Genomic DNA, 57,671 nt, shown 5'->3' with positions numbered 1-57,671 from the left:
ATTAGACTACCGCTTTATTTTTCTTCGCCATCTCGGCAGCGACATCGATAATCATATCTTCCTGGCCCCCGACGATTTCACGTTTGCCGAGTTCGATCAAAATATCACGGGAATCCACATTGAACCGCTTCGCCGCACGTTCGGCGTGCAACAAGAAGCTCGAATAAACTCCTGCATAACCTAATGTTAAACCGTCCTTTGTTATTTCCTGCGGTTTTGGCAAGATGGGGGCAACGATGTATTCCGCGATATCCATCATCTTATAAAGATCAATACCTGTGTCGATTCCCATTTTTTCAAGCACCGCCACAAGCACCTCTGTCTGCGTGTTACCCGCGCCTGCTCCAAGGCAGCGGATGCTTCCATCAATCCTGGTCGCGCCCTGCTCAATGGCTGCAAGAGTGTTTCCCATAGCGAGCGACAGATTATTATGTGCATGGAATCCGACATTTCCGTTAAGTTCAGAACACAACGCTTTGATTCGTTCGCTCACTTGATTCGGAAGCAATGCACCCGCAGAATCCACAACATAAACAGAATCCGCTCCATAGCTTTCCATCAATTTCGCCTGTTCCACCAGTTTCTCAACTGGCGCCATATGGCTCATCATCAGGAAGCCGACTGTTTCCATCCCTAATTCTTTTGCTGTCACAATGTGCTGTTTGGAAACATCTGCCTCAGTGACGTGTGTAGCGATACGAACCATTTTCGCTCCGATTTTGTGTGCTTCTTTCAGGTCCTTAATTGTTCCGATTCCAGGAAGTAATAGGACCGAAATTTTTGAAAAATCTGCAACGTTAACAGCTGCTTCAATTAATTTCAGTTCATCTGTTTTTGATAAACCGTATTGCAGGGTTGATCCCCCAAGGCCATCTCCATGAGTAACTTCGATGTATGGAACTCGCGCTTCATTCAAAGCTCTCGCTATCTGTGTAACCTGTTCCACCGTGTACTGATGATTGATTGCATGGCTGCCATCTCTCAAAGCAACTTCAGTAATTTTTATATCAGGCATGATTCTCCTCCTCCCTCCCTCTTACGGTGTTGCTGCTTTCATACGATTTTTGGCAAACTCTTCTGCAACCTTAACTGCAGCGGATGTCATAATATCAAGGTTTCCTGCATATTTCGGCAGGTAATGCCCAGCTCCTTCGACTTCCAGGAATACGGTCACTTTATTTCCATCAATAATTGGTTCTGTCCGCACTTTATATCCAGGAACGTAGGACTGTACCCTTGCAGCCATTTCCATTATGGATGCAGTAATTTTTTCTTCATCCATGAATTCTTTTTCCACAATTGCTTGGACCGTATCACGCATCATAATTGGAGGTTCAGCCGGGTTCAGGATAATGATTGCTTTCCCTTTTTTCGCACCGCCTACCTTTTCAATTCCGCTTGCCGTTGTTTCGGTAAACTCATCAATATTCGCGCGTGTTCCTGGGCCGGCACTTTTGCTTGAAATGGTAGCAACGATTTCCGCATACTTAACTGGGGCTACTTGGTTGATTGCATGGATGATAGGAATCGTTGCCTGACCGCCGCAAGTAATTAAATTTACGTTTTCCGCATCAAGATGCTCCCCAAGATTAACGGTTGGCACAATGAATGGACCGATTGCTGCAGGAGTCAAATCAATCATCTGCTTTCCTAACTTCCTAGCCACTTCCGCATTATGGATATGTGCACCAGCACTTGTGGCATCAAAAACGATATCGACAAGATCCGGATTTTCCAGTAAACCATCCACCCCGTTATCGAAAACCTCTAGCCCGATATGCTTTGCATGCTGCATCCCTCTAGAAGTAACATCGATTCCCATCATTGTGGTCAATTCGAGGGTGTCCGATTTTGCCAGTTTAATCATTAAGTCGGAGCCAATGTTTCCTGTTCCAATGATTCCTACTTTCACTTTGCCCAATGTCATCCCTCCTCACATTTATTCTGTAAAACTAACACTTACTTCACCAAGCTCAGCAAATTTAACTCTAAAATGGTCTCCAGGCTTTGCCACGACAGCCGCAGATAATGCACCTGACAAAACTACTTCCCCAGCTTTTAATGCAATATTATATTTTGCTAGCTTGTTTGCAAGCCACGCCACGCATTTCACTGGATCGCCAAGTGCGGCGGCACCTACCCCGGTATTCTGCAATTCACCATTCTTATAAAGAGCCATGCCGATTTGCTTAATATCAATGTCTGTTATTTTCTTCGGATTGCCACCCAGTACATACAACCCGGATGAAGCATTATCCGCCACTGTATCTGCAAGGGTGATCTTCCAGTCTTTAATCCTGCTGTCAACAATCTCAATTGCCGGCACAATTACATCTGTAGCCAGCAGGACATCAAGTGGAGTGACGTTTGGGCCGGCCAGGTCGTTTTTTAAAATAAAAGCAAGTTCGCCTTCTACTTTAGGCTGCAACACACGTTGAAACGGAATCTCGCCGCCGTTTTCCACTTCCATATCATCAGTCAAATGGCCGTAATCAGGCTCGCCAACTCCCAACATATCCTGCATCGCTTTTGAGGTAAGTCCGATTTTCTTGCCAGTAATTTTCTGGCCGTTATCCAGATATCCCTGGATGGTGTACAGCTGTACGTCATATGCCTCATCGATGGAGAACTCGGGATCCAGCGCTGACAGCGGCTGAACCCCCTCCCTATTCGTCCAGGCACTCAATAAATGCTTTGCATGGCGTTCTACTTTCGAAGCATGTTTCGTTTCCATACCCATCCTCCTAGAGTTTCAGTGTCACGTTCGTCAGTTCCGTATAGAAGTCCATACTGTGTGCTCCGCCTTCCCGGCCAAGTCCGCTGTGCTTCATTCCGCCAAATGGTGTGCGCAAGTCGCGGAGGAACCAGGTGTTCACCCATACCATGCCTGCTTCGATTTGTGCAGAGAACCGAACAGCCCGCTTTACATTCGATGTCCATACACTTGCACTTAATCCATAATGCGTATCATTTACCTGCTCTAGTACTTCTTCTTCAGAATCAAATGGAATCACTGTTACAACCGGCCCAAAAATTTCTTCGCGGACACACCTGGAATTTTTTCCAAGGCCAGTGATAATTGTTGGCTCGATATAGTATCCTTTATCTTCATAGAGAGTGTTTCCGCCTACCAGGAAGTTTCCCCCTTCCTCTTTGGCAATATCCAAATAGCTTACTACTTTGTTATAATGTTCTTCACTGACCATTGCTCCGACCTTTGTATCCGGATCAAATGGATCTCCCACTTTCATTTCCTTCGCTTTAGAAGCGAACCTTTCCAAAAACTCATCGTAAATAGGACGCTCCACATAGATTCTCGAACCACAGAGACAAACTTCACCCTGGTTGATGAAACTTGACTTCAACGTGGTTTCAATTGTCTCTTTCAGATCGGCATCAGCGAAAATAACATTTGGATTTTTTCCGCCAAGCTCAAATGATAATTTTTTCAATGTCGGAGCTGCTGCTTTCATAATAGTACTTCCGGTTACTGTTTCGCCAGTAAAGGCAATTGCATCCACATCCTCATGCGAGGTGATAGCTGCACCTGTTTCTCCCATACCATGCACCAAATTCACTACACCTTCAGGAACTCCTGCGTCTGTACAAATTTGCGCCAAAACAGTTGCTGTCATTGGTGTTATTTCAGATGGCTTCATGACTACTGTATTTCCTGCTGCAAGTGCTGGAGCCAATTTCCATGTCAAAAGCAACAATGGAAGGTTCCAAGGATTGATCAATCCTACAACACCAACAGGTTTGCGAACAGAATAATGGATTGCGATATCATCCTGCTGATACGATTCATTTCCTATTGCAGTCATATAGTCCGCAAAGAAGTGAAAGTTATTTGCAGCTCGGTCAATATCGACACTTTTTGAGAGCCAAAGCGGTTTACCAGTGTCCAGCGTTTCCAGCGCGGCCAATTCTGGCAATCTTTCTAAAATCAGGTCCCCGATTTTACGGAGAATCTGGGAGCGTTTTTTCGTTGGCATGCTTCCCCATTCACCTTTAAGCGCTTTTCTGGCCGCCTTTACTGCCAGATCAACCTCTTCTTTCCCGCCTACCTGAACGGTTCCCAACACTTCCTTTGTAGCAGGATTGATATTCAAAAATGTTTCCCCACTGAATGACTCCACATATTTACCGTTAATGTAATGATTGCAATTAATTGGCTTTATTTCAGCTGCTGTTCCTGTAACGTGCATGAAAAAATTCCTCCCTCTGGATTTTAAAAGTGCTTTTACTTTCCGTGAATCATATAGTGATTGTTTTATATGAATCTTTTATTTTAAATTATAGGTTCGCTTATAGAATTTAAAAACGCGCCAATTCCTCTATGCGGAACGAATAGTAAAATAATATAGAATTTAATACACCATGCGGAACCGCATGGTGTATTTTTCAATGGGGTCACTTCCAGGACGTCCAAAATTTTCAACATTATGTTCAATCTATTTCTACATCGCGGGATGTAAAAAGCCTGCGGTGTCTTTATTATTTAGATATTGAAGGAATCCATAATGTAAGCGAAGGTATAAATGTAACTAGTAACAAAACGACTATAGATACGAAAACAAATGGCCAAACCGCTTTTACAAAAGATTCAATTGACACCTTTCCTAAAGATGTTGCTAAAAACAATCCGGATCCCACTGGCGGTGTCAGTATACCGATAACCACATTCAAACATATAATGACCCCAAAATGAATTGGATCAATATCGTAAGCTGGTAAAATTGGAACAAAAATCGGAGTTAGGATAATAATCAAAGCAATCCCTTCAACAAGCATGCCCAACAGCAATAATAAGATGTTGACAAGAATTAAAAAGATGATGGGATTATCAGAAATGGTCGTCATCCATTCCGCAATTGCCTGCGGAATACGTTCAAATGTCATTGCCCAGCCAAAAATATTAGCCATCGCAATAAGCAATGTGACCATTGCAGTAGAAATAGCTGTATTCACCATAATGCTAGGGAGATCTTTGATATTTAATTCTTTATAAAGGAATAATCCGACAATCAAAGCGATTACACAAGCAATTCCGGCTGATTCTGTTGGAGTAAAAACACCAGTCACAATACCCCAAATCAATATTCCTGGAACCAATAATGCAGGAATAATCTTGTAAAGTGACATTCCTCTCTCACCCCACGAAGCTTTAGGCTTTGAAGGAAATTTTTCTTTATAGCCGATATAAGCAACCAATATAACAAAAGCTAGAGATAGTAGAATTCCAGGCAGAATACCCGCAAGAAACATATCACCAATGGAGGTACCCGAAGTTGCCCCATAAATAATGAAAAGCATACTTGGCGGAATGATTGGCCCGAGCATTCCCGCTGATGCTGTCGTAGCGGCCGCGAATTCCCGCTTATATCCTTCCTTTTCCATTGAAGGAACCATAATTTTGGTCATCATTGCAATTTGTGCTGCAGCTGAGCCAATGATCGAAGCTAAAAATGTATTGGCTACAATGTTTACATAGGCTAGGCCGCCCCTATAATGTCCAACAAATTTCTGTGCAAAAGTGACCAGACGACTGGTAATTCCACCTGTATTCATAATTTCACCGGCAAGCATAAATAAAGGAATTGCCAGTAAGCTATAGCTCTCCAGTGATGAAAACAAACGTTGTGGTGAATTAATCAGCATATCTCCGTTCCCGCTTACAACTAACAGTACAATACCGGAAATACCCAAAACTATTGCAATTGGTACTCTTATGAGAAGTACAACTGCAAATATCAGCATTGTCAGTATCATTCAATCACCTTCCCTGCTCTGGTAAACCGTAATGATTCTAAAAACCAGCTGAGAAAATGGATGGACATAAATAACAGACTAATCGGAATGCATATATACATAAAAATCATGGGTGTTTGAGTTGTAATTGACTTTTGTAATAGAATGTTTGGATTGGTAATCCAATTGATAGATAAATAGAATATAAAAATGGAAAATAGAGCAGAGACAATCAATCCTGCTACAATAAGAACATTTCTTAATTTAGGATTAATTTTGTCAACCAAGAGGTTCACTGCAACTGCTTCTTTCGTTTTTATACTCATGCTGGCACCGATGAAACTGCACCATACGAATGTATAAAGTGTAAGCTCCTGTGCCCAAATCAATGGGGACTGAACAAAATAACGGAAAATGATATCAAATACCATTGCAAGCAACATAACAGGTATTATAATGATCACGGCTAGCTTTTCTACTTTAAAAATAATATCGCTTATACCTCTCATTGCCATCCCCCCTTTTTAATTAATAGTAAATTGGGCTTTAATTGCTATAAACTGGCCGCCCGAGGTTAAGCCTCCATCAAGAATAACTTCAGGCCCTGTCATATAAGAAGAATCATCAGAAGTAAGAAACACAACATTTTTTGGCAACTTCTCTAGCTTCACTTGCTCTTCCCGATGGATTCATACTGGTGGATGCCTTTATTAAAGAATGGATCATTGTATGTAAGCCTCCACATAAATATCAAAAGAGGTTGTCTGCGCGAACATACTTTCTGTTTGGAGACAACCTCTTATGACCATTATTCCTTCTTCACAGTGGAGATAAATTCTTTAATCAATTCACTTTTATTGGAGTATTCTTCATAGATTTTCTTTGCTTCTCCACTGAATTGTTCTCTGTTTTTAAGTTCAACCACATCGACTAATTTTTCCAGCTCTTTAAGGTTTTTATCTGAAATTGCAACGATTTCTTTTTCGCCCCATTCAACAGCTGCTGCAAGGGCCTCATCGATAATTTTCTGATCCTCTTCCGGCATGCTTTCATATTTTGTTTTACTTGCAGTGACAATGCCCCCAAATGCCATATGATTGGTCAGTACATACGTTTTACCTATTTCATAGAACTTTTCCGATAACATCGGGTTTGTATCGATAGACACCCCATCAATGACACCGGTCTGCATTGCATTGTAGACTTCAGGCAGTCCCATTGCGATTGGGCTTGCACCGAGCCCTTTCCAGAAATCAATAACGGATGCTCCACCAGCGAAACGTATTTTTCTTCCTTTTACATCGTCAATGGATTGAATTGGATCTCCATTTACAAGCAAGTTGTGATTTGCCGCAAAAAAGTAATCCATCCCTTTAAGACCCTGACTATCGAGCAATCCAAGCATTTTCTGTGCAGGTTCTGTTTCCTGTGCTGCCAGGACATCTTCTAAATCCTCAAAAAGGAATGGCATATTCCATGCGTCCAACTCCGGAAATCTTGAACTCAGATAAGGAACCGTGATTAAAGCGAAATCAAGCGACCCACTGGAAAGCTGCTGGACCATATCCGCTTCGGGGCCGAGCTGAGCTGCCGGATAAATTTCAAGTTTCATTCTGCCGTCCGATCTTGCTTCTAATTCTTCGGCAAACTTCTCTGCGAATTTATGCCAGATATGGCCTGTCTGTGTAACATGTGTCATTTTGAATTCATACGTTTTTCCTTTTTCTCCTGCAGCTTTTGTTTCGGTTTCACTACTGCCGCTACATGCACTTAAGAAAAGTACAGCGGACGTCAAAATCATGCCCAGTATTGGTTTTAATTTCTTCATTAATACTACCCCCCATTTTTACGATCAGGTTTTAACCAATTCATTCAGTCCTAGAAAATCCAAAGCATTTTGGCCAAGCATTAAACGTGCTTCCTCTTTTGAAATATCCTCATGGAGGTCAATCACTTTTCCTGCCGGAATTTCGCGTAGCAGGAATGGATAATCAGATCCGGCGATAATCTGTTTTGCCCCAAATTTTTCAATCATAAATTTCAGATTGTCCGGGTCGTATACAAGGGAATCGTAATACAGTATTTTTGCATAAAAGCTTGGAGGGTTTTCTGTATTCCGTGTATGCGGCCAAACTTCCCAGCCTTTATCCATTCTCGGAAGAATATACGGCAAAGACCCGCCTCCGTGCGCAAAGCAAATCCTCAGATTCGGGAGCTTATCCAGCATCCCGCTCATAATGATGCTGCCTGCTGCCAACGCTGTTTCTGAAGGCATTCCGACCGTATACATTGTATTGAAACGCTGAAGCCTTTCTTTTCCAAGAGTTGCCCATGGGTGGACAAAAAGCGGGACATTCATTTCGGCTGCCGCTTTGAAAAAAGGATACAGGGACTCGTCATCCAGGTTCAGTCCGTTTACGTTGGATCCTATCTGGATTCCTTTTAGCCCAAGGACATGAACTGCCCTTTCCATCTCAGCTATCGCCTGTTTTATGTCCTGCAGTGGAACTGTCCCCATCCCGATAAATCTGTCCGGATACTTTTTTACGACAGAAGCGATGAAATCATTTTGTGACTTGGCAAGCTCGAGGCCGGCCTGGGAATCGGACCAGTATGTAAAAGTGACCGGAATCGGTGACAGAACCTGAATATCGACACCTTCCTTATCCATATCTTCAATCCGCTTTTCTGGATCCCATGCCTGGTCGGTTATCTTCCTGAACGTTTTGCCTTGAATCTTAATTTCAGCACCACAGCTGCATGTCTTTTCAAGTTTCGGAAATCGGTCATCGTTATATTTTTCTGCGAGGTCAGGGTAATCTTCGGAAATGATATGTGTATGAAAATCAACGCGTAATGGTCTTGTCAAAGTTTGAGATGCTCCTTTCTTTAAAGTCTACTAAATTGTCATTCTATTTCTTAATTTCTGTACCATATGTCAAGTAAGTTTCGGGTGGCGTGCTTCCCCACATATCAAGCCCAAACTGTCCAGTTCCAGATTGCCACTCAATTGGCTGCCAATCGGGTGCGAAAATCAGCATTCCTCCTGTCCACAGTTCAACCCGGTTGCCAGATGGTTCAAATGCATACAGGAATTGTGCCCCACTTGTGCCATGCTTTCCTGGTCCCCATTCGATTTTGATGTCATTTTCAGCCATAATATTCAGGGCACGCAGTAATTCATCTGGTGAATCGAGGAAATATGCGACATGGTGGAGGAGTGCTCCTGATTGTTTACTGTTGCGCATTAACGCAATTTCATGCGCAATATTTGTTTTGCTCAGCCATGAACCAAGACGAACATCCATTTCATTCTGGATATAGTAGCGATGATGAATTCCAAGGAAATTCGTCCACCATTCCTGTTCATGAGCAACATCATCCACCATCACATTTACATGGTCAAAGCGGCGGGGTGCTGCGCCTTTTCCAGTGTATTTCATTGGGTGGCTGGGCAATTTGGAAGCTGTCAGCGGGTTTGAGTATTTTTCCATTTCCCAATATAGCTCAACAGGAATTCCAGCAGGGCTGTAGAATTTGATTGCATCACCTTGACCGCGTTCAGTACCTCCTTCAATCCACTTATAATCAGTTCCCGATTCCTTTAACGTTTTTTCGAATGCATAAAGTGATTTTTCAGAGTTAACCCGCCAGCCAAAATGGTCGAGCCCGGATTTTTCTGCTTTATTGAGTATCAATGTGTGATGGTCCCAGTCCTGCCATGCGCGCAGATAAACCTTGTCTTTTTCCTCCGCGGATACATGCAGCCCCAGAACTTCTGTGAAAAACCATGTAGACCTTTCCAGGTTTGTCACATTGATTGATGCATGGCCAATGTGAGCAACATTCGATAATTTCAAATCCAATTCAGTAAGTTCTACTTCTTTTTGGTTCGGACTTGATAAAGCCATTTTTCCATACCTCCGGATTTATTTTTTTAATAAATTACTCCCCAATAGAAACCGCTTACATTTTAAAAAAAGACTTAATGTAACTTCTCATACTCAAATAATTAAATTGTAAAAATTCTTATTAGGCATATAGAACTATATTATTGTAACTAGCTCCTATTATATGGCGGTAAAAGTGCCAATAAAAGCGAACTATTCCTCTATACGGAACAAAATTAAAAAAATTTAAAATAATGGCAATTATTAAATAAATATTTTTTTGTAGTTTCTATCCCGGGCTCTTTGATGATAAAAAAAAGAGATTTCATTAGGAAATTCTTATTCTCTAAATTGTTGGTTGAATATTCAGAATATACATAGTATATATAAATTACTTAGCATATAAAATAGCGATGTTCCTTTATATGGAACAAGTTGCAAAAGGGGGATGAAAAATGTCCAAGAAAAGCGAAAATCCACAAATTCTTTCATCTGTTAGTAATGCTCTTCGGATTCTCAAGAGTTTTTCCACGTTTGAACCAACACTTAAAGTAAAAGATCTATCAGAATCTCTTGGTCTGGGAAAAAGTACGGTAAGCCGTTTACTTGCAACTCTTGCTCATGAGGGGTTTGTCATAAAAGAGAATAAGACGGGAAAGTACAAACTTGGATTATCGGTATTGACACTAGGGGGGATTGTTACAAACCACCTTGAAATCCATAAGGAGGCGGCACCCCTACTCTATAAATTAGTAAATGATACAGGGGAAACAGCTCATTTATCGATTCTCGATGGCCTTGACACAATCTACATCCATAAGGAAGAATGCAGCCATCCAGTTCGCATCCTTACCCATCTTGGGAGAAAGAACCCCTCGTACTGCACAAGCTCAGGGAAAGTGCTGCTTGCTTTCAATGAAAACAATCTCGTTGAAGAGGTAATCAAAAAAGGGTTGCATGCGTATACGAGCAAAAGTATTACAGATCCCGATGAGTTGCGGAAAGAACTAAAGACAATCCGAGACAGAGGGTACGCAATAAGTACAGAGGAATTAACAGAAGGAACCAGATCCGTGTCAGCCCCCATTCACGATTATACAGGGAAGGTTGTCTGCGCCATAAATGTTGTCGGTCCAATCCAAAGAATGCAGGATTATAAGGTACCGGAAATTGCTAAAAAGGTAATGAATGCAGGCAAGGAAGCTTCTCAAAGGATGGGATATAATAAGTGATTTTCACGAGTTAAAAAAGGGACAAACTACCATTCAAACGGTTCTGTAAACGATCGCAGACATTAAAAACTAATACAAAATGACCTTCAAATTGAATGGTAATATGAAGGTCTATTTTTGTTGATTTAAATATGGGGTGTTTTCCCACTTCACCGTTCCTTTTTCTTTACCCCACGATTTTCCACAGTTAAATCGCCTTTCGATAAAGATTCCCACTCCCCTTCCAACAGCTCCCGAGGCCACTGCATTTTCAAAATAACCACCTTAAACTATCCAGCTTAAATTGTTAAGACAAAACACTATAATGTAACTTAACCTTTTGTTAAAATAGAATTATGTTACATTAACTCCCCATATGTAGGTCGTTCATTCATCAGCGTCTGATCTTTTCAACCAGAAGCTCTCTTCGGTTTTAATCAGTTTTTCCCGATTCCACAGAACAAGCAATCAGGTTCCTTCTCCCTTCTGGTTAGCATTTAAATAATTAATAACACAGGAGGTATCTTATGGGTATTAGTATCAGCATCATAATACTTGTGTATTTGGTTGTCTTGGCCCTGGGTTATATCGCTTCGATTTATGCACCAAGCAGCCAGACCAGTTTTTTTATCATTAATAAATCCTATACGAATGCGTTTTTTGTCCTATTTATTGCGATTGCCCTCGCATTCTTGATGATTGCCCTTCCTTTTATCCCAGTCGATAAGAACTATGCAGCCGGTTTAATTTTGGGAAGCAAGTTCATTTCAATTATCACCCTTTTCATTAGCTTGTTTGTGTTAAGCAGGAAATACTTAAAACAGCCCCCCATTTCTTAAAAATCGACATTTTTTGCGTTTATCATTTTGTTATGTAACTTAACTTATGATAAAATTATTTTATGTAACATTGGGAGGAGTACCTGTGGAGTTCGTTGACCCAATTAAAGACATTGATCGAATCAATGCCATAAAGGATGAATTAAGGGAGCATTCACAACGGGATGTGCTGCTTTTTGTATTTGGGATTAATACCGGAATCAGGGTTAGCGACTTGCTTTCCCTAAAGGTGAAAGACGTATGGGACGGAGAGTCGTTAAAGGAATTTACGATTATCGATGACTCGGAAGGCGAGAAACCAAAGGCTTTTTATTTGAACAACAGCATCCGCTCTGAACTGGAAATCTATTTTCATCAGCGCACACTGAAGGAAGATGATTATTTGTTCAAGTCCAAGAAGAACGAATTTCCGATCACCAGGCAGCAAGCTTATCGAATTATCAACCAAGCCGCTAAAAAAGTTGGAGCCCAGGGTAAAATCGGAACGCATACCCTTAGAAAAACGTTTGGCTACCATGCCTACCGAAAAGGGATCGCGATTTCAATCTTAATGGAGGTTTTTAACCACCATAGCCCAAAGGAAACGTTAAAATACATTGGAATTGACGGAGAACAGGATTCATTAATCCGGGTGGATGTAAACCTGTAGCGGTGAACCCAACATGCCGGAGGCGTCCTAAAGGGAAGGCAAAACATTTTTGGACGCAAAATGACCCCCGCTTAATTAGCGGAGGCCCACAACTTTTTATTCATCATCTTCGTCCTGAATATCCATTTCCATTTCGACATTCTCGAGAGCCATAACGGTATCATCGATGACCTGGACATGAAGCATCTTCTCGTCTTTCATGAACTTGAAAACGCCAGTATTGAAATCCGTTCCTTGTTCCTTAAAGAAAATACCTTCAAATAATACATCCTTTGTATGTTTAAATATCACCCGGTAGTTTTCTTTGTCTTTGACAAGATAAGCGCGGACCCCTTTTTCATAGTGGCCTTCCGCTTCTTTTAAATAACGGGGAACTGAGATAATATGCAAATCGACAAATGGAATTTCCCTCAGCAATGAGTTAATGATGGATCCCTTTGCAATTTGCTCCCATCTGCTTTGCGCCGTTTGTCCCAGGATGATTTGTGTAACCTGCTTTTCCCTGGCTACTTGTGCAATCACCTTTGAAATCGGCCTTTTCTCATTATCCTTTAAGATAAACGAGACGGCGTCATGGCCTTCCGCGATTTTATTCCACTTGGCGATATAGTGAGATTTTTCCGCGTCCATTTCGCTGAATGGGTTTGGGTCTACGGTTAAAATATAAAGCGGGCAGTTCAGCATACTCGCAATTTTGCAGCCGCGCTGGATAAGCCGTTCGCCATTTGGGCCGTAATAGACGCAGACGAGGATGCCTTCGTCCATGCGCCCCTTGATTTTTTCCATTATGATGTCACCTCGGTATAGATGTGAAGTTCTTAACAAATAATATAGGGTGGCTCTGTATGACTATATCTTAAGCAAGCAGGCTAGTCAATGCCAGTAAATACTACCTGATTCCATAAATATAGGAAAGAACAGCTTTACTCCGCTGCAAATGATTTTTTAGAAGGAGGCGGTTAAATTGCATACTCTGCACTTTATTGTCTTATGCCCTTTTTTATTCGCACTTTTCGTGCCGCTGCTATATAAATATTTGACACCGCGGGTGCACACTGGATGGTTCGTTCTTCTCGTACCAATCACTCTCTTCCTGTATCTGCTCCGTTTTGTGCCACGCATCTCCGAAGGAAACAACCTCTTGCGTTCTGTTCCCTGGATGCCATCGTTCAATTTCGACTTTACCCTTTATCTGGATGGGCTAGGCCTTATTTTCGGGCTGTTGATTACCGGAATAGGCGCACTGGTCATCCTTTATTCGATTTATTATATGTCCAAGCACACAGAAGCACTCCACAATTTCTATGTGTATCTCCTTTTATTCATGGGTGCGATGCTCGGGGTCGTCTTTTCTGACAACATTCTTCTTCTCTATGTATTTTGGGAATTGACGAGCATTTCATCCTTTTTGTTAATTGCCTATTGGTACCAGCGTGAGCGATCGCGTTATGGTGCGCAAAAATCGATGATGATTACAATTTTCGGCGGGCTGTCGATGCTGGCGGGCTTTATTATGCTGTCGATGATAACCGGGACCTACAGCATCCGGGACATGATTTCCCACGTTGGAGACATCACTTCCGACTCCCTATTCATTCCGGCGATGATTTTGATTCTGCTTGGCGCATTTACAAAATCGGCACAGTTCCCGTTCAGCATATGGCTGCCAGGGGCGATGGAAGCTCCTACACCTATCAGTGCATATCTCCATTCAGCGACGATGGTCAAAGCTGGCATCTATTTAGTGGCCCGATTCACTCCAGTATTCGGAGGAGAGGCTGAGTGGTTTTGGCTCGTTTCCGGGATTGGTCTCGTCACATTGCTCTATGGTTCATTAAACGCTGTGAAACAGACTGATTTAAAAGCGCTCCTTGCGTATTCAACCATCAGTCAGCTGGGCCTGATCATGAGCCTGTTCGGTGTCGGGTCTGCGGCTTTGTATTTTACAGGAAGCGATGAGTCCTCCGTCTATGCGGTTGCTGTTTTGGCTGCTGTTTTTCATCTGATTAACCATTCCACGTTTAAAGGTGCGCTTTTCATGGTGGTAGGAATTATCGACCATGAGACTGGAACACGCGACATCCGGAAGCTGGGCGGTTTGATGCAAATAATGCCTGTTTCCTTTACCCTTGCACTGATTGGTGCTTTTTCTATGGCAGGGTTGCCACCATTTAATGGCTTTTTAAGCAAGGAAATGTTTTTTACGGCGATGCTCGATGCGTCCAAGATGTCTATTTTTAACATGGACACACTTGGGGCCCTTTTTCCGGCAGTCGCATGGGTTGCCAGTGTATTTACTTTCATATATTGCTTAGTTCTGGTCTTTAAAACCTTTAGAGGGAAATATAAGCCCGAAAGATTGGATAAAAAACCTCACGAAGCCCCGCTTGGGATGTTGATTCCCCCAATTGTACTGGCTTCACTTGTCGTGGGCATCTTCTTTTTTCCGAACGCCCTTTCGAAATACTTCCTGCAACCCGCTTCCCATGCGGTATTGCCAGGACTGCCCGAAAACGTATTCGCGAAAAAGATCAGTGCCTGGCACGGGTTCAATCCAGAACTTATCATGACAGTTGGCGTTGTTTTGTTTGGGATCCTCTTGTATCGGTCCCGAAAAAGCTGGGTTGGCCTTTTAAGGCGCTATCCAGAACCCCTGACGTTGAATTCGTTCTATGCTTTAGGGCTGGAACGCGGCGAAGAAGGTTCACGTTTCCTTACCGAGAAATATATGACTGGCTCTATTAGAGACTACATTGTCTATACGTTCGGATTTTTGACCCTGCTCGCTGGAGGGGCTCTCCTTGTTTCAAATCGGCTTTCATTTTCTTCGGTAAATAATGCGCCAATCACCCTATTTGAAGGCGCGATTGCGGTGGCGCTGCTCACTGCCTCCTTTGCCGTACTTTTTGCGAAAACGAGAATGGCGTCTATCATAGCCCTTGGTGGTATCGGCTACCTTGTATCCATCCTATTTGTTATTTTCAGGGCTCCGGATTTGGCATTAACGCAAATGGTAATCGAAACCGTAACAACCGTTTTATTCCTACTTTGCTACTACCATTTGCCGAAATTCCCGAAAGCGGCAGGGCGAATGCCGTTCAAGCCGTTAAATCTGATTATCTCTCTGGGAGTCGGGGCGACTGTTACGCTGTTTGCTTTGGCTTCCAATGGCAACAGGATGTTTGAGCCGATCTCAAGCTATTATAAAAACTCGTATGAACTGGCCGGCGCCAAAAATATTGTCAATGCCATTCTTGTTGATTTTAGGGGCATTGATACGATGATGGAGATATCGGTTCTCTCAATAGCCGCTCTTGGGGTATTTACGTTAATAAAACTAAATCTGGACAGGGGTGGGAAGAATGAAGAAACAAAATGACGTCATCCTGCGAATTGTAGCAAGAATCGCCGTTGTCATCATTCTCACTTTTGCAATTAACCTTTTCATATCCGGACACCATCATCCAGGAGGCGGGTTTATAGGCGGGCTTGCGCTCGCATGTGCCATCACTCTTCTATTCCTGACTTACGATATTGAGTCAGTACGGGACAACATTCCGTTTGATTTCAAAGCGATGGCGGCATTAGGCGTGCTGATTGCAGTTTTCACAGGGGTTGGCGGAATGCTCTATGGCCGCCATTTCCTTACTCAGGCATTCAATTATTTCGACCTCCCCCTCTTCGGTAAAACTGAGCTGGCAACGGCGATGATTTTCGACCTTGGGGTTGCATTGGCGGTAATCGGCACAGCCATGACTATCATTATTACGATAAGCGAGGACCGATAATTATGGAAACAATGCTCTCGATACTTGTTGGCGTCCTCTTTACAATAGGAACATATTTACTTTTATCAGGAAATCTTTTGAGGATTATTTTTGGAACGTCCATTTTAAGCCATGCAGTCAATCTGCTTATCCTAACAATGGGCGGATTGAAAACCGGTGCCCCCCCACTTTTGGGTTTAGGCAGGTCTACCTTTACGGACCCATTGCCGCAGGCGCTGATTTTGACCGCGATTGTCATCAACTTTGCCACGACCGCCCTTTTCCTAGTCCTGAGCTATCGGGCATACAAGGTGCTTGGCACGGATGACACGCAGCTAATGAGAGGTAATGAAAATGAATAATTTACTAATACTGCCCATCATCATCCCGTTAATCACAGGGATGTTCATGGTCATTGTCCGGAAAAGAATATACTTCCAGCGGATGCTGGGAATTCTCGCCATCGCCGGAACCGGGGCAGTATCAGCGGTATTAATTTCGCAGATTAAAAATGAAGGCATCCAGGTTCTCCATATTGGCGGCTGGGAAGCTCCTTTCGGGGTTAGCTTGGCCGCGGATATGTTTTCCGCCCTGCTTTTATTAACTAGCAGCATTGTATCGCTTTTCTGTCTCATTTATGCCTTCGGTTCGATTGGCAAGGACCGTGAAATGCACTATTTTTATCCGCTGTTTTTATTCCTTCTGACAGGGGTTAACGGCTCTTTTATCACCGGCGATATATTCAATCTCTTTGTCTGTTTTGAGATTATGCTGATTTCCTCCTATGTGCTTATCTCAATTGGGGGAACCCGTATACAGATTAGGGAATCCATCAAATACGTCCTTACAAACCTTCTTTCTTCCTTACTATTCCTTGTAGCGATTTCTTACTTGTATGCGACGATGGGCACATTAAATTTCGCCCACCTTTCCATGCGTGTCGCCGAGGCTGGGCAGGACGGCCTTTTGACAGCCATTTCGCTGCTGTTTTTAATCGTTTTTAGCTTGAAAGCGGGCCTGCTGCTATTCTTTTGGCTCCCTGGATCGTACAGCGCCCCGCCTACGGCAATCGCCGCTATTTTCGCGGCGCTCCTGACGAAGGTCGGGATCTATTCGATTATCCGATTGTTCACGCTTGTTTTTTACCATGAGCCTGAAAGCACACATCTCCTGATCGGCATCATGGCCGGCTTAACAATGGTTTTGGGGGCAATCGGCGCGGTTGCGTATTGGGATGTTAAAAAAATCCTTACGTATAACGTCATTGTCGGAGTTGGTTTTATTTTAGCCGGCTTGGCTTCCGGAACCACCGAAGGGATGACAGGAGCAATTTACTATCTAATTCATGACATCATCATTAAAGCCCTTCTTTTCCTAATTGGCGGAACGATTATCGCCCTTACAAGTACAGCAAATCTAAGGGATTTCAGCGGATTGATTCAAACGTATCCTTTCCTGGGATGGATGTTCTTTGTTGCTGCGTTGTCCCTGTCAGGGATTCCGCCGCTCAGCGGGTTCATCGGCAAAGTGTTTGTAACTGAAGGTACATTCGAAGCCGGTTACTATTGGCTTGGGGGAATTGGCCTTTTTACAAGCTTAATGGTCCTTTATTCCGTGATGAAAATTTTTATGAATGGCTTTTGGGGAGAATCCTATTTAGATGAAGAAAACGGGCAAAAACTAAAAAAGGGATTGCTTATCCCGATAGCCTCATTAACAATCTTGACGGTTGCGCTTGGTCTTGGCGCCGAAGGGCTTCATTCTTTTGCCAGCCTCGCTGTTAAAAGTTTGATGGATCCCTCACTCTATATTGAAGCGGTACTCGGAAAAAATTGAGCGTATGGGTGAATTCCCCTAACAGGCGAGGCTTAATGAGCGATATTTTTCAGTAGTACCATGTGGCTTGATCCGCATCCAGACTTTTAGTAACAAAATGCGGCCCTTTGTGCCGCAGCCAGTCTTTTAGTTTCACAGAAAGGGGTGATCACCGTGCCGATGCAGGTATTGACAAATTTATTTATTGCGCTGCTTTGGACGGCTCTCCAGGAAGATTGGAGCGTACTGACGTTTATCAGCGGCTATTTTGCCGGGATGATTGTCCTGTTTTTAATGCGCCGCTTTCTTCCCGCGAATTTTTATTTGATTACTTTTTTAAATATCATTAAATTGGCCGTTGTGTTCATCCAGGAATTATTTATCTCCAGCTTTATGGTTATCAAACAAATTATCAGGCCGAGATTGGCGATTGCCCCTGGAACGTTAACACTTGAAACGGATCTGGAGAGTGATTTGGAGGTTACTCTCCTGGCACTATTGCTAACGTTAACCCCCGGTTCTGTCGTTATCAAGGTTTCCGAAGATAACAGAACGTTTTTCGTCCATGTACTCGATACTTCAGATTCGAATGAAGCACTTATAAATTCAAAGATACGTTTTGAAAACTCGATAAAGAGGGTGACGCGGAAATGTTTGAATTAATTTTAAAACTATCTTTGTTCTTTCTGGCCCTTTCAATCCTTGCGACATTTTACCGCTTAATAAAAGGGCCATCCTCAACTGACAGGATTCAGGCGCTGGACTCGATCGGAATCACGTCAATCGCGGCTGTTGCCGTCAGCTCGGTCATCTTAAGAACGCATGCGTTTTTTGAAGTCATCCTGCTCATTGGCATTTTATCCTTTATTGGAACACTTGCATTCGCAAGGTTCCTTGAAAGGGGTGTCGCAATTGAATCCAGGCGCGATCAGTGAAATCATTGCCGGTTTCCTCATTTTAACTGGCACACTCGCCAGTTTATTGAGTTCCTTTGGATTAATTAGGCTCCCGGACGTTTATACACGGTCACACGCGGCATCAAAAAGTTCCACGCTGGGCGTTTTGTTCACGCTAGTAGGCACCTTTGTATTCTTTCTCTTTAATGAAGGTTATTTTAGCGTCAGGTTGTTTCTCGGGATCTTGTTCGTGTTCCTGACCGCCCCAGTTTCAGCACACTTAATCGCAAGGGCCTCCTATATGACAAAAGTGAAAATGGCCCAGTCCATTGGCGACGACGGATTTCGAGAAGTCCTGATGGTTGAAGAAAAAGCGCGCGAACAATCTTCCCCATAATCATGAAGAGCTTCCCTGCCTGCATACCTTTATAAGAAATGATATGTTCAGGGGTGAAGCGATGAGGATTTATGTAATAAAACCGGGGGATTCCCTCTGGAAGCTGGCGCAGACGAACCGGACCACGATCAGCCAGATCGTTGCCGTTAATGAATTGGAAAACCCGAATCGGCTGGTTGTTGGGGAATCGCTGGCAATTCCCGAACCGGATAAGGAATATGTCGTCGAACAGGGCGATACGCTTTCCCAGATCGCAGCACGTTACGGCGTCACTGTACAGAAGATTGCAAGCTTCAACAATATCGCCAACCCTTCTTTGATTGTTGTTGGCCAGACGCTATTCATCCCCTACTTCCGCCATACAATACGCGCGGGGGAAACGCTTTGGGCTATCGCGAATCGGTACGGCGTGACAGTTGCCCAGATTGTCGGAGCGAATGCCCTCGCCAACCCATCCTTGATTTATCCCGGTCAGGTACTGCGGATTCCCGCAGAAGCCAAGCCTATCAAAGAAGTGAACACCTATATAACGAGGATGGACGAACAGGGCCAAAGAGAAGTCATTTCGCGGGGCAATCTTTTCACCTATCTTTCGCCTTTCTCCTATGGCGTGAACGAAGACGGCTCTTTGGCAAATTTGCAGGATACCCGAGTCCTTCAGGCTGCTAAAGCGACGAACACCGCGCCATTGCTCACGATCACAAATACTGTCGGAGGCTCGTTCAGCTCTGACCGGGCGGCGGCAATATTACGCAACTCCGCTGTCCAGGACACGCTTCTGGCAAACATCCTGGCTCGTATGAGGGAAAAAGGTTATACGGGCTTGAATATCGATTTTGAATACGTTTTTCCAGAAGACAGGGAGAACTACAATGCATTTTTAAGAAAAGCGGCCGCCCGGCTCCATCCAGCTGGCTTTACACTCTCAACGGCCCTTGCCCCGAAAGTCAGCGCCAACCAGCCAGGCTTGCTCTATGAAGCCCACGACTACCCCGCCCATGGCGCGATTGTTGATTTCGTTGTGCTAATGACCTATGAATGGGGCTGGGCCGGCGGCGAACCATGGGCAATCGCTCCGATTACCGAGGTACGGAAAGTGCTCGATTACGCCGTTACCGCTATCCCCCCGGGTAAAATCATGATGGGCGTCCCTCTCTATGGGCGCGACTGGAAGATCCCCTGGGTCAAGGGCACTTATGCAAAGACGGTCAATTTGAAAAGTGCCGTCGACCTTGCCGCCCGCTACGACCAGGCCATCCAGTACAACGAAACGTATCAAGCCCCAATTTTCAGATATACCGATGATACCGGCCAGCAGCATGAAGTCTGGTTCGAAGACGCCCGAAGCATGCAGGCAAAATACGACCTGGTGAAGCAATACGGTTTACGAGGCGTCAGCTACTGGGTCCTCGGCCCTCCCCTCCCGCAAAACTGGCCAGTGCTCAGGTCGAATTTCAGGGTGAGGAAGAAGACATAATTTAAGTTAAAGGACCCCTTTCTTGTGGGTCCTTTTTGTATTGATGGTGGAAATTTTATTAGGGGTTTAGGCATTGGAAAACTACTGTCACAGTGTAGTTTTCCACTTGCAATAGTGTCCAAAAAGTGACTGTCCCGGTTAAAATGAAAAATTCCCGGATATATTCGAAAAAGTTCCCGATATATTTGAAAATTCCCGGATAAAATCCAAAAAGTTTCCGATATCCTTAAATGCACATCCGATTTGAGCGACACCTCTTCAGGATTTTGCCCATTCTTTGTCGCTCATCCAGAATTAAGCTTATTTAGTCCAATCATAAGTAAACCCGATTCATGGGACGCCGCCACTTTTTTTACAAATAGAGATCAATAATTCAAAAATCGCTATCCCACTGCTGGAACTCTTAAGGACTGCAACTAATTCAGATAAATTCCAAATTAGGATACTCATAGATCAGCAAAACTCGTACATCCCCCTTAATACCTATAAGAGCTATATTGGGAAATTTTTATGAAAGGTAAAGTTTAAAAAAATACTGACTTAATACCTAGATAGTTTTCAGAATAATTAATCTATAATGGGGTTGTCCACAATAGTGGAACTACATAGGAGGTGTGTAGGATGAAAAAGAAAGTGATGCAAGGCCTCATCATGGCAACGACAATCAGCGCATTGAGTTTCACTACCCTGTACCCCGGACTTGGTGTTCCGGCGGTAACGGGTGCCCAGCAGCTTGAGGGTGAACAGATACTGCCGGAGGAGTCGCTTTCCATTGTCCAGCTTCAAGTGCCGAATAAAAAGGCTCTTGATAAGCTGGTTGAAATGGGTATCGACCTGACCCACAGGGTTCACCAGCACGGTGAAGAATTGGATGTTGATGTTGTTGTAACACCTTCAGAAATCGAAGAATTGAGAAAGCACGGAATCACCGTGAAAGAAACACTGATTACGGAAGCCCAGTGGAACCAACGGACCGCGGAAAGAAACGCGGCAGTACAGCAGGAATCCACTATCGCGGCGGCTGAAGACACCATTAAGGTGCTGCGCGCCAACCACTACACCAACCAGTCAGCGACCTTCCTGTATGTTGAAGCAAAGTCAAGCGCCGGAACAAGCGCGAGCACTGCCCTGACTGCGAAGTGGGTTGAAAATGGGGTCGAAAAAACTGCTTCACTAAGCCGGTTCGTGGACTATGGGGAGTATATGTACCACTGGATGGAGCTGCCGGTTACAGCCATTCCTGAAAGCATTACGATCTCGAGCAATCTTGGCGGTTCTGCAACTAGCGCTGTCACCCAATGGCTAGGTGAAGACAAAAAGGGCAGCCCGAAAAAACACTACGTGAAAGACTTCGTTGACCATTATATGGACCCATACGAGTTGTATGAAAGAGCAGAGAAGCTCGCCAAGGAATTTCCTGATTTAGTCGAAATCATTGAAATGCCAAACAAGACAAACGGGTACCGCCGCCTCGCCCAGGCGACAATCGGATCCGTCACCAATTCAGCAGTTGTTGTTTCCTCAAAAGCATGGGGCCATGAAGGCGGAAACGATATTACCGTTGAGTTTAAAAATCCGGGAAAATCTAGCCAGCCGCTAACCGTCACAGTTGATGACAGCAAAGTAATCGTTGATTTGGCAACTGATTCTTCCGGTAAACTAATAAGCACGGCAAGCCAAGTTGTTTCCGCCCTTAATTCAAAAGCGGGCAACCTTGTAACTGCAACCACTTACCGCGGCAATACAGGCACCGGAATTGTGGCGGCAGGGTCGGCAAAACTGTCCGATAACCTAAACGCACCGGCCCATATCGCCCGCGAGCCGCAAACCGTTAAAGCGATCCGCATCGGCAAGCACCGTGACGGTTCCAAGCCGGGAGTTCTTGGCTACGCGCAGGAGCATGCCCGAGAATGGGTTACTCCGCTTGTCACGATTGAAACAGCCGAGCGGCTCTTGCGGAACTACGCGCATGACGGAGAAACGAAGCAGCTGGTGAATAACCTCGATATTTTCCTGATTCCGTCCGTCAATCCTGATGGCGCGCTCTACAGTTTCTATGACTACAATATGCAACGGAAAAATATGACGAACCACTGCGGGCCTACGCAATCCGATCCCGGAAACCGCAATGGCTGGGGAGTCGACCTTAACCGTAACCATTCCGTCGGATCTGTGTTTGATGGATACGTTGGCGCCTCCAATACGAACTGCTTGAGCTCAACCTATGCGGGGCCTGCTGAAAATTCCGAACCAGAATCAAGGAACCTAATTTGGCTCGCAGACAAAAATCCGAATATCAAATTCGCAATGAACATTCACAGCTATGGCGGTTACTTCATGTGGTCTCCAGGTGCCTACAATCCTAAACGTGAAACGCTGCCTCGCCCAACTGCCGGCCAGGAGGCATTCTACTGGGCAGCTTCCAATGAAATCCTGAACGATATCCAGGATCATCGCGGAACAGTCATCCTGCCAAGCCGCACCGGCCCTATCCCTGATGTCCTTTATTCCGCCGCCGGTAATTCTGCGGATTACCTCTGGTATGAAAAAGGCATTTACGCTTGGAATTTTGAAGTTGGCGCGGACCTTTGGGATTCCAGTAGGAATAGATGGAGTCTAGTTGGATTCCAGCCTCCTTTCGAAGAGGGGCATGAGGAAGCAATGGAATTCGCGAATGGACTAATCGGTTTGATCAAGGTCGCCTACAACCAATCAAAGGATAAGCAGCCGCCATCGACAAAAGCGGTGCCAGGAAACGGCACTTTCCAAGGGCCGGTTGAAGTGGCATTTGAAACCAGCGAAGCGGCCACCATCTATTATACGCTTGATGGAACCCGACCAACCTTCCAGTCAGCGCACCTCCGCCTTTCTGGAACGCGCGAACCGGCTGAAACACTGAAAATTGATAAAACGACTGTACTCAACTGGTTCGCTGTCGACGCCGCGGGCAATATCGAGAAAAGCTACAACCCGCTCAACAATTCGGCGAACTTTAATTCTGTGAAAATAACAATCAAGTAATGCAAAAGATGCCGGGCCCTTTCAGATACTGAAAAGCCCGGCATCTTTTTGTGTCGATCGATTTAAGCACACTATATCTACACTCTCATTCAATTATAAAAAATGTATTCCTGTTTATCATAATACTTCCTCTACAAACATAGTGTGGTTTAGAGTAAAAAATGGGATTTTATTAGGGGGTATTTTAATGAGAGGTACCGAAGAAAAAATGTGGCTTCATTTTCTTTCGAGGTTCATATTTTTTTTACCTCTTCCAGTCCTGCTTTTGTTTTTATCCATAGGTATATTATTGAGTTCCAGTGGGGATACACCTATTGAATTAGCTTACATGATTTCCGCGTCAGAAAAACCGATAGGGTTGAGATTGGCCGGTTTGTCTCTTAATTTACTATGGGGTTCTGTTGCTGTTTTCTTTATTGCATTAGCAGGGTTTTTCAAAAATGAAAACCCAATTAAAAGTACCTTTCTGGGGGCAATCGGGATTGGATTTATTATTCCGATGTCTGCTGGAAATCTTCAATGGACAGCTGCTCTGGATATGGCAAAGCGGTATGGAAATGCTACAGCCGAGCAACAGGAATTGTTAAAAGAAATTCAAATGACAGTATTCCAAATAGTAGAATCTAGAATCGATACAGCTAATTTGTTGTGGGGATTAGGGATAGTGATTTTTATTATTCTTGCTCGTAAGTTGGTTCCATTATATATCCGTGCATTGTACATGATTTCAGCGGCTATTATGCTCCTAGTCTTTTTATCGAACTTTTTGGGCTTTACGTTCCCCTTCGTTCTTATTCCGGTTTTTTGGTTGGTTACACTTGTTGCGCATGTTGCCCTTGGAATTGTTTTTTATAAAAAGAATAAATCCGTTTCACCTATTAATGCTTCATAGGGATAATAAAACCACAGAAAGGGATCCGTTTTTACGGACCCCTTTTTGCGGTTATTTGTCTATTAATTAAGTTTATTAATCCTTTTTATTAAAAAGGTTGTCTACAGAATATAACTTGCTACCCGTAATTACCAAAACTACCGCCATTGCCAGGAATGCCAAATCCAATTCATAGCCAGCCATTTGGCCATTGCCTAGTAAACCAACCGCAAGTTTTACTTTGAAAATTGCACCGATTAATAACACTGCTAATAAACCAGACACAATCCTAGTCCCTAATCCAATAACCAACGCAATCCCACCGATTACTTCAAGCAATGCGACTGCATAAGCCAAAAATCCTGGCAATCCAATGCTGGCGAACCAGCCAACCGTATTTTCAATTCCCCCCTGGAACTTTGCAAGCCCATGGGCAAAAAACAATACCCCTAAAGTTACTCGTATAATAAGTGCTCCGATTTCATGTTTCTTTTCCATTAAGTTTCACTCCAAATTCATATTTTTTTATCTTGACATTAATCCTTCTCATTTCGAGATAAATGATTGCATTTATTCATTGCTTATTAATTTTAAAAAGGCGATAACATTTACTTTCGGAATCTCTGTTGAATCCTTTGCCTTTATCCAAATTGCCATACACTGTGACTTAGGTTCCCATATCGAAAACTGCGGTGAAGTAAAGCCGCCTTTGGCTGATTATCAGCTGCACCCATTGCATAAAAAATTGGAACAAAATGCTCATTCCCATATGGCGGGACAGCTAGTGACGCATTAGGAGCAAGTGAATTATAGTTGAAAAGTGATTCCAGATCCCATTTTTCAAGGTTGCCTGCCAACCAATCATCAAATTCCAGCGCCCAGGAGTCAGCCTTTCCGTTATCTGCCCACTTCAAAGCGCCCAGATTGTGTACGGTTCCTCCGCTTCCGATAATTAATATGTCTTTTTCTCTTAAACCTGATAAAGCGGCTCCAATTTTATATTGCTCCTCTGGTGGAAGAGCTGGATTCACCGACATCGCAATTACCGGTATATTTGCATCCGGATAAAGCATTCGAAGAACCACCCATGCCCCATGGTCAAGCCCGCGAGTTGTCTCATTTTTAAAGGGAATGCCGTTTTTAGTGAAAAGGTCCTCTATTTCCCCAGCGATTTCGTTGCTCCCGTGAGCAGGATACTCAATCGTGTATAAAGAGCGATCAAAACCGCCGAAATCATAAATCGTCCGATATTGATCGACCCGGCTCACCTGTTGGACCCCCGATTCCCAATGGGCGGAAAACAACACAATCGCTTTTGGACGTGGAAGGTCCCGGCCCAATTGATTTAAGAATTGGGTGTAATCGTTATTCTCAATGGCCAGCATTGGAGAACCATGAGCGATAAAAAATGATGGCAGCACTTCATTTCCCTCCTATCTTTCTCAGGCAGTTTCCCTTTGTAAATCGTTTAAAATCCAGGCTTGAAAATCCCGTAGATTTTCCAAGGTAACGGTATGTCCTTCCGGATACGATTTAAACGTGACCGGCACCTCAAGCTGAGTAAAAAATTCCACATTTTCTTTTCCCCATTCATAAGGCAGAACATTGTCGTATTCCCCATGTGAGATAAACAAAGATAACTGTTTGCCGGGGTTTATCGTGTATTCTTCCTTAACAAATTGTGGAATATAACCACTAAGAGCTACCGTGCCTTTAATTTTGCTTCCAAGGCTAAGTGCCAATGTCATCGAAACAATCGCTCCCTGGCTAAAGCCCATCAAGTAAACCTTGTTAGAGTCCACCGGGTATTTCTCGGTAGCATAATCTATAAAGGCTGATAATTTATTGATTCCCTCGTCAAAAACTTCCCGGTGAGGTTTGCCGTATCCTTCAATCGTAAAATAAGCAAAGCCAGGTCCATGAGGCAGATGGCCCCTTACACTGAAGATAAAAAAGCGATCTTCCAAGCCATTTACTAAAGAAAGCATGTTTTGTTCATTGCTTCCTATCCCGTGCATAACAAATATTGCGGGATATTTTTCACCTTGAACAACATTCCTCGGACGGCGAAGTTCATAAATCATCTCTGTTTCCAATAGCCACACCTCCTTGTATATAAAATGATGATAAACCCACAAAACAATTCATAGTAAAATGATCGACCTCGAAAAGTTTACTTATATGAATCTTTGTTCTTTCATACAATACCAAAAGGAAATATGGCATGTCAACGATTTTTTTGGTAATATGAAATTAAGTTTACTATTAAGAAACTTTTTGGAGGGGTGATAGGAAATGGATATCGGTTCCAAAATCCGAACAATTAGAAAAAGAAAGAACATCACAATTGCGCAAATTTGCGAAGGCACAGGGCTTTCGAAAGGTTTTATCAGCAATGTTGAAAACAATAACACTTCTCCATCAATCAATACATTGCAAACGATCGCTAGCTTCTTAAGAGTCCCTTTACCATATCTACTTTTAGAAAAAAATGAACAAATGTCGGTCATAAGGAAAAATGAACGGCAAGTAATGACTTCCAACGAGTCTGATATGAAGGTTGAGCATTTGGCGTCAATGGGAGGATTAAGTATACGAATGGTAGAATTCCCTCCTGGCGCTTCCACCGGTGGAAAAAATGCGCATGAAGGAGAAGAATGCCATCTGGTCCTTAAAGGCAAAATTCTCGCGGAGCAAGGGGAAGACTCCTATATCCTTGAAGAAGGAGATACGTTCAGCTGGTGCGCGAGCGTTCCTCACTATGTAAAAAATATCGGAGATGAAGTTGCTTCAGTGCTAATTGCTGTTTATACCGAAGCAACGGAATAAATATTGGGTATAAAAAAAGATGCCGGGCCATTTCAGAAACTGAAAATCCCAGCATCTTTATTTTTTATATAAAACAGGCGTTGATGAAATGAGAATCATTAATTGGATATTTACTCCATCTAATCTTTTATCGATTTAAACCACACACGGAGTGGCCCAATTGATCTCCATCCGGATAAATGGGCGTCTTCAAGTGTACTGCCGTGCTCATATCCCACCATGGCTAGCCCTGGAAATTCGTTTGCCACAACTTGAGGAATATCTCGCCACAAACTCTTATTTTCCTTGCCTATGGAAAAAACATTGGATATCCCTACAACATTGGCATTCAAATTCGCTATAAAACCGTATATACCATCATTTTTCTCGAGTATGAAAATTTTCACGTTTTTTCGTTTTAATAGGTCTGGTTTAATCACGCCATCCAATTCACTAGTTATAGTCCATTGAGCTAAATCCTCTTCTGTTGTAATCACACGCCTGTTTGATTGAATTGGCTCTAAGTCTGATACAGATGAATGATAAATCCATTCTGCCTCAAACAGAATTTTAAAACCAAAACGTGCCAGATCATTATTTGCATAACTGTCTTTAATGCTTGAGTCATTTCCATTTTCAATAAAGTGTTTTATTTCTTCAATAGGTACATCCTTACTTATTGTAATGATTTCGGGGTAAAATGGTGGTGCTTTTGAAAGCAAGCCCCATACTTGTTGTTTTGAAATTCCAGCAATACCATGTGTATTACAAACAATCTCACACCAAGCTACATTGTTTAAAACTGCTTGATCTACTAGGGTATTCACTTATCATTCTCCCAAATTATTCAAAATTAATTCCAAATCGCAAAATATTCGCTTATCTTGTTTCAACGAACGACTTCCGTACCCGCAATCCAGTCATATACATTTTTCCTTCTTTTATTAGTAAGAGGAATGATTAGATATAGCAATATTAAAAGATTGACACCGCTTAAAATCACAATAACAGTAGAATCAGAAAAGCCGGACGGAAGCACTAATCGCCATATACAGAAATGGGCTACCTCCCAGGGAAGAAACTTGATAGTTGTTCGCAAAGCAGAGCGACCGATTCCAATACGCTTTCCTTCACCATCAACAACACGCATTCCCATTTTCCTCTTCCCAAAAGTCCCCTGCCATTTGGAACATTCACTTAAAATAAAATAAAGCGAAACTGGCATTGTCATCATCAAAAAACCTGTCAGTTCAGCTGTTACAGGGGAACTTGAAAATAAAGGGGGAAAATATGGCCGAAACACAAAAGAAATGGCACCCACAACAAAAATACCGTATATAACGATAACAAGATAATCTAATAAAAATGCGTAAATGCGGGTTTTAAATGGTGCATAAGGCATACCGATCGGCTCCTCTAATTTCGTTTCATCATTACCCTAAAACAATTTCTCTCCAACCAGCTGCCCTTAAGCGGTTAAAGACCAAGTTCAACTCCGTAGTATTCCTTTACGATTTCATGGATGATGGTTTCTTTCTTTTCTTCCCAACCATGAATTGCCGTCATAAATTCCTGGCTACAACGATCTTTTGTTAGATTGAACCCTGTATAACGAAGGTCGATTTTTTCATGACCTGAAGTTGTTGAAAATCCGCCAGTACCGAATAAGCTGACACATTTATTGCTAATAGGAGTCCGGTTCCCTTTTTCATCAACATAAAAATATTTATCCGTAACAGTGCCATAATCCATGTCAGGTTTCGATGTTAAAAAATAACCTTTTTCATTAATTACATGGACTTCATAGCCATCCTCAGTTTTAACCTTCGGTGCTCCTTTAATATTGTAAAAAGCATAAACGTCTCCTTCAAACCCCTGCGGTATCAGATAAATATCGTTGGTTTCACCTTTATTATCTATAAAAAAAACAGTTAGCGACGTGATAGAAGCTGCTATCAATATACTAAAAACAACCTTAAAAGCCTTATATATATTTGACAAACGGTGTATCTTTACGATTCGTACATAGATCAAAAAGGCTATAACACTCGTCAAGAGCAAAAACGGCGTAAGGTACATAAATTTAAAGTTGAAACTTTCCCAAACAGATAAATAGTAAACATCAGGTTCTCTCTGTGATATTGGGGTGTAGTTTTTTAACGAACCAAAGAGGGAAATTATGAATGATAAAACGAGTGTCGACAAAATAACTTTGACTAACCTCATATCGTATAGCTCCTTTTCTATGAGGATTTAACTTTCCAGATAACCTCTTTCACGCAATAGATCTTTAAGATGTAACACATACACTTTATTATCACTTACAAAAAGCATCTCCGCCCCCCTGCAGCTAAGGAGAGAAGGTGTTAGCAAGTTATCTGTTTCATCGGCCAACGTAAGAATGGTCACCTTATTCAAACGATTTCCAGGCCCCACTTTATAAAGAATATACTGATCCCGGTCATCATAATCTCCCCTAAACAAAAAATACTCTTTATAAACGATAAAACCGTCCGAACCTTCCACATCCGGCTGGAAATACTCAAGTTTTCCGTTTTTGTATCTTCCAAGCTCGAACTCCGTGTAAAAATAAAACCAGACATCCTCTTCTCCCGCAACATTTAGCGCATAACAGTCACTGATGAAATGCGGGTCGTCATTTCTGTATGTATAAATCTCTTTCCCATCGGAATCCCATGCCCTTAATCCATAAGCTCCAATCGGATTGTCCCAGCCATAATTCCCAAAAACGCCTTCATCAAAATAGGAAGTCCAGATTTTATTTTCGCGAGTAACATATAAATCCTGGATGCCGTCGCCAAGCAAAAACTCCCGTATGAGATTTCCCTCAAAATCAAAAACTTTTGCGTTACGGTCATACTCGCCATTTTCATATAATTCAGCCCGCGCGCAAGCAAGCAGAATATGATTTTCATCGATTATTTGAATGAAATGATAATTCCACTTTTGTTTTTTTATTTTAACCTCCTGCTTATACTCCTTTCCCAAAATAATCACTTTGTAATTATGGCTCGTCTTAGTTTGCACAGGCGGGAACATCCCACCAATCCTTGCAGGGACTTCATTAACCCCAAGGATGCAAATTTCTCCGCTTGAACCCAAAGTAACAGAAGCGAGTGTATATCCATTAAAGTCATTTTTCAGATCAGCTATTGGATTCATTTTGTAATTCATCTTTCATTCTCCTCTTATTTGTTTAGAACAATCAAAAAACCCTTTTAGTTGTCCACCCGTTATACTTCCCTTTATATTTCGTGGCGTACAACGAGATAAGTTCAGATTGATAATCGATAAGTGCCAAAGCTTCGGTTTTTCTGGCTTTAAGAACTATGCAGCTAAAATGGTCATCTGCTTCAATAGTAAACCCGGTTTGCTTCATCTCTTTCACACACTCTTCCGCAGCCTCTTTTGGAATTTCCAATTGATGAGTGATTTCGCATGTATTTGAAAAAAATAAATTGATATTTGTTTCTTTTACCTTCTGTTCATTCGTTTGAAGCCTGTTTTCCAATTCCTCAGAAGTTTCGGTGTAACCATATAATCCTTCTTGGAATATATGGTCGATTCGTATTCGGTTATAATCTAATATCCACTTCCTGTATTCATGGTAAATTGGCAGAAGTGTATCTTTTTCCAAACTATACACATCACATCCGCGGTCATCATACATGTGCAACAATGTTTTCCTGGTCAAATTCAGCAAGTAAACATCTCCATAAATTGTTGGCTTCGTGCCGAAATCCTTATTGGCGATCGCTTGAAAAAGATAACCTAAACGCAAGTCCCCTTTTTCTACCCTTAAACTATATCGGGTAGTTTTTCTCTCTAAATCCTCTTCATCATTCTCATAAGGGACAGTTTCAAACTTCAATCGTTTTAATGATTTGGCATTTTTTATAAAACGATGGATTCGGGGCAGCTCATATCCTTTGTAATCAATGTGTTGATTAGCCGTTGCAATTAGCATTATCGTATCTTTCTTATTAAAAAGGGAATGAAAAATTGAAGATACCCGGTGATAGATTTCATTAAAGTACTCCTTGCCATCCAATTCATCAAGCCCTAATTCAAAACGGATCCAATATTTTGCTTCTTTCATCAACTGATCATACAGTTCCATTTTCCCAACTCCTTTGATTCGTGGACGATATATTTCTCCTTATCATACCAACCAAAGGAAAAGAGCTCTAGGAATCTATTAAGGTACAGCCAATATGAGGGACAAGTATCTTTCACAATCACTTTTTAAAACTCTACTGAACATCCACCACAAATGTATACGACGCCTCGCCGTTTTTCCATTTTGAAAAAACTTCAAAGATGTATTCGCCCTTATTTGCAGGGGCAACAAATTGAATATGACTTAGTTCATATTTATTCCCTCTGCCTCCTTCATTCCAGTCATATACCTCTATTTTCGGGTCTCCATCAATTCGTATTTTCACTTGTTGATTTGGTTCTAATTTGATTGCCTCCATGCTTGAAGCCATTTGAAACGGAGATGCGTGATCTGTCATTTCAACCCTGGTTTGGCCAGATTTCAGCCTGGTTTCCCACCTATAGCCCCCTCGTTTAAGTTCATACCCGTTTCCGTTAACCTCAATGAATGCTTCCCTCCTAAAAAGTTCATCCTCTATCGGTCCATCTCCCTGGTTGCCATTCGTACATCCGGCCATGAAAAATATCGAAAATGTCAATAATCCCAAAAGGATAGATTTCAAACTATCGCCCCCCTTTTCTAATTAGACGGTCCCTAACAGAAAACATTACGATTAATGTTCGAATAACTCCAAAAAAATATTTTTCGATAATTTCCTTAATTAGCAACATTGTAAGCGTTATCAGAATAATAAACTCAAATTTGCTTGTTGACATCCATTTTTCCTAGGATTATGATATGTATTGTTAATTTCATACAAAAAACACTTATCAAGAGCGACCGAGGGACAGGCCCGATGACGTCCGGCAACCACCAAGTATGGGAACGGTGCCACTTCCTGCAGAATGGATTCATTCTGGAAGATAAGTCGTTAACTTAGTTGTTTTCGATGCCTCTTTCTGAATGAAAGGGGCTTTTTGTTTTGAAAAACTTATAAAGCCAACAGATGGGCGCGCAACGGTTTTTTTTTCAAGCCGCCATACATAATCACTATTTGCAAATAATGTTCTTTTACCAACAGAGGGGGTAAATCCATGATCGTAATCGATAAAGTTGTTAAAGAGTATAAGACGAGAAAGGGAAATGTGATAGGCGTCGACAACGTTTCCCTTGAAATTAATAAAGGCGAAATCTTCGGGATCGTCGGGTACAGCGGCGCGGGAAAAAGTTCATTAATCCGCTGCCTGAACCTCCTTGAGAAGCCCACTTCGGGAGAAATCACAGTCGACGGGGTTAAGCTTACCTCCCTTTCCGACAGGGAACTGCGCCAAGCAAGACAGAAAATCGGGATGATTTTTCAGCACTTTTACCTTGTATCCTCAAAAACTGTTTTCGAGAATATAGCGTTCGCACTAAAAGCAGCAGGAAAGGACAAAGCGCAGATTGAAAAGCGCGTCAGCGAACTGCTTGAACTTGTCGGCCTCTCCGATAAAAGGGATGTCTATCCTGCACAGCTGAGCGGCGGGCAAAAACAGCGGGTCGGAATCGCAAGGGCCCTCGCAAACGACCCGAATGTCCTTCTGTGCGATGAAGCGACATCCGCGCTTGATCCGAGCACGACAAAGTCCATCCTTTCCCTTTTGAAAAAAATCAACAAAGAGCTTGGCCTAACGATTGTCCTGATCACCCATGAAATGGATGTCGTAAAGGAAATCTGTGACCGGATCGCCGTCATGCAGGACGGGAAGATCATCGAGGAAGGTCAGGTTTACGACATTTTCGCGAATCCAAAGCAGCCGCTGACGAAGGCTTTCATCAACAGTGTCCTCCATTTCGAGCTTCCGGAACACCTTTTGGAGAGGCGCCAGGGTCCTGTCATAAAAATAACCTTCAAGGGAAGCGCGGCCGAGGAAGCGATTGTATCGGATGTACTCCAGCAATTCAAGGTGAAAGGCAATATCCTTCATGGAAAGATCGAGTATATCCAATCGGTCCCCCTCGGGATTTTCATTATGGAACTGAACGGGGAAAAAACGGAGATTGAGAAAGCCATTGCCTATATCATCGAAAGGACAAATAACGTGGAGGTGATTGCGCATGCTTGAGACAATCCAACAATTGCTCCCTGACCTAAATAAGGCATTTTTTCAGACTGTCCAGATGGTCCTCATCTCCCTTGGAGTAGCGCTTGCCACTGGCCTCCCTCTCGGCGTGCTCCTGTTTGTTTCCGATAGGGGATTGTTTCTAGAAAACAGGCCGGTGAAATCGATCCTTGGCTTCCTGGTCAATATGATCCGTTCAATTCCGTTCATCATATTGCTTGTCGCCCTTTTGCCGCTGACAAAATTGATTACCGGTACAACAATCGGTCCAATTGCCGCGAGTGTTTCACTTTCGGTTGCCGCGATTCCGTTTTTTGCAAGATTGGTAGAAACATCCCTGAGGGAAATCGATAAGGGAATTATCGAGGCTGCCGTAGCGGTCGGCGCGACACCATGGATGATTATCAAGGATGTCCTTCTGCCTGAAGCAAAGCCCGGGATTGTCCAGGGCGTAACGCTTACAACAATTTCGTTGATTGGCTTTTCAGCCATGGCCGGCATTGTCGGCGGCGGCGGCATCGGGGACCTGGCAATCCGCTTTGGCTATTACCGCTATGATAACACCGTCATGCTTGTTACAATCGTCATCCTGATTTGCCTTGTCCAGATTATCCAGCTAACAGGCGACGCCATTAGCAGGAAAGTGGACAGACGTTAACCTGCTTTTGCAAAAGCGAATTGCTTTTCAAAATAAATAAAAACATCAAAGGAGAACAAGAGAAATGAAAAAAGTATTGCTTGCCCTAATTCTGGTACTAAGCCTCGGCGCCCTTGCAGCCTGCGGCGATTCCAGCGAGTCTTCCTCCAAAAACGGCGGAGAAAAAGCGGAGAAGAAGGAAATCAAAATCGGCGCCACCGCCGGCCCATACAGTGACATGGCGTCAAAAGCCATCAAGCCATTACTTGAGGAAAAAGGCTACAAAGTTGAAGTTGTCGAATTCAGCGACTACGTTCAGCCAAACCTTGCGCTTGGCAACGGCGATATCGACGCGAACCTGTTCCAGCACAAAATCTATATGGAAAACTTCGCGAAACAAAACAACCTGGAGCTTTCTGAACTTGTGATCGTCCCGACCGCCCCAATGGGAATTTTCTCAACTAAATTCAAATCAGTGGAAGAAGTAGCGGACGGCAGCACGGTTTCCCTGCCAAACGACCCAACAAACCTTGCCCGCGCATTGGGTGTGCTTGAAGACGCAGGACTTATCACGATTGACTCTTCAATCGACCCGCTGAAAGCATCGGAAAAGGATGTGAAAGATAACCCTAAGAACCTTAAGTTCACACCAATCGAAGCCGCACAGCTACCTCGCTCCGTTGAAAGCGTCGACCTTGCCCTTGTACCAGGCAACTTCGCACTTGCCGCGAAGATGAACCTGCTTGACGCGCTTCAGCTGGAAGATATGCCGGATGATTACCGCAACCGTGTTGTCGTAAATACGAAAGACCTTAATTCCGAATTTGCAAAAGATATTAAGGACGCGGTTGAATCAAAAGAGTTCGAAAAGACAATTGACAGCGACTTCCAGGGTTTCGGCAAGCCGGAATGGATGAAAAACCGCTAAGCATACTTTCAAACAGATAGCAGAGAAGCCAGCACCGCTTATGTGCTGGCTTCATTTATAAGGAGATGTGTACGATGAAACTTGAAGTGCGCGGGGCGCCGAATTATTATGCATGTGAAGCCGGGATTCTTGATAGTCTCCCCTCCCTGCTCGGCAGACACGGAATCGGAAACCCTCTTGTACTGACAGGGGAAAAATCCTGGAACGCCACAAACTCCTATTTTCCAGATGGGCTTGATGCCCGGCGAGAAACGTATGGCGGTGAATGTTCAATAGAAGAAATTGAACGGATAGGCAGCCTCGTCGCCCATGCGAACCATGACGCCATCATTGCCGTCGGCGGGGGAAAAGTGCTCGATCTTGCAAAAGCGGCCGGAGACCTTGTTTCGATTCCGTTTATTTTGATACCAACCCTTGCATCGACCTGCGCGGCATGGACGCCGTTAAGCGTCATTTATGACAGCCGCGGCCGATTCCTGCATTATACAATTTTTAAGGGTAGCGCCCTGGCCATCCTTGTCGAGCCTGCGATACTCGTGGCCTCCCCTCCCGCCTATCTCCGGGCCGGCATCGGGGACACGCTTGCCAAATGGTATGAAGCAGATGCTTTGCTAAGGCAAATTCATAATTGGACGGTGCCAATGCAAATCGCCAGGGAAGCAGCACTTCTTTGTAAAACCAATCTCCTTGCCTTCGGGAACGAAGCCCTTGAAGCGGCCGAAACAGGAACGGCCACTCATGAACTTGTAAAGGTATGTGAAACGATCATCATGGCTGGCGGAATGGTTGGAGGGTTTGGCGACCATTTCGGTAGGATTGCTGGAGCCCACTCCATCCATAACGGTCTCACCCATTTGCCCGAAGCCCATTCGTTCCTTCATGGGGATAAAGTAGCTTACGGGATTCTCGTCCAGTTAATGCTCGAGGGCAGGGAAGAAGAAATTATTGGCCTGCTTCCCTTTTATAAAAAAACCGGATTGCCTTTCAGCCTTAAAAGCATGGGCATACTTGCACCTGAAAGGGCCGCTGAAGTAGTCGCCGCCAAAGCCCTGGCCCCAGGGGAGTCGATTCACTTCCTGGATATCGCTTTAACAACAGAACACCTGACAAATTCCATCCTCCAGCTTGAGAGGTTAGTAAACGATTGACTTCCGGCACCTTCCGATTTCGGCGGGTGCATTTTTTTTGACCTATTTTTCCCCCAACAACTCAAGCGACTTTTGCTTCAGGCTACAACGCTGTGCATCCGAACAGTTGACGCTCTTTAAATCGGCTCCATACATCATCATGATGCTTAAGATTTCGTGAAAACCGTTTCGCCTTCGCAAATAAATGGCGTCAAGAGAGTGATATCCCGTGTGTTCACGTCGTTCCCGGCTTCAAGCAGCACCTTTACAACATCAATCCGATTGTTTTGCGTAGCGACCATCAATGCCGTGCGCCCATCCGCATTTTTATAATACGCTTAAATATCTTTGAAGACTCGTTCTTTTGAAAATGGACAAGATGTATTGAACAAAGAGTGGGAACAGAAAAAAACATTTGGACAAAGGCTCGGTACTTAATACGGTGGAAAATTACTAACAATTTTGAAAAACATTTCATAAACTACAATGGACTTTTAATGTAAAGGAGGCCGATATTGGTCATTAAAACTTGTAATTAAATTTTAGCGGGATAAGAACTTGACTTGGACATTTTTCCAATTGCAATTTGTAGTATCATCTTTGAAAGGGATGATTTGATGTCAAGAATAAAACCATTTGACTATATCATAATTGGTGCCGGAACAGCAGGAGGCGTAATTGCAAAAAAGTTAACAGATGACAGAAGAACTTCAGTGCTTGTTCTAGAAGCTGGAACGAATATGACTGAAGAACTAAGCAGTCCTTCTGGGGCTGTATCCTCTGCATTAGCAAGTGATAATAGGCATTCCTTAAATATCCTTTCTAAAGTGGAACCAACGATTGGCCGCCAGCTTCTTTTATCAAACGGAAGAGCAATTGGTGGAAGTTCAGAGCATAACGCAATGTTGGCAGTACGCTGCAGCAGCAACCTATTCGATGAGTGGGCAAAATTGGTGGGATTCCAGTGGAGTTACAAAAATGTCCGTCCCCTATTCATTAAAAACGAGACTTATACAGGAGAGACCCAAGAACCCAAAGAACGTGGAACAGACGGTCCGATTTTTGTTAGACAACAACTCATTCCCGAAAATGGACTTACTACAATTTTAGCTAGGGCAACATCGGATGTTTTAGATATTCCTATTGTTGAAGACTATAATACTGGGATAAGAGATTGCACGTTTTTCAAGTCCCAATACACCCAGGAAGAAGTTGAAGGTGGGTTCATCCGTTCATCTACTGCAACTGGGTATTTAAACGAACATATAGTCACACAGGGAAATGAGTTTAATCCTGATGAGATTGGAATTGGCAGGAGGAAATTGGCGATTTTAGCCAAGTCGACCGTAAATAAAATTATCTTTATTGAAAATGCAGGAATCCCTCTTGCCAGGACTGTTGAGTTTGTCAGGGATGGAAAAGCACAACGGGCTTCAGCAAGAAAAGGAATCATCGTCTGCGCGGGAAATATGTCCCCGGTCATCTTGCAGCGCTCAGGCATTGGAAAATCAGAAGATTTGGCTAAGGCGGGTATCAAAACAATCGTTGAGAGCCCAAATGTCGGGCATAATCTTCAAACCCATTATGCCGTCGGGATCGGAATTGAAGTGGAAACATCACGCCTTCAAAGAGTAATGGAAAAAGATCCGGATCAACCTATTCCGATAGGCGCTTTTAAAAAGGAAGATGGGCCACGAAACCATTCAGGGCGGCGCCTTCAATTATTAGGAAACATAGGACCAAGATTTGTGCCGGGTCCTGATATCACAATAAATAAATGGGAGTTTAATCCCGATAACCCTACCAATGTGATGAGTATAGGCATTGTCGACCTTAACCCTGCAAGCAAGGGAACCATTTTGGCAGCACACAGTGATCCAGAGGCCCTTCCATCCGTAGCCTTTAACCCGTTAGAAAATCCTGATGACTTAAATTATATGATTGATCGATATATTGATACGTTTGAAATAATGAAGAGAGCCCGCGAATTAGATCCAGATGGTGTTTATAGGGTTGTATACCCATCTGAAACTATTTTTCATTTAAGGGATGAGCAAGAAAAAAGAGCCAGGCTTGCAGACTTCGCTAGAGCCTCCTATACTGCTCTAAATCATTATGGGGGACAATGTCGGATGGGCAACACGATAAAAGAGGGTGTTGTAGACGGATTTCTGAATGTCTTTGGCACCAGGAACCTTAAAGTCGCTGATTTATCCATCGCGCCAATTATGCCAGATGGCAACACTGTTTTGCCTTGCCAGATGATTGGCCTTAATGCAGTGCGATTTATTCAGGCAGATATATAGTTTAGATTTGAATACGAAGATAAGCACTACCTGTTCGGGGAGTGCTTCTTTTTGTTAACTGTCCTCAATTGTTTATCCATATAAACGATTTGTCCGATATGATATGAATAATCGTAAAAAATCCGCAATTTATCCCAACAGTACATACGGAAGCCATCTAGATGCTGAAACCCAGCCAACATCAACAGCACTGCCTCCCATATTAACTACCACCAATACTTGCAGGAATAGTCGTAATATATGTACCAAAGATTGAAGTTGTGGATGCAGTCCAAAAATGAACAAAGCTTTTATGCTCCCTTAATTTCATCGGGGGTTCACCTCTAATGATATTTTAGCTACTTCATTCAATACTTTTTACTTAAAATGTATACCCCCCTACCCATTCAAATCTAAATCTCACCTACACTCTCTGCAGTTTTAATAGAAAGAGATATGCTAAGTGCTCCTAGTATGCATAGTACGAGTATTATAAAATTCGGTTCAAGATGTAAGAATGATGAGAAATTCGGCAATTGCATAGTTGCTATTGAGCAGACAACTGTGGGAACCGTTAGTCTTTTCAAAATCCCAAATAAAAAAAGTGGAATGAAACTAATCAGGGTAATAATAAATGAACGGGTTATTGTACTATAAAAATAGGCAATAATATCCGAGTTAGTTGGCTGTCCGTTAATGATAGGAAAAACCTGATCAAGCAAATAGGTCGTCAAACCTGTAAAAATAAAGGAAAGAAACGTAGCAAGAAAGACAGAAAGTGAAATAAACAGCACTTTTGCCGTAAACAACTTTTTTCGGCTGATAGGGTATCCGAAAGAAAGGGAGATCGTTTTATTTTTATATTCTTCAATGAAAACCTGATTGATAAGGGATCCCCCAAACAAGATGAAACCCATTTGGGTAAACGAATTTAGTTCAATTGCTGCTGCATAATTCTGGCCAAAATCAGGCATTACCATTTTTATGAAAAATACAGGCATAAACATAAGAATTAGCCAGTAAATGATTACTTCACTGATAACTGAAAGACGTTTTAACTTCTTCCATTCTAATCGCATTAATTTAAACAATTTTTTCACCTCCATTAATTTGCTCATAGAAATAGTCTTCAAGGGAGCTCGTATGTTTTTGAATTTCTTCAATACCAATATCATGGAGAATCAACAATTTGGAAATATCGCTTTGGGAACGAGTCAGATCATATATCCGAATCCTATTCCCTTGCATGATTTTCATATTCGAAATATGAAGTTCATTTTCTAGTAAATAAAGTGTTTTTTGTACATCTGTTGTCAACAGCTCGATATAATCTGATCGTTGCTTCCGAATATCTTCTAATGTAACTTCATTTATCAACCTTCCATTATCTATTACGCCAATCCTGTCCACTACCTGTTCCATTTCTCCTAAAATATGACTGGATAGGATAAAGGTTATACCGTATTCCTTGTTAAGCATTAAGATTAAATCCCTTGTATCTTTTATCCCGATCGGATCGAGACCATTTGTGGGCTCATCTAAAATGATCAGTTCAGGCTTTGTTATAATAGCTCTGGCAATCCCAAGCCGCTGTTTCATCCCAAGTGAAAATTCTTTTACACATTTATCCTCAATCCCTCTTAATTGAACCATATCCAATGCTTGCTTTATTCCTTTATCATCATAGTATCCCAAATATTCGCAGTGGAGCTTCAAATTTTCCATCGCGGTTAAGTGCTCAAAAAAGATTGGATATTCAATAATACTTCCGACTCTTGTTAACATAAATTTTGAACTTTCCGTAAGCCTCTGGCCAAATAATTCGATCACTCCACTTGTTGGCTTCAATATGCCGGTGAGCATTTTCATAATTGTTGTTTTACCAGCACCATTTTGACCGAGAAGACCATAAATTTCTCCTTTATGAATGTGAAGATTAATATTTTCTACCAGCTGTCTTCTTTTTCCCTTTTTAGTGAGACCAGTTGTTTTTAATACACTAATCATTCAAAATCCTCCTTTCATCCTTCTACTTTCATCATAGGCGTCAAAAATATCTTTTTCCTTTCTCAATCCTTAAATAATTCTTAAGTTTTTTTACTAGCAAAAAAGAGGCTATTCTGGCTGAATACCTCCTGTGAGTAGTATTTAATATGTTATCCGATGGAAAATACACGTAAAGACCGTTTTTTCATAAGGTATGCTGTTTAAGTTAATGGAACCTTTCATTGCTTCGACTAAGTGTTTCGTTATGCTTAATCCGAGCCCACTTCCTTGAAATTCTGGATTTCTCGCATCATCCAGAGTATATAACCGTTCAAACACCTGCTCTTGATGCACCTTAGCAATTCCTTTCCCTTTATCCCAAATGTCAATCGCAATATAATCCCCCTCTTCCCTTACGTCCAGCCCAAACACACCTCCATCGCTTCCATAACGGATTGCATTAGAGATTAGATTGCTCAAGACCCGATTAATTGCTTCCTCATTTCCAAGAATGAAATAACTTAGTTCTGGAATATTCACTTCAACCTGAAGATTTTTTGATTGCAGCAAGCTATAAAACTCCAGCACATTTTTCCTGCAAATTTCATTAATAGAAATCCTGCTTAAAGGGATTGAATAATCGCCTGAATCAAGTTTTACAAGGTCAAAAAATTGGTTGAGCAGTGCTATTACGTTTAGTGTTTTTTGATGAAGACGGTTCAGGACCTGGCCCCGTTCTTCCACACTCATACTGTTGTCCAGATTTAATTTTTCAACATAGCCTAAAATTACAGTTAAAGGGGTTTTTAAATCGTGAGACATGTTAGACAGAAGTTTTCGTAAACTTTCTTTCGTTTTTACATAGTCCGCTATGACTTGTTGGTTGTATTCCAAAAGACGGTTAATTTGAATTAGGAATTGTTTAGTGACTTTCTGATCAGTTTGAATTAAAACTTTTTCAGTAGTCTTTTGTTCAATTATATCGAAGAGTTTTTTTTGTATTTCGTTAAGATCCCTCTTCATGTTTCTCCTAAAATAAAATTGCACTCCAATAATCAAAAGTAAAACAACTATGATTGTACTTAATAAAAGAACCATAAGTTATTCACCTAATTTATATCCGATTCCCCATATCGTTCGAATGTATTGCGGGTTTGACGGATCTTCTTCTATTTTTTCCCGAACTCTTCTAATATGTACGTTAATTACATTTTCATTACCAAAATAGTCATCTTCCCAAATGAAATGGTAAATTTGCTCCTTTGTAAACACTCTGTTCTGATTGGTCATAAAAAGCTTTAAAATATGAAATTCCTTTGATGTAAGGGGCACGGTCTTCCCCTTAACAACAGCCAAAAATGTTTTTACGTCAAGAGAAAGCTCTTTAAAATGAAGTCTAGTTGTCGGAGTTAGATTCTCTGAAGGAAGATATTGTGTAGCCCTTCGAATTGCAGCGTGTACCCTTGCGGTTAGTTCCACCATAGAAAAAGGTTTGCTAATATAATCGTCTGCACCAAAACCCAGGCCTAACGCTTTATCCAGATCACTCCCTTTTGCTGAAATGATCAAGACAGGTACTAAATTTGTTGTTCTTATTTGCTTTAGAAAATCCATCCCACTTAGCTTAGGAAGCATTAAATCTAGTAAGATTAAATCTACCTGATTTTTTTCAAGAAGAGCCAACGCCTCTTCTCCGTCAAATGCGGTTAGTACCGTAAAACTCTCCTGTTCCAAGTGGCTTTTAACCAATTTACTAATCTCTCTATCATCTTCTACAAGCAGAACATTTTTTTGCACATTATCACTTCCATTCCATGTTTGAGTATTACCTAATTTTCCAAAAATGGCAATATTCAATTGTTTTCATTAAATCACTTTCGGTACCCCATCATAAATCCCTTCTTATGCCAATAAATGGATCAAATCACTTCCTGACACACACACTCCCCTATTTTACTCCAAAGAAGGTGTGCATCTTGCGGAGAAGGCAACCTACACCATCCCATCCCCATGACCCTAGTAATAATGCTATGAACATAGGATAAAAGTACATTTCACTTTTCCTAATCTCGAATAAACAATCGATAATATTAATGTTATTGAACGTTTTTTTTCCCTAATTAATCGCTTGTTTTATCAATTCAGAAAAACAAGAATAAGGTCCAAATCTCCAGTAAGAAAGGCCTTTTTATCCCCTTTCAAAAGAATAAAATATATCTTTCGGCCAATTTCATAGTTTTGCTAGAAAAACTATACTTATCCTATATCAGAATTTTTTGAAAAAGGGAGGATATTATGAAAAGATTATTATTGCTTGTTACCGTATTACTTGTTGCCTTCGGAACCGTTTCATTCCCGGCAACAGCGCAGGAAACTGCAAAGAAGAATTATATTGTGGTGCTTAAATCACCTCAAACAGACAGTGACTCTATACATACACTAAAGGAATTGAGCGCAGATATTATTTTCGAGGCCCCTCAAATCGGAGTTGTCAATATCAGCTCGGACGACCCTTCCATTTTGCAAAAGCTTGAAGGAAACTCCAAAGTACTCGCTGTAGCGGAAGATATTGATATCCGTACATTTGAAGAGGATGTCGAGGCATTGAACCTCCAGGAAGCTGAAAACGCAGCACCTGTTCAAGCTGATTTATACGAACAATATCAGTGGGATATTAAACGGGTAGCTCAAAACGGTGAATCCTGGAACATTAATCCGGGCAATAAAGAAACACTTGTAGCTGTTATTGACACAGGAGTCGATTTTAGCCATCCGGATCTAAAAGATAATCTTGTGTTTGGCAAAGCATTTTTCCCGGGAGCTAGACCAGGCGATGAGTTGAGGGATTCCGGCTCACACGGGACCCATGTTGCCGGAACGATTGCAGCAAATGGCAGAGTGAAAGGGGTAGGTCCTGAACTCGCAATCGCTTCCTACCGTGTATCAAACAACCAGGGGAGGATGAACTGGACCGGCATATTGTCGGCAATCACCACAGCGGCTGACGATGGTGCTGTATCTGCAAACTTAAGCCTCGGTACGTACAGCATTATGAATGACAAACAGGAACGTGCACTCCACTTGTCCTCCCAAAGGGCTGTCCAATATGCCCTTAATAAAGGGATGCTGATTGTCGGCGCTAATGGCAATGACGGAATGGACCTTGGAAAGCGAACGAAAACAGAAAAAGGAACCGGCAAAGTATACGATGGCCCGCTATTTGACACATTCACGAGTATTCCTGGCGTTGTCAGTGTTTCGTCAACGACAAACCGTGACACTTTGGCATACTACTCAAATTACGGGTCATCCAATGTTCATCTTGCTTCTCCAGGCGGAGACTACGGCCCTAACTGGCCAAACCCGGAGAGTGATACATCAAAGCGTGATCTTGAAGCAAGGACGCTTTCCACAATACCGGTTGCACAAGGCTCATACGGCTGGAAAATCGGAACTAGTATGGCTGCACCTAAGGTCGCAGCAGCTGCCGCGCTAGTGAAGGCGCAATTCCCTCACTTAACAGCACAGCAGATTGCCACCAGGCTCCAGCAGACTGCAGAAGATTTAGGAAATCCAGGACATGATGAATATTTTGGCCACGGGTTGGTCAATGTGTGGAATGCATTGCAATAAAAAAGTGTAAAGACGTGTGTTTCTGCACACGTCTTTTTCCTGTTTTAAGTGTTTTCTGGATTATTGAACTGTACCCCGATATGTGTTATTCAGCAGTCAGCTAGAACAGATTTTAATGGCCCTAACCATAAAAAAAAGAAAACAATTAGGCAAATACTATCTAAACCTTCTCATGCTTCACCATGAGGAAGATATTTCGGAAAAGTTTTCATAGGACAGCTTTTAAATATCCAGTTGATATAGGTAATGTTTCAAAATTCAAAAAGTTTAAGCTATAATAAACAGAATATTATTTTAGGGAGACTAAATGCATGATGGAAGAAAACCTGACGTTCATTTTCCATCCTCTAGGAGACCAGGCAGTCGTCATAGAGCTTGGAAAAGATATCAATGAAGAAACACAGCGAAAGGTTCAGCTAGTTACCTCATTTCTAGATAGAAACTTGGAACCCTGGATCGTTGAATACATACCCGCCTTCACGACTGTCACCGTGTTTTACGACCCGGTCGAGGTCATCTCTAAGTTTAGAGGCATATCCAAATTACCATATGATATTGTCTGTATCCAGCTTAAGAAATTATTGGGCAAAATGTCTTCATCGCAAGAAACCCTGCCGCGGACAGTAGAAATCCCGGTTTGCTATGGAGGGGAAATGGGCCCAGATCTCCCGTTTGTGGCAAAGCATCACGGTCTTTCTGAAGAGGAAGTGATCCACATACATTCCTCTGGTGACTACTCGGTTTATATGATTGGCTTTGCTCCAGGCTTCCCTTTTATCGGAGGCATGTCGGAAAAAATAGCCACGCCACGCAGGGATAGTCCCAGATTAAAAATTCCTCCGAGAACCGTCGGAATTGCTGGCAAACAAACAGGGGTATATCCGATTGAAACGCCAGGCGGCTGGCAGTTGATCGGCCGGACGCCGGTAGAGCTGTTTCGTCCTGAAGACGAGCCTCCCACCCTCTTAAGGGCCGGCGATAAAATTAAATTTATTCCGATTAGCATTGAAGAATACATAAGGCTTGGAGGAGATCCATTATGATTACCGTAGTGAAACCTGGACTCCTTACAAGTGTTCAGGATATGGGCCGTTATGGATACCAAAAATATGGAGTAATAGCCAGCGGAGTAATGGACCAAATAGCCCACCGGGTTGCTAATATACTGGTAGGCAACGGGGATAACGAACCAACTCTTGAAATAACCCTGCTCGGGCCAGTTTTACGATTTGAGAAGGATTGCTTAATTTCCATTTGTGGAGGAGACCTTTCCCCTTCTATTAATCGCCTTCCGGTTAGGACATGGCGTACGATCTTTGTGAAAAAAGGCAGTGAACTTCGATTTGGGCCTGCGTTAACCGGAACTCGGGTGTATCTGGCCGTGGCTGGAGGTATAACGGTCCAGGAAGTCATGAACAGTAAATCAACCTACTTAAGGGCCGGAATTGGAGGCTATGAAGGTCGTGCTTTAAAAACAGGAGACGCCATACATTTGGCCGCGCCAGGAAGCCTTTCAACAGCCATGATGGAATACTTGGAGAGCCAAACCGAGGACAAGCCTTTTGCCGAAATGGATTGGTCGATAACATCAAAATTAATTCCGACTCCCCGAGAGGACATGCCGATTCGCGTCATGAAAGGTAAACAATATCATCTCTTCGATGAGGAAAGTAAACGGAAAATTTTCAGTGAAAGGTTTGAAGTTTCCCCTCAATCAGATCGAATGGGATACCGCCTCAAAGGCCCCCTTCTACGTCTTGAGGTTCCAGAGGAACTGATCTCCGAGGCCGTAAGTTTTGGGTCCATCCAGGTTCCCGCAGAAGGAAACCCGATCATACTGCTTGCCGACCGGCAGACTACAGGTGGCTATCCGAAAATTGGACAAATTGCTTCAGTTGATTTACCCCTTATTGCCCAAGCAAAGCCTGGGGATTACATCACCTTTAAAAATGTGACACATGAAGAAGCCCAGCTTCTTTTCCTTGAAAGAGAGGAAAACCTAAAGCAGCTCAAAAATGGAATCACTTTAAAATTCAAGTAGGAGGAACAAGCAAATGCCAATTGTTGATATTAATTGTGACATGGGAGAAAGCTTTGGTGCATACACACTCGGAAGAGATGCCGAAATCCTCGATTTTGTGACTTCAGCAAACATCGCCTGCGGGTTTCATGCCGGCGACCCTGCAACGATGAGGAAAACTGTCAAACTAGCAATTGAGAAAAACGTCGGGATCGGTGTTCATCCTGGCCTTCCGGACCTAGTTGGATTCGGGAGAAGAGAAATGAACATCTCCCCTCAGGAAGCATACGACCTGGTGGTCTACCAAATCGGAGCCCTGAGTGCGTTTGTAAAAGCGGAAGGCGGAAAAATTCAGCATGTTAAACCTCATGGCGCTTTGTTTAACATGGCTGCAAAAAATGCTGAACTTGCAGAGGCCATTGCTGAGGCTGTATACAAGGTCAATCCCGAGATGGTCTTTTTCGGCCTAGCAGGTAGTGAACTGGTGAAAGCCGGTCATAGACTGGGCCTTCGGACTGCAAGTGAAGTCTTTTCCGATCGTACCTATCAGGAAGATGGTTCTTTAACATCAAGGCGTGAACCAAATGCTCTAATCAAGGACCATGAAACCGCGGTAAGACAGGTGATCCGAATGGTCAAGGAGAGCAAGGTGACTTCCCAGCAGGGTTCTGATATTTCAATAAAGGCTGATACGGTCTGCATTCACGGTGATGGGGAAAGCGCCCTTGATTTTGCCAGGTATATCACCTCAGCATTAAAGGAAACTGGTATCACAATTGCCTCAATAGGCAGCTTTTTAAAATAAAGGAAATTAGGCCTATTAGCAGGCTATAACATTTAGGGGGTTCATATGCAGAAAAAATCAACTGCCAGTATTCTAATGGGTGCAGCGTTCCTGATGGCAACCTCGGCAATTGGCCCGGGGTTCCTTACTCAGACAACCGTTTTTACAGAGACCCTTCTTGCCAGCTTCGGATTTGTCATTTTAATGTCCATTATTATTGATATTGGTGCCCAGATGAATATATGGAGGATTATAGCTATTTCAGAAAAACGCGCCCAGGATATTGCCAATGATGTTCTTCCCGGCCTTGGTTTTTTCCTGGCCGCCCTTATCGTTGCAGGAGGACTTGCTTTTAACATCGGAAATATCGCTGGTGCCGGACTTGGTGTCAATGTTCTATTTGGCTGGTCGACAGAAATGGGAGCGCTTCTAAGCGGGATTATTGCAATTGGAATTTTCCTCGTTCGTGAAGCCGGCAAAGCCATGGACCGTTTCGCCCAGATCATGGGATTTGTCATGATTGCCCTTACTGTTTATGTGATGTTTACAGCCCAGCCCCCTGTTGGAGAAGCAGTCGTAAAGACTTTCGTTCCTGATAAAATTGACCTCCTTGCCATTGTCACACTTGTCGGTGGAACTGTAGGAGGCTATATCACGTTTGCCGGTGGGCACCGCTTGCTAGATGCTGGAATTAAAGGAAAAGAATCATTACCGGAAGTGACCAAAAGTGCCGTGAGTGCCATTGGTATCGCTTCAATTATGAGGATTTTCCTGTTCCTCGCTGCCCTAGGAGTAGTGGCACAGGGTCTTGCAATTGATCCTGCCAATCCCCCAGCCTCTGTGTTTAAACTGGCTGCCGGAAACGTCGGTTACAAAATCTTCGGTGTCGTCATGTGGGCGGCCGCCGTTACCTCTGTTGTCGGTGCTGCGTATACGTCCGTATCGTTCATCCAGACGTTAAGCAAGACGGTCGATAAGTATAATAAATGGACAATCGTCGCCTTCATTGCAATTTCCACACTTGTTTTCGTGATTATTGGAAGGCCTGTTAAAATACTTGTACTGGTCGGATCACTTAATGGACTTATTTTACCAATCGCATTAGGGGTCATGCTGGTCGCTACCTACATGACAAAAATTGTTGGCGACTATAAACACCCTCTCTGGATGACGATCTTTGGAATTGTCGTCGTCATTGCAATGGCGATTATGGGGGGATATTCACTGGTTAACGGAATCCCTCAGCTATTTAAATAAGAAGGAAACGAGGTTCTGTTATGCAAAGCACAATAGGAATGATGACTCCACAAGCTATACGTGAAAAAATCCGCGCAAACGAGTGGGTAAAACCTACTTCGGGTTTAGCTCCCGGTTATATTCAGGCGAACTTGGCTGTGCTTCCAAAGGATTTGGCGTTTGAATTCCTCTTGTTTTGCCAAAGGAACCCAAAGCCCTGCCCCATCATTGATGTTACTATGCCAGGATCAGGGGTGCCTGCCCTCTCAGCTCCTGATGCTGAATTAAGGACCGATATCCCGAAATACCGCGTCTACCGAAATGGGGTCTTTACCGAAGAAATAACAGACGTATCAGCCCTATGGGATGATTCCATGGTTGGTTTTCTAATCGGCTGCAGCTTTACATTTGAAGAAGCCCTTTTGAAAAACGGAATCCAAATCCGCCATATGGAAGAGGGACGGAATGTTCCCATGTACAAGACGAACATTCCAACAGTTAAAGCTGGCAGATTTGAAGGCCCTACCGTTGTCAGCATGCGCCCAATGACAGAAAAGGAAGCCATTCGTGCAGTCCAGGTCACAAGCCGATTCCCTTCTGTACATGGAGCGCCAATTCATATCGGCAATCCGGCTGCCATTGGCATCGAGGATATCCATTCTCCGGATTTCGGTGACAGCGTAACGATAAAGGATGGTGAGATTCCTGTCTTTTGGGCATGCGGGGTGACTCCTCAGGCTGTTGCCATGCATATGAAACCGGAGATTATGATTACACATGCCCCCGGCCATATGTTTGTAACTGATCTAAAAAATGAACAGTTTAGTATACTTTAGTCCTTGTAATATTTACATTCGATATGAAACGGATACTTTAATTGAGCAAAGAAAAAGACTCGCCGTGTGTGCGAGTCTTTTTCCCCTCAGTCTATTGCTCTTATAATCGTTCCGAATCCACGAACAATTATTTAAGGTGTGAGGGGAGTATAGTCTACCCCTTTTGTATAGCGGTTGGATGCGTTCCATAGAAGGAATTCTTTAATTCCATTTTCATTCAAGGCACGGATTTGGGCTTCCACTTCGGCTTTCCCGTAGGTTTTATAGTTCCCTGCCCCTAGATAGCTTGCGGTGAAATCCTGGATCCACGGCCTTGATATCGGGCGGTTTTCCAATGCATCCAGTACTTTGTTTTCATACTTGGCGTACTCATTGATGATTTCGTAAGGCTGCAGGTCGGGCTTTTCAATGCCGAAATAGCTGGTCCAGTGGCTCGGGTAAATCATGCTGGAGATGGCATCCACATTGGCGGAGATCTTGGAAAAGTTCTGGCCGATTCCCGGAGCTTCCGGAAGGGTTGCGGAGTAGCCGAAAATATCAACCGACACGTCTACATTGAAAGGCTCGAGTTCTTTCTTCGCATAGGCGACAAAATCAGTTACGGCATCGACTCTTTTTTGGACATTATCTTTTTCTACTTGACTGTAATCCCCCTGGGAATACTTAAGTGAGCTATCCCTTGTTTCAAAACCTTCCGGGAAACGGACATAATCGAACTGGATGTCTTTGAAGCCCATTTTGGCTACTTCTTTGGCAATTTGAACGTTATATTCCCATACTTCTTTCATAAACGGATTGACAAAGCTTTCGCCTCGCTTGTTTTTCCACACTTTACCGTTTTCGGTAAAACTAAGGTCGGGCCTCTTTGTTGCAAGGTGGCTGTCCTTAAATACCACCACGCGGGCAATCGGGTAAATCTTCTTTTCTTCCAGGGTTTTTAATAGTTTGTTAGGATCTTTTATGTACGGGCCGCCAATCTCTTCAAATCGGGAACCTTCTTCGGGCTTATATTGCAATTTACCAAAATCATCCTTGATATCGATGACCATGCTGTTCAATTCAGTCGCTTCGACTAGATTTAGAAGCTCCTCGAACCTTGAAACGCTCACAGTTGGCCCGGTCACATAGATTCCCTTTACCCCATCTTTTGGGTAATCAAAAGAAAATGGGGCCTTAAAACCTTCAGGCTCGGGCTTTTTAGCCACTGGTTTTTTTGCCTCGGGCTCTTTAGCCACTTTACTTTCTTGTTTCTCGGGCGCGCTGCTTTCAGAAGGCGGTGGCTGACCCGTACTTTTTTCCTGATTGCTGCATCCTATTAGCAGGAAAGAAACCAATAAAACGATGAGAGTTTTGTAGTTCATTTCGATGATGTCTCCTCTTGTTAGTCTTTCAATCTATTATGAAGACGAAACTCGAAAATTTTAGTGATGTTTCGTCGAAAAGTTGGGGAATATGGGTTTCTCCCTTTTCCAGTGGGTATGAAGATATTAGAATTAGCATATTGGAGGAATCAACATGAAATCATTTATTCCCATTTTGTTTGCCGCTGCCTTACTTGCCGCATGCGTCGGTACCAAGCAAAGCAATAAATCCCAAGTCACAGACTCTATACCCTCAGCGGAAGTGACGGAAACGAAAAATGCAGAAAAACCGCAGGAAACGGAAAAATCTGCTGAAGAAAATACGAAAGAAGCTATTGAAGAAAAACATCCAGTCTATAAATTGAATAAGGCCAATTGGGCCATCGAACGGCTGGATGGGTCAGAGGAAAAAAATGTCCTGATCACGATCGATGATGCACCCGATAAACATTCGCTTGAAATGGCTGAGATTCTCAACAGGCTTGGCGTAAAAGCGATTTTTTTCGTGAATGGGCATTTCCTTGACACTCCCGAAGAAGAGCAAAGATTAAAAAAGATCCACGATATGGGCTTTGCCATTGGTAACCATACATATTCGCACAAAAACATGACGCAAATTCCAGAAGAGGAACAGAAGCAGGAAATTGTCAGCCTGAATGACAGGGTAAAAGAAATCATCGGTGTATCCCCTGCCTTTTTTAGGGCGCCTTTTGGCATGAATACGGATTATTCCAAGGAGATTGCAGCGCAGGAAGGCATGCTGCTGATGAACTGGACGTATGGCTATGACTGGGAGAAACAATATCAGACCCCCGATTCTTTGGCTGAAATCATGATCACAAGCCCGTACCTCACCAACGGGGCTAACCTTTTGATGCATGACCGCGAGTGGACAAAGGACGCACTTGAAAGTATCGTCAAGGGGCTGCAGGCCAAAGGATATTCCTTTGCCGATCCAACTTTGATTGAGGTCCCTAAAGAATAAAATAGAGATTTAAAGAAAAACACCCTCCGCAATAACGCAGGAAGGCTCGGAAAATATTAAATTTTGATTAGGTTATCACGCTTCTCTATTTCCGAAATCATAATATTTCTCTTTGCCATTTCTTCAATATATTCTTTTCCGGGCACGATCTGCTCTGGCGGGTGGACCCCTTTTTTGGCTATCGTTCCATTGCCTATCATTTGAGCTACGACAGAAATGGTGTTTGCGGTTGCGCGTGCCATCGCTGTTACATTATTTGTACGGTCTTTAAATGTCGTCATTTCATATTCGTACGTCGTTTTCACTCCATTTTTCTCACCTGAGACGATGACGCGAAGCACTACCACATCATCTTTGTCCTTTAAGTCCACAATTGGGGCAAGAACCTTTAAAAGGACGTCTCTGGGCTTCACTTGTTGCCCTTTTATCTCCACTTCGTAATCATTACGGGTAAGGTTAAGATCAACGAGCAATTTGAATTTTTCCGCATGGCCTGGGTAACGGATCGTTTTATACTCCAATTCATCTAAATATGGGTATGAATAGGGTAAGGTAGAGGTTCCACCCGAAGTATGAAAGGCTTCCAGTGGACCAAATTTTTCAAAATAGATCTTTTCCACTTCTGAAAGCGATGGTACTTCCAGCTTTGCACCATGGCGAATGATCAATGAAGGATCGGTATAATGGTCGAATAATCCTTCCATTGAAAAAACATGATTATATTCAAGCGGGGGTTCCGGCCGTGCAGGTATCCCGCCAACATACATCTTAACAGATTTCACCCGATCGAGCTTGCTTGCTCCGTAGCCGGCCAAAATATTAATCATACCTGGGGCAACCCCCAAATCAGGGATAATCGTCGACTGGGCTGCCATCGCTTCTTCTTTCAGCTCCAGAACGCGATCTGTAATATTACCGATATGCCCACCAAGGTCAACAGAACTTACCCCTGCTGCAATAGCCGCTTTCGCAACCGTCTCATTAAAGGTATAAAATAGCGCATTAACAACGACATCATATTGGCCAATAAAATTTGCCAGCTCGTCGTAGTTCCCGGCATCAACGGAAAACGCTTTTAATTTCGGTGATTGAAGTTGATTGCAGACTTGTTGCGCACGCCCTAAATCAATATCGGCCAATCCAACTGATTCCACTCCAGCACTTTGCACTAAATCACGTGCTGCTTCTTTCCCCATTAATCCAGATCCCAATACAGCTACTTTCATATTAACACCTACCCTTCAAAAAATTCGTATGGATGCCCCCGTTACGAATGCCATTATTTCATCGTTTTATAGTTTTCTTAATTATAAATATTGAAAATCCTCGATAGTAAGTACACTTCAACAAAAAAGATTTAATTAAATTTCTATACATTTTTATTAAATCTATATTATGGAACTAGGCTCCGTTTATATTAAACGATACCAATGCAGGCATTGTGCTTAGGTTTCACAAATCTCAAGAAGCCAAAACGGTGCCTATCCATTTCCCCGGTTCCGATACATGTTTTAACAATTTCTGTTGGACTATTCGAAATAACGGATTTGTCTTGACCCCTTCATCTGTTGACGTTCTCATTTAGCCAAAACAAAAACCTCCTTAGCGTTTGCTTGGTTTTGCCAAACAAACGCTAAAGAGGCCACTTGGTCCTAATTTTATTAAAAAGGCTTAAACACCATTAATAGAATAGAGATTACCACGCAGAAATTAGCGATTACCTCTAGTCGCAAGGAACGTCTGCGGCTTCGACGGTATCCTTCCGGCAAGGTTTCGCCCAGAGATTGATGAAGTAATTCCAGTTGTTGCTTCATGCCAAATGGAAGTAATACGGCAAGGATGACTAAAATAACACAGAAGATGGCCAAAGCGAGCCAATACCAAAGCTCTCCGAACAGATAAGTTTGTTGGTATCCGAACAAAAGGCCGGTAAGAAGCAGCAGGATGCCCCCGATTTTTGACAAGATCGCCATCTTCTCTAACAACCTTAATCCGAATTTGGCTTGCTCCACCGTCCGGACGCAGCTCATGATCACCGGATAGCCAGTAATGGCGACGATTGCCGTAACGGCGGATATAATATGGATGAACAATAAGTAATTATACATGGACAGGCCCTCCTCTCTTGGTAAATCTTCGAACCACACGGTAAGCTCTGTTGCTTCTTAAGCGTGCCTTCCCGCCTTCTTTCACTATGCTCCTTATAGCCTGACTACATTTCTCTTCGGTATACAATCCCCACCCGTTTACCTTTAAAAGGACCCTCAACCTCCAGATTATTCAACATGCAGTTCGCCACGTCTTCATAAGCCACATCGAGTTCCTGAATACGGCTGAACACATGGCCGGCCAATTCGGCTTCTGAAAACTCCCGTACGGCTTCCGAGAATGGCAAGGGTAGAATGTCTGCGGTAATATACAGGTGCTCGGGCTTGGATTCCTCCGTAGCATCCATCATTGTTCCGGGACACATAATGGACCAATCTAGCTTGGTCTGCTTAAGACGATTCAGATTCTGGTTATGATATTGGAAAATAGGAGGAGAGCCAGGCAGATCGTTACCCATAATGTTTGTATGTGGAATTTCGAGTAATCCCGCACCTCCCATTAACCATACACGGCCAGAGAACAAGGGATGGTCTTCGCATTGGGTAACAATGTTATCGACGATACGAATAAACTCTTCGCCATTGCCGACATTACCGGCCGCAATCACGGCGGCATCCTGGTGACTAAGTGCCTCGTAGACACTCTGCGGGTCCATGATATTATGATTAACTATCATTACTTGCCTGGCGATCTGCTCCCCTTGCTGTTCGTAAAGCTTTTCCGGGCTTCGCACGAAAGCGGTCATTTCATGTCCCTTTTTTACCCCCAAGGCAAGCACTCTTTTTCCTGTATTACCCGTTGCTCCGAAAACAATAATTTTCATTGTTCACTTCCTTCTTTCTTTGAACAAATTGTTTTATTTACTTTGAATTGACTTAAGAATAACATCGGTCACTCAATCACGTAAGAACGCACTTTAAAGTAGGGTACTAACTTGAAAGTAAGTATGGTTTGAAGAGTTAATTGGAATCGTAGAAGCATTCGTTGATTTTTTCTGTCCGTTTTTTAAACCTCATAGTAGTGCGCTTTCTTGATGGGGATGAGTTTTGAACCCGTGGTAAACCAACATTCCGAGGTGGTCCTTTTTTAACAAAGACAAGTTTTTAACCAATACAATGAAAGGAATGTGTTGCTTAATCATTTTTCGCAAAAAAAAACCAGCTTTAAGACGCTGATTCTTCACGTTTTCGCTCATTATGACTTTCTCCCCAAGCACACATTACTTCCGCTACAGGAATCAATGTTTTCCCATATTCACTTAGTGAATATTCTACTTTTGGAGGGACCGTTGGGTATACCGTCCTTTTAATCACCCCTTCATGTTCCAATTCTCGTAGATGTTGCGTAAGCATTTTTTGGGAAACATCAGGAATGAGTTTTTCCAGATCGTTGAAACGCTTGGTTGATTCCATCAAATGCCATAAAATAACCGGCTTCCATTTACCGCCTAATACATGAATGACTGTCTCAATTGGACATTCGAGTTGATGAATCATTGATAAATCAGTCCTTTACTTTTTAGTAGGAGCATTACTTTAAATAGGTTTATCACCATATATGCTGGTATATTTTTAGACTTTATTTTATGACGATTGGAGCTGAAGGAATGAAGAAAGAGTTCAAGCATCATCCATTATGCTACCGCATAAGTTCGTTCGAAGAAAGTTCGCTGAAGCCTTCCTTTGGTTATAGCATTTTCTCTTGCAGTAATTTTTAAGGATGATTATTTAACGTCCTGGCGGGATGAACGGGTCAAGTGATACCCTTTGGGCGGAATTGTCGTCGAGGAGCTCCCCGAAACGCCTGCGGAAAGCGAGTCGGACGAGAGAGTAAATCAACAAATTTTTGAAAACCACTTTTTGTGGTAAAGAACTTTTAATTTACGTTTCTAACAGAATTTTACAACCGGTATAAAGTGAAGTCAATCAAATCGAACTTAAATGGGATACAGAAAAATGCATAAATCTTATTGGACCAAATTCATTAACAATTGGTTAATGGTTTTATTACAATATTGTTCTTTTATTTTAGGGGTAGGAGGCTTTATCTATCCAGAAACCAGTATTTGAGATTTTGGTAGACCTCTATATGGCATTGCGGAAGTACTGATAAATTAAGGTATCTTGCTTTCTAAAGATTCCTTTTAATTTTTTTCAAAAAAATTCGGGCACTAATCATGGCACCATTCTACAGCAAAAAATTACAACCCCTCCCTTTATATCTTTTTTTCTCACTTCACCAGTGTAGAAACGAAATAATGTAACAGAATTTTAAACAAATGTAATCCAATATCTCAACAATTGAAATGTTATTATGGGATAATATTTATCTCTAGCTAAAAAGATGGCAACCCCTTCAGTTTCTTATTCCCCCTATCAAAAACTGAAGATAGTTGTTCCATCATTTATTATTCGGCCTAGGTGGTGCAAGTATGTCAGAAACACGAAAGAGAAAAAAGATAAGATGGATGAGAGTAACTTCTGCCCTTCTCCTATTTAGTATTTTTTTTGTTGGTCTTTTTACAGTGTTCCAGTTTATAGAAGGAACGGTAAAAAAGGTTAAACAACCATTAAAAAAAGTTGAAGCGAAGCATACGTTTCAAGGAGAAAAAAGTAAAGAAGACGCGGTTAATGTTCTTTTACTGGGAAGTGATTCCCGGGGAGAAAAACAGGCTAGAACGGATACGATAATGGTAGCCCACTATAATCCCGATACCAATCAGGCAAAACTTATTTCGCTTATGCGTGATATGTATGTAACCATTCCCGAACATGGAGAGCATAAATTAAATGCTGCTTATGCAATTGGAGGACCTGAATTATTAAGGAAAACCATTCAATTAAATTTTGGCCTGGATATTCATCATTATGCAATTGTCGACTTTAAAGGATTCGAAAAAGCAGTCGACCTCCTTATTCCAAATGGAATTGAAGTAGATATACCCTATGAAATGTCTGATGGGATCGGAATGACTTTAGAGGCAGGGAATCAACAACTTCACGGGAAAGAACTGTTAGGATATGTTCGTTTCCGTCAGGATCGTTTAAGTGACTTCGGCCGGGTGCAAAGACAACAAGAAGTCGTCTCAAAATTAAAGGATGAGGCCGTAAGTCTTCAAAGTGTCTCAAAGCTTCCTGACTTGTTAGACGTTTTACATACATATATCGATACAGACATTGACGCAGCCACACTTTTGACAATTGGAAAAGACATTTTGACCAATGAAAGTGAAAAAATACAAACACTTCGAATCCCGGAAGATGGAAGTTTTACAAATGAACGCCATGAAGGAATTGGCGAAGTCCTAAAAGTGGATTTGGAACAAAATAAAGCAGCTCTTGATAAGTTTTTAGGAAAAGAACAAAGTAATCCTTGATAATATTTTCGAAACCTCTACCTACCACTTTTGATGGCTAAAACCCGCACAAGTCAAAGATGACTTGTGCGGGTTTTCATCGTAAGGATTTACTCCATTTATTGACCAAAAAAATCCTTCAATCTATCGAAGAAGCCATTCCGCTCATTCCTTGCCGTGCTATAGGAGAGGCCGAAATTATAAATATACGCATCCCCGCTTTTCGCACGATAAACATAGGACGGATCTTCCCTGAATCCTGGGATATCCCCCACTTCATTGTCGACTGCCTGCTGGTTGGCCGGCATCGTAAAAGGCAGTTTCCCAACAGGGTTAAATCTGCCGCGGATAACATCGATTAATGCTTCTGGCTTTGTTCCAAAAGTACCAATGAACGATGCGGCATTCGGCTCAATATTATTGAGCAGCCATGGGCTTCTCAAGTTGATAGCGGTAATCGTTGGAACTCTCTTTTGTATTTGATTGATTCTGGCAATTTGGCTGACTTCAGTTTCAGGCCCGATTAACAGCTGAGGGAAGCGTTTTAATATGTCTTGCTTCGGCATAATCCAGATAAGAGCATGCGTTGCGTTTTCCAGATTGTCTGTTAACGTAATATTCTTATCGTAGTTTCTGATTGTTTCTCTAAGCCTTTGTGTGGCGGCTCCATTCGTTCCTCCAGGAAACATCTCTACATAAAGCCTTACTCCTCTGATTTTTTCATCTGTTAAAGGCAATAAATTGTTGTCATTCCTCATTAAAACAACGGATTTGC

General features: G+C 42.7%; 58 protein-coding genes and 1 riboswitch (1 of these 59 running past the window's edge). Of the genes, 27 read left to right on the top strand and 31 right to left on the bottom strand.

Annotated elements, in window-relative coordinates; genetic code table 11:
- Window position 1: 1 nt before the first annotated feature.
- The 10 genes from dmpG to DRW41_RS04025 all read right to left on the bottom strand — a co-directional run bounded on the left by dmpG (window position 2) and on the right by DRW41_RS04025 (window position 9,662).
- The gene (dmpG, locus tag DRW41_RS04065) at window positions 2-1,015 is read right to left on the bottom strand and encodes a 4-hydroxy-2-oxovalerate aldolase (protein ID WP_115450659.1); all 1,014 of its coding nucleotides are present in this window, start codon (window positions 1,013-1,015) and stop codon (window positions 2-4) included.
- Between the two features lie 21 nt (window positions 1,016-1,036).
- A complete protein-coding gene (locus DRW41_RS04060) occupies window positions 1,037-1,921 on the bottom strand; it encodes an acetaldehyde dehydrogenase (acetylating) (RefSeq protein WP_115450658.1) in 885 nt (294 codons plus the stop codon).
- Between the two features lie 18 nt (window positions 1,922-1,939).
- Window positions 1,940-2,734 (bottom strand): 2-keto-4-pentenoate hydratase, encoded by a 795-nt coding sequence (locus DRW41_RS04055; RefSeq protein WP_115450657.1) that lies wholly within the window; start codon window positions 2,732-2,734, stop codon window positions 1,940-1,942.
- Window positions 2,735-2,744: 10 nt separating this feature from the next.
- Window positions 2,745-4,208: an aldehyde dehydrogenase gene (locus tag DRW41_RS04050; RefSeq protein WP_115450656.1), complete on the bottom strand. Its 1,464-nt coding sequence runs from the start codon at window positions 4,206-4,208 to the stop codon at window positions 2,745-2,747.
- A 289-nt stretch (window positions 4,209-4,497) separates the two neighbouring features.
- Window positions 4,498-5,772, bottom strand: a complete 1,275-nt coding sequence (locus tag DRW41_RS04045) for a TRAP transporter large permease (protein ID WP_115450655.1) — start codon at window positions 5,770-5,772, stop codon at window positions 4,498-4,500.
- Window positions 5,769-6,260, bottom strand: coding sequence for a TRAP transporter small permease (locus DRW41_RS04040; RefSeq protein ID WP_181884397.1), 492 nt, complete (start codon window positions 6,258-6,260; stop codon window positions 5,769-5,771). The genes DRW41_RS04045 and DRW41_RS04040 overlap by 4 nt, the downstream gene beginning before the upstream one ends.
- Window positions 6,261-6,275: 15 nt before the next feature.
- Window positions 6,276-6,422 carry an SDR family oxidoreductase gene (locus DRW41_RS22620; protein ID WP_142752174.1) on the bottom strand — a complete coding sequence of 49 codons (147 nt, stop codon included), beginning with the start codon at window positions 6,420-6,422 and terminating at the stop codon, window positions 6,276-6,278.
- A 137-nt stretch (window positions 6,423-6,559) separates the two neighbouring features.
- On the bottom strand, window positions 6,560-7,579 hold the full coding sequence (locus DRW41_RS04035; RefSeq protein WP_115450653.1) for a TRAP transporter substrate-binding protein: 1,020 nt from the start codon (window positions 7,577-7,579) through the stop codon (window positions 6,560-6,562).
- Between the two features lie 24 nt (window positions 7,580-7,603).
- A complete protein-coding gene (locus DRW41_RS04030; protein ID WP_115450652.1) occupies window positions 7,604-8,620 on the bottom strand; it encodes an amidohydrolase family protein in 1,017 nt (338 codons plus the stop codon).
- 43 nt (window positions 8,621-8,663) lie between these two features.
- Window positions 8,664-9,662 carry a VOC family protein gene (locus DRW41_RS04025; protein ID WP_115450651.1) on the bottom strand — a complete coding sequence of 333 codons (999 nt, stop codon included), beginning with the start codon at window positions 9,660-9,662 and terminating at the stop codon, window positions 8,664-8,666.
- Window positions 9,663-10,096: 434 nt separating this feature from the next.
- On the opposite strand from DRW41_RS04025, the gene DRW41_RS04020 reads away from it, so the two are divergent.
- From DRW41_RS04020 to DRW41_RS04010, 3 genes are all read left to right on the top strand, one after another.
- The gene (locus DRW41_RS04020) at window positions 10,097-10,873 is read left to right on the top strand and encodes an IclR family transcriptional regulator (protein WP_115450650.1); all 777 of its coding nucleotides are present in this window, start codon (window positions 10,097-10,099) and stop codon (window positions 10,871-10,873) included.
- Between the two features lie 506 nt (window positions 10,874-11,379).
- A complete protein-coding gene (locus DRW41_RS04015; RefSeq protein ID WP_115450649.1) occupies window positions 11,380-11,691 on the top strand; it encodes a hypothetical protein in 312 nt (103 codons plus the stop codon).
- A gap of 85 nt (window positions 11,692-11,776) precedes the next feature.
- Window positions 11,777-12,340: a site-specific integrase gene (locus DRW41_RS04010; protein WP_115450648.1), complete on the top strand. Its 564-nt coding sequence runs from the start codon at window positions 11,777-11,779 to the stop codon at window positions 12,338-12,340.
- A 96-nt stretch (window positions 12,341-12,436) separates the two neighbouring features.
- Here DRW41_RS04010 and DRW41_RS04005 read toward each other — a convergent pair whose 3' ends face one another.
- Entirely contained in the window at window positions 12,437-13,126 is a 690-nt protein-coding gene (locus DRW41_RS04005) for a universal stress protein (RefSeq protein ID WP_115450647.1), read from the bottom strand.
- Window positions 13,127-13,304: 178 nt separating this feature from the next.
- On the opposite strand from DRW41_RS04005, the gene DRW41_RS04000 reads away from it, so the two are divergent.
- The 10 genes from DRW41_RS04000 (at window position 13,305) to DRW41_RS03955 (ending at window position 24,605) form a co-directional block, all read left to right on the top strand.
- Window positions 13,305-15,719: a Na+/H+ antiporter subunit A gene (locus tag DRW41_RS04000; protein ID WP_115450646.1), complete on the top strand. Its 2,415-nt coding sequence runs from the start codon at window positions 13,305-13,307 to the stop codon at window positions 15,717-15,719.
- Entirely contained in the window at window positions 15,703-16,128 is a 426-nt protein-coding gene (locus DRW41_RS03995) for a Na(+)/H(+) antiporter subunit B (RefSeq protein WP_115450645.1), read from the top strand. Before DRW41_RS04000 ends, DRW41_RS03995 begins: the two co-directional genes overlap by 17 nt.
- Window positions 16,129-16,130: 2 nt before the next feature.
- A complete protein-coding gene (locus DRW41_RS03990; RefSeq protein WP_115450644.1) occupies window positions 16,131-16,469 on the top strand; it encodes a Na(+)/H(+) antiporter subunit C in 339 nt (112 codons plus the stop codon).
- Window positions 16,462-17,943 (top strand): Na+/H+ antiporter subunit D, encoded by a 1,482-nt coding sequence (locus DRW41_RS03985; protein WP_115450643.1) that lies wholly within the window; start codon window positions 16,462-16,464, stop codon window positions 17,941-17,943. The genes DRW41_RS03990 and DRW41_RS03985 overlap by 8 nt, the downstream gene beginning before the upstream one ends.
- Window positions 17,944-18,102: 159 nt before the next feature.
- Window positions 18,103-18,585, top strand: coding sequence for a Na+/H+ antiporter subunit E (locus DRW41_RS03980; RefSeq protein ID WP_181884425.1), 483 nt, complete (start codon window positions 18,103-18,105; stop codon window positions 18,583-18,585).
- On the top strand, window positions 18,573-18,857 hold the full coding sequence (locus tag DRW41_RS03975; protein WP_115450641.1) for a Na(+)/H(+) antiporter subunit F1: 285 nt from the start codon (window positions 18,573-18,575) through the stop codon (window positions 18,855-18,857). The genes DRW41_RS03980 and DRW41_RS03975 overlap by 13 nt, the downstream gene beginning before the upstream one ends.
- On the top strand, window positions 18,835-19,215 hold the full coding sequence (gene mnhG / locus DRW41_RS03970; protein WP_115450640.1) for a monovalent cation/H(+) antiporter subunit G: 381 nt from the start codon (window positions 18,835-18,837) through the stop codon (window positions 19,213-19,215). Before DRW41_RS03975 ends, mnhG begins: the two co-directional genes overlap by 23 nt.
- A 61-nt stretch (window positions 19,216-19,276) precedes the next feature.
- Complete coding sequence (locus tag DRW41_RS03965) at window positions 19,277-20,692, top strand: glycoside hydrolase family 18 protein (protein ID WP_115450639.1); 1,416 nt, start codon at window positions 19,277-19,279, stop codon at window positions 20,690-20,692.
- A gap of 621 nt (window positions 20,693-21,313) precedes the next feature.
- On the top strand, window positions 21,314-23,713 hold the full coding sequence (locus DRW41_RS03960) for a M14 family metallopeptidase (RefSeq protein WP_222928823.1): 2,400 nt from the start codon (window positions 21,314-21,316) through the stop codon (window positions 23,711-23,713).
- A gap of 187 nt (window positions 23,714-23,900) precedes the next feature.
- Window positions 23,901-24,605, top strand: coding sequence for a hypothetical protein (locus tag DRW41_RS03955; RefSeq protein ID WP_115450638.1), 705 nt, complete (start codon window positions 23,901-23,903; stop codon window positions 24,603-24,605).
- A 75-nt stretch (window positions 24,606-24,680) separates the two neighbouring features.
- On the opposite strand, the gene DRW41_RS03950 is transcribed toward DRW41_RS03955, so the two are convergent.
- The 3 genes from DRW41_RS03950 to DRW41_RS03940 form a co-directional block, all read right to left on the bottom strand.
- Entirely contained in the window at window positions 24,681-25,082 is a 402-nt protein-coding gene (locus tag DRW41_RS03950; RefSeq protein WP_115450637.1) for a DoxX family protein, read from the bottom strand.
- Between the two features lie 143 nt (window positions 25,083-25,225).
- Window positions 25,226-26,005 carry a DODA-type extradiol aromatic ring-opening family dioxygenase gene (locus tag DRW41_RS03945; protein ID WP_115450636.1) on the bottom strand — a complete coding sequence of 260 codons (780 nt, stop codon included), beginning with the start codon at window positions 26,003-26,005 and terminating at the stop codon, window positions 25,226-25,228.
- Between the two features lie 21 nt (window positions 26,006-26,026).
- Window positions 26,027-26,668: an alpha/beta hydrolase gene (locus tag DRW41_RS03940; protein ID WP_245959327.1), complete on the bottom strand. Its 642-nt coding sequence runs from the start codon at window positions 26,666-26,668 to the stop codon at window positions 26,027-26,029.
- Window positions 26,669-26,879: 211 nt separating this feature from the next.
- On the opposite strand from DRW41_RS03940, the gene DRW41_RS03935 reads away from it, so the two are divergent.
- A complete protein-coding gene (locus tag DRW41_RS03935) occupies window positions 26,880-27,413 on the top strand; it encodes a helix-turn-helix domain-containing protein (RefSeq protein ID WP_115450634.1) in 534 nt (177 codons plus the stop codon).
- Window positions 27,414-27,532: 119 nt separating this feature from the next.
- On the opposite strand, the gene DRW41_RS03930 is transcribed toward DRW41_RS03935, so the two are convergent.
- The 6 genes from DRW41_RS03930 to DRW41_RS03905 all read right to left on the bottom strand — a co-directional run bounded on the left by DRW41_RS03930 (window position 27,533) and on the right by DRW41_RS03905 (window position 32,134).
- The gene (locus DRW41_RS03930; RefSeq protein WP_115450633.1) at window positions 27,533-28,219 is read right to left on the bottom strand and encodes a hypothetical protein; all 687 of its coding nucleotides are present in this window, start codon (window positions 28,217-28,219) and stop codon (window positions 27,533-27,535) included.
- Window positions 28,220-28,281: 62 nt separating this feature from the next.
- Window positions 28,282-28,794, bottom strand: coding sequence for an RDD family protein (locus DRW41_RS03925; RefSeq protein WP_115450632.1), 513 nt, complete (start codon window positions 28,792-28,794; stop codon window positions 28,282-28,284).
- A 74-nt stretch (window positions 28,795-28,868) separates the two neighbouring features.
- Window positions 28,869-29,618 (bottom strand): DUF6843 domain-containing protein, encoded by a 750-nt coding sequence (locus DRW41_RS03920; RefSeq protein ID WP_115450631.1) that lies wholly within the window; start codon window positions 29,616-29,618, stop codon window positions 28,869-28,871.
- Window positions 29,619-29,645: 27 nt separating this feature from the next.
- The gene (locus DRW41_RS03915; protein WP_115450630.1) at window positions 29,646-30,587 is read right to left on the bottom strand and encodes a hypothetical protein; all 942 of its coding nucleotides are present in this window, start codon (window positions 30,585-30,587) and stop codon (window positions 29,646-29,648) included.
- 31 nt (window positions 30,588-30,618) lie between these two features.
- Window positions 30,619-31,512: a DUF3885 domain-containing protein gene (locus DRW41_RS03910; protein ID WP_181884395.1), complete on the bottom strand. Its 894-nt coding sequence runs from the start codon at window positions 31,510-31,512 to the stop codon at window positions 30,619-30,621.
- Between the two features lie 154 nt (window positions 31,513-31,666).
- Entirely contained in the window at window positions 31,667-32,134 is a 468-nt protein-coding gene (locus DRW41_RS03905) for a hypothetical protein (protein ID WP_115450628.1), read from the bottom strand.
- 202 nt (window positions 32,135-32,336) lie between these two features.
- A riboswitch (SAM riboswitch) is annotated at window positions 32,337-32,442 on the top strand.
- Between the two features lie 164 nt (window positions 32,443-32,606).
- Between DRW41_RS03905 and DRW41_RS03900 the strand changes: the two genes are divergently transcribed.
- From DRW41_RS03900 to DRW41_RS03885, 4 genes are all read left to right on the top strand, one after another.
- A complete protein-coding gene (locus DRW41_RS03900) occupies window positions 32,607-33,617 on the top strand; it encodes a methionine ABC transporter ATP-binding protein (RefSeq protein WP_115450627.1) in 1,011 nt (336 codons plus the stop codon).
- A complete protein-coding gene (locus DRW41_RS03895; protein ID WP_115450626.1) occupies window positions 33,610-34,272 on the top strand; it encodes a methionine ABC transporter permease in 663 nt (220 codons plus the stop codon). Before DRW41_RS03900 ends, DRW41_RS03895 begins: the two co-directional genes overlap by 8 nt.
- Before the next feature lie 64 nt (window positions 34,273-34,336).
- Complete coding sequence (locus tag DRW41_RS03890) at window positions 34,337-35,179, top strand: MetQ/NlpA family ABC transporter substrate-binding protein (protein ID WP_115450625.1); 843 nt, start codon at window positions 34,337-34,339, stop codon at window positions 35,177-35,179.
- Window positions 35,180-35,253: 74 nt separating this feature from the next.
- Entirely contained in the window at window positions 35,254-36,327 is a 1,074-nt protein-coding gene (locus DRW41_RS03885; RefSeq protein ID WP_115450624.1) for an iron-containing alcohol dehydrogenase family protein, read from the top strand.
- A 146-nt stretch (window positions 36,328-36,473) separates the two neighbouring features.
- Here DRW41_RS03885 and DRW41_RS03880 read toward each other — a convergent pair whose 3' ends face one another.
- Window positions 36,474-36,608: an ankyrin repeat domain-containing protein gene (locus tag DRW41_RS03880; protein ID WP_115450623.1), complete on the bottom strand. Its 135-nt coding sequence runs from the start codon at window positions 36,606-36,608 to the stop codon at window positions 36,474-36,476.
- 315 nt (window positions 36,609-36,923) lie between these two features.
- Here DRW41_RS03880 and DRW41_RS03875 point away from each other — a divergent pair, with 315 nt between their 5' ends.
- Window positions 36,924-38,612, top strand: coding sequence for a GMC family oxidoreductase (locus DRW41_RS03875; protein WP_115450622.1), 1,689 nt, complete (start codon window positions 36,924-36,926; stop codon window positions 38,610-38,612).
- Window positions 38,613-39,004: 392 nt separating this feature from the next.
- On the opposite strand, the gene DRW41_RS03865 is transcribed toward DRW41_RS03875, so the two are convergent.
- The 4 genes from DRW41_RS03865 to DRW41_RS03850 form a co-directional block, all read right to left on the bottom strand.
- Window positions 39,005-39,691 (bottom strand): ABC transporter permease, encoded by a 687-nt coding sequence (locus tag DRW41_RS03865; RefSeq protein ID WP_245959349.1) that lies wholly within the window; start codon window positions 39,689-39,691, stop codon window positions 39,005-39,007.
- Window positions 39,675-40,598 (bottom strand): ATP-binding cassette domain-containing protein, encoded by a 924-nt coding sequence (locus DRW41_RS03860; protein ID WP_115450620.1) that lies wholly within the window; start codon window positions 40,596-40,598, stop codon window positions 39,675-39,677. The genes DRW41_RS03865 and DRW41_RS03860 overlap by 17 nt, the downstream gene beginning before the upstream one ends.
- A 141-nt stretch (window positions 40,599-40,739) precedes the next feature.
- The gene (locus DRW41_RS03855; RefSeq protein ID WP_115450619.1) at window positions 40,740-41,675 is read right to left on the bottom strand and encodes a sensor histidine kinase; all 936 of its coding nucleotides are present in this window, start codon (window positions 41,673-41,675) and stop codon (window positions 40,740-40,742) included.
- 3 nt (window positions 41,676-41,678) lie between these two features.
- Window positions 41,679-42,374 carry a response regulator transcription factor gene (locus DRW41_RS03850; protein ID WP_115450618.1) on the bottom strand — a complete coding sequence of 232 codons (696 nt, stop codon included), beginning with the start codon at window positions 42,372-42,374 and terminating at the stop codon, window positions 41,679-41,681.
- Between the two features lie 498 nt (window positions 42,375-42,872).
- Here DRW41_RS03850 and DRW41_RS03845 point away from each other — a divergent pair, with 498 nt between their 5' ends.
- The 6 genes from DRW41_RS03845 to DRW41_RS03820 all read left to right on the top strand — a co-directional run bounded on the left by DRW41_RS03845 (window position 42,873) and on the right by DRW41_RS03820 (window position 49,086).
- Complete coding sequence (locus DRW41_RS03845) at window positions 42,873-44,210, top strand: S8 family serine peptidase (RefSeq protein ID WP_115450617.1); 1,338 nt, start codon at window positions 42,873-42,875, stop codon at window positions 44,208-44,210.
- 326 nt (window positions 44,211-44,536) lie between these two features.
- Window positions 44,537-45,253: a 5-oxoprolinase subunit PxpB gene (pxpB, locus tag DRW41_RS03840; RefSeq protein ID WP_439330848.1), complete on the top strand. Its 717-nt coding sequence runs from the start codon at window positions 44,537-44,539 to the stop codon at window positions 45,251-45,253.
- Complete coding sequence (locus tag DRW41_RS03835) at window positions 45,250-46,251, top strand: 5-oxoprolinase subunit C family protein (RefSeq protein ID WP_115450616.1); 1,002 nt, start codon at window positions 45,250-45,252, stop codon at window positions 46,249-46,251. The genes pxpB and DRW41_RS03835 overlap by 4 nt, the downstream gene beginning before the upstream one ends.
- A 13-nt stretch (window positions 46,252-46,264) precedes the next feature.
- The gene (locus DRW41_RS03830) at window positions 46,265-47,035 is read left to right on the top strand and encodes a LamB/YcsF family protein (RefSeq protein ID WP_115450615.1); all 771 of its coding nucleotides are present in this window, start codon (window positions 46,265-46,267) and stop codon (window positions 47,033-47,035) included.
- A 45-nt stretch (window positions 47,036-47,080) separates the two neighbouring features.
- The gene (locus DRW41_RS03825; protein WP_115450614.1) at window positions 47,081-48,271 is read left to right on the top strand and encodes an NRAMP family divalent metal transporter; all 1,191 of its coding nucleotides are present in this window, start codon (window positions 47,081-47,083) and stop codon (window positions 48,269-48,271) included.
- 38 nt (window positions 48,272-48,309) lie between these two features.
- Window positions 48,310-49,086, top strand: a complete 777-nt coding sequence (locus DRW41_RS03820; RefSeq protein WP_245959347.1) for a putative hydro-lyase — start codon at window positions 48,310-48,312, stop codon at window positions 49,084-49,086.
- 131 nt (window positions 49,087-49,217) lie between these two features.
- Here DRW41_RS03820 and DRW41_RS03815 read toward each other — a convergent pair whose 3' ends face one another.
- Entirely contained in the window at window positions 49,218-50,447 is a 1,230-nt protein-coding gene (locus tag DRW41_RS03815; RefSeq protein ID WP_115450613.1) for a putative glycoside hydrolase, read from the bottom strand.
- Between the two features lie 154 nt (window positions 50,448-50,601).
- On the opposite strand from DRW41_RS03815, the gene DRW41_RS03810 reads away from it, so the two are divergent.
- Window positions 50,602-51,432, top strand: a complete 831-nt coding sequence (locus tag DRW41_RS03810) for a polysaccharide deacetylase family protein (protein WP_115450612.1) — start codon at window positions 50,602-50,604, stop codon at window positions 51,430-51,432.
- A gap of 56 nt (window positions 51,433-51,488) precedes the next feature.
- Here the strand turns inward: DRW41_RS03810 and DRW41_RS03805 are convergent, their stop codons facing one another.
- From DRW41_RS03805 to DRW41_RS03785, 4 genes are all read right to left on the bottom strand, one after another.
- Window positions 51,489-52,658, bottom strand: a complete 1,170-nt coding sequence (locus DRW41_RS03805) for a saccharopine dehydrogenase family protein (RefSeq protein WP_115450611.1) — start codon at window positions 52,656-52,658, stop codon at window positions 51,489-51,491.
- 435 nt (window positions 52,659-53,093) lie between these two features.
- Window positions 53,094-53,540, bottom strand: a complete 447-nt coding sequence (locus tag DRW41_RS03800) for a DUF2269 family protein (protein WP_115450610.1) — start codon at window positions 53,538-53,540, stop codon at window positions 53,094-53,096.
- A gap of 104 nt (window positions 53,541-53,644) precedes the next feature.
- Entirely contained in the window at window positions 53,645-54,364 is a 720-nt protein-coding gene (locus DRW41_RS03795; RefSeq protein ID WP_115450609.1) for an NAD(P)-dependent oxidoreductase, read from the bottom strand.
- Window positions 54,365-54,704: 340 nt separating this feature from the next.
- Window positions 54,705-55,037, bottom strand: coding sequence for a winged helix-turn-helix transcriptional regulator (locus DRW41_RS03785; RefSeq protein ID WP_115450607.1), 333 nt, complete (start codon window positions 55,035-55,037; stop codon window positions 54,705-54,707).
- 935 nt (window positions 55,038-55,972) lie between these two features.
- Here DRW41_RS03785 and DRW41_RS03780 point away from each other — a divergent pair.
- On the top strand, window positions 55,973-56,917 hold the full coding sequence (locus DRW41_RS03780) for an LCP family protein (protein WP_115450606.1): 945 nt from the start codon (window positions 55,973-55,975) through the stop codon (window positions 56,915-56,917).
- A 98-nt stretch (window positions 56,918-57,015) separates the two neighbouring features.
- Here the strand turns inward: DRW41_RS03780 and DRW41_RS03775 are convergent, their stop codons facing one another.
- Window positions 57,016-57,671, bottom strand: partial view of a glycoside hydrolase family 3 protein gene (locus DRW41_RS03775; protein ID WP_115450605.1) — the 3' end only. 1,462 nt of this gene lie beyond the right edge of the window; 656 of the gene's 2,118 nt are visible here — the last part of the coding sequence; its start codon lies off the right edge, out of view — the gene reads right to left on this strand; the stop codon is at window positions 57,016-57,018.

The organism is Neobacillus piezotolerans, from assembly GCF_003362805.1.
Taxonomy (GTDB): domain Bacteria; phylum Bacillota; class Bacilli; order Bacillales; family Cytobacillaceae; genus Bacillus_D; species Bacillus_D piezotolerans.
Note: the sequence above shows the minus strand (reverse complement) of the source record. Positions and strands in the feature narration are given on the sequence as shown.

Excerpts from the sequence above, each read along its gene's own strand:
- dmpG (WP_115450659.1), bottom strand. The coding sequence starts at position 1,015 with ATGCCTGATATAAAAATTACTGAAGTTGCTTTGAGAGATGGCAGCCAT.
- DRW41_RS04055 (WP_115450657.1), bottom strand. The coding sequence starts at position 2,734 with ATGGAAACGAAACATGCTTCGAAAGTAGAACGCCATGCAAAGCATTTA.
- DRW41_RS04050 (WP_115450656.1), bottom strand. The coding sequence starts at position 4,208 with ATGCACGTTACAGGAACAGCAGCTGAAATAAAGCCAATTAATTGCAAT.
- DRW41_RS04045 (WP_115450655.1), bottom strand. The coding sequence starts at position 5,772 with ATGATACTGACAATGCTGATATTTGCAGTTGTACTTCTCATAAGAGTA.
- DRW41_RS04040 (WP_181884397.1), bottom strand. The coding sequence starts at position 6,260 with ATGAGAGGTATAAGCGATATTATTTTTAAAGTAGAAAAGCTAGCCGTG.
- DRW41_RS04035 (WP_115450653.1), bottom strand. The coding sequence starts at position 7,579 with ATGAAGAAATTAAAACCAATACTGGGCATGATTTTGACGTCCGCTGTA.
- DRW41_RS04025 (WP_115450651.1), bottom strand. The coding sequence starts at position 9,662 with ATGGCTTTATCAAGTCCGAACCAAAAAGAAGTAGAACTTACTGAATTG.
- DRW41_RS04020 (WP_115450650.1), top strand. The coding sequence starts at position 10,097 with ATGTCCAAGAAAAGCGAAAATCCACAAATTCTTTCATCTGTTAGTAAT.
- DRW41_RS04015 (WP_115450649.1), top strand. The coding sequence starts at position 11,380 with ATGGGTATTAGTATCAGCATCATAATACTTGTGTATTTGGTTGTCTTG.
- DRW41_RS04005 (WP_115450647.1), bottom strand. The coding sequence starts at position 13,126 with ATGGAAAAAATCAAGGGGCGCATGGACGAAGGCATCCTCGTCTGCGTC.
- DRW41_RS03995 (WP_115450645.1), top strand. The coding sequence starts at position 15,703 with ATGAAGAAACAAAATGACGTCATCCTGCGAATTGTAGCAAGAATCGCC.
- DRW41_RS03990 (WP_115450644.1), top strand. The coding sequence starts at position 16,131 with ATGGAAACAATGCTCTCGATACTTGTTGGCGTCCTCTTTACAATAGGA.
- DRW41_RS03985 (WP_115450643.1), top strand. The coding sequence starts at position 16,462 with ATGAATAATTTACTAATACTGCCCATCATCATCCCGTTAATCACAGGG.
- DRW41_RS03980 (WP_181884425.1), top strand. The coding sequence starts at position 18,103 with ATGCAGGTATTGACAAATTTATTTATTGCGCTGCTTTGGACGGCTCTC.
- DRW41_RS03975 (WP_115450641.1), top strand. The coding sequence starts at position 18,573 with ATGTTTGAATTAATTTTAAAACTATCTTTGTTCTTTCTGGCCCTTTCA.
- DRW41_RS03965 (WP_115450639.1), top strand. The coding sequence starts at position 19,277 with ATGAGGATTTATGTAATAAAACCGGGGGATTCCCTCTGGAAGCTGGCG.
- DRW41_RS03960 (WP_222928823.1), top strand. The coding sequence starts at position 21,314 with ATGAAAAAGAAAGTGATGCAAGGCCTCATCATGGCAACGACAATCAGC.
- DRW41_RS03955 (WP_115450638.1), top strand. The coding sequence starts at position 23,901 with ATGAGAGGTACCGAAGAAAAAATGTGGCTTCATTTTCTTTCGAGGTTC.
- DRW41_RS03950 (WP_115450637.1), bottom strand. The coding sequence starts at position 25,082 with ATGGAAAAGAAACATGAAATCGGAGCACTTATTATACGAGTAACTTTA.
- DRW41_RS03940 (WP_245959327.1), bottom strand. The coding sequence starts at position 26,668 with ATGATTTATGAACTTCGCCGTCCGAGGAATGTTGTTCAAGGTGAAAAA.
- DRW41_RS03935 (WP_115450634.1), top strand. The coding sequence starts at position 26,880 with ATGGATATCGGTTCCAAAATCCGAACAATTAGAAAAAGAAAGAACATC.
- DRW41_RS03925 (WP_115450632.1), bottom strand. The coding sequence starts at position 28,794 with ATGCCTTATGCACCATTTAAAACCCGCATTTACGCATTTTTATTAGAT.
- DRW41_RS03920 (WP_115450631.1), bottom strand. The coding sequence starts at position 29,618 with ATGAGGTTAGTCAAAGTTATTTTGTCGACACTCGTTTTATCATTCATA.
- DRW41_RS03915 (WP_115450630.1), bottom strand. The coding sequence starts at position 30,587 with ATGAATTACAAAATGAATCCAATAGCTGATCTGAAAAATGACTTTAAT.
- DRW41_RS03910 (WP_181884395.1), bottom strand. The coding sequence starts at position 31,512 with ATGAAAGAAGCAAAATATTGGATCCGTTTTGAATTAGGGCTTGATGAA.
- DRW41_RS03900 (WP_115450627.1), top strand. The coding sequence starts at position 32,607 with ATGATCGTAATCGATAAAGTTGTTAAAGAGTATAAGACGAGAAAGGGA.
- DRW41_RS03895 (WP_115450626.1), top strand. The coding sequence starts at position 33,610 with ATGCTTGAGACAATCCAACAATTGCTCCCTGACCTAAATAAGGCATTT.
- DRW41_RS03890 (WP_115450625.1), top strand. The coding sequence starts at position 34,337 with ATGAAAAAAGTATTGCTTGCCCTAATTCTGGTACTAAGCCTCGGCGCC.
- DRW41_RS03885 (WP_115450624.1), top strand. The coding sequence starts at position 35,254 with ATGAAACTTGAAGTGCGCGGGGCGCCGAATTATTATGCATGTGAAGCC.
- DRW41_RS03880 (WP_115450623.1), bottom strand. The coding sequence starts at position 36,608 with ATGGTCGCTACGCAAAACAATCGGATTGATGTTGTAAAGGTGCTGCTT.
- DRW41_RS03875 (WP_115450622.1), top strand. The coding sequence starts at position 36,924 with ATGTCAAGAATAAAACCATTTGACTATATCATAATTGGTGCCGGAACA.
- DRW41_RS03860 (WP_115450620.1), bottom strand. The coding sequence starts at position 40,598 with ATGATTAGTGTATTAAAAACAACTGGTCTCACTAAAAAGGGAAAAAGA.
- DRW41_RS03855 (WP_115450619.1), bottom strand. The coding sequence starts at position 41,675 with ATGGTTCTTTTATTAAGTACAATCATAGTTGTTTTACTTTTGATTATT.
- DRW41_RS03845 (WP_115450617.1), top strand. The coding sequence starts at position 42,873 with ATGAAAAGATTATTATTGCTTGTTACCGTATTACTTGTTGCCTTCGGA.
- DRW41_RS03835 (WP_115450616.1), top strand. The coding sequence starts at position 45,250 with ATGATTACCGTAGTGAAACCTGGACTCCTTACAAGTGTTCAGGATATG.
- DRW41_RS03830 (WP_115450615.1), top strand. The coding sequence starts at position 46,265 with ATGCCAATTGTTGATATTAATTGTGACATGGGAGAAAGCTTTGGTGCA.
- DRW41_RS03825 (WP_115450614.1), top strand. The coding sequence starts at position 47,081 with ATGCAGAAAAAATCAACTGCCAGTATTCTAATGGGTGCAGCGTTCCTG.
- DRW41_RS03820 (WP_245959347.1), top strand. The coding sequence starts at position 48,310 with ATGATGACTCCACAAGCTATACGTGAAAAAATCCGCGCAAACGAGTGG.
- DRW41_RS03815 (WP_115450613.1), bottom strand. The coding sequence starts at position 50,447 with ATGAACTACAAAACTCTCATCGTTTTATTGGTTTCTTTCCTGCTAATA.
- DRW41_RS03810 (WP_115450612.1), top strand. The coding sequence starts at position 50,602 with ATGAAATCATTTATTCCCATTTTGTTTGCCGCTGCCTTACTTGCCGCA.
- DRW41_RS03805 (WP_115450611.1), bottom strand. The coding sequence starts at position 52,658 with ATGAAAGTAGCTGTATTGGGATCTGGATTAATGGGGAAAGAAGCAGCA.
- DRW41_RS03800 (WP_115450610.1), bottom strand. The coding sequence starts at position 53,540 with ATGTATAATTACTTATTGTTCATCCATATTATATCCGCCGTTACGGCA.
- DRW41_RS03795 (WP_115450609.1), bottom strand. The coding sequence starts at position 54,364 with ATGAAAATTATTGTTTTCGGAGCAACGGGTAATACAGGAAAAAGAGTG.
- DRW41_RS03785 (WP_115450607.1), bottom strand. The coding sequence starts at position 55,037 with ATGATTCATCAACTCGAATGTCCAATTGAGACAGTCATTCATGTATTA.
- DRW41_RS03780 (WP_115450606.1), top strand. The coding sequence starts at position 55,973 with ATGTCAGAAACACGAAAGAGAAAAAAGATAAGATGGATGAGAGTAACT.